General features: G+C 68.1%; 40 protein-coding genes and 1 pseudogene (1 of these 41 running past the window's edge). 22 read left to right on the forward strand and 19 right to left on the reverse strand.

The features are described 5' to 3' along the window. Both Q8R60_10470 and Q8R60_10475 read left to right on the forward strand, forming a co-directional pair. On the forward strand, positions 1-1,483 hold the 3' portion of the coding sequence (locus Q8R60_10470; GenBank protein MDP3712890.1) for an FtsX-like permease family protein. The gene continues 1,031 nt to the left of window position 1, outside the view; 1,483 of the gene's 2,514 nt are visible here — the last part of the coding sequence; its start codon lies beyond the left edge, outside the window; its stop codon occupies positions 1,481-1,483. Positions 1,484-1,533: 50 nt separating this feature from the next. Continuing rightward, complete coding sequence (locus Q8R60_10475) at positions 1,534-2,379, forward strand: class II aldolase/adducin family protein (protein MDP3712891.1); 846 nt, start codon at positions 1,534-1,536, stop codon at positions 2,377-2,379. Between the two features lie 48 nt (positions 2,380-2,427). Here Q8R60_10475 and Q8R60_10480 read toward each other — a convergent pair whose 3' ends face one another. The 8 genes and pseudogenes from Q8R60_10480 to Q8R60_10515 all read right to left on the reverse strand — a co-directional run bounded on the left by Q8R60_10480 (position 2,428) and on the right by Q8R60_10515 (position 11,690). Beyond that, on the reverse strand, positions 2,428-3,105 hold the full coding sequence (locus Q8R60_10480) for an HAD family phosphatase (GenBank protein MDP3712892.1): 678 nt from the start codon (positions 3,103-3,105) through the stop codon (positions 2,428-2,430). An 8-nt stretch (positions 3,106-3,113) separates the two neighbouring features. Further along, positions 3,114-5,768 (reverse strand): annotated as a pseudogene (metH, locus tag Q8R60_10485) (methionine synthase). Between the two features lie 263 nt (positions 5,769-6,031). Beyond that, the gene (locus Q8R60_10490; GenBank protein MDP3712893.1) at positions 6,032-7,096 is read right to left on the reverse strand and encodes a homocysteine S-methyltransferase family protein; all 1,065 of its coding nucleotides are present in this window, start codon (positions 7,094-7,096) and stop codon (positions 6,032-6,034) included. Further along, on the reverse strand, positions 7,093-8,016 hold the full coding sequence (metF, locus tag Q8R60_10495; protein ID MDP3712894.1) for a methylenetetrahydrofolate reductase [NAD(P)H]: 924 nt from the start codon (positions 8,014-8,016) through the stop codon (positions 7,093-7,095). The genes Q8R60_10490 and metF overlap by 4 nt, the downstream gene beginning before the upstream one ends. Then, positions 8,013-8,960 carry a metalloregulator ArsR/SmtB family transcription factor gene (locus Q8R60_10500; protein ID MDP3712895.1) on the reverse strand — a complete coding sequence of 316 codons (948 nt, stop codon included), beginning with the start codon at positions 8,958-8,960 and terminating at the stop codon, positions 8,013-8,015. Before Q8R60_10500 ends, metF begins: the two co-directional genes overlap by 4 nt. A gap of 55 nt (positions 8,961-9,015) precedes the next feature. After that, positions 9,016-9,393, reverse strand: a complete 378-nt coding sequence (locus Q8R60_10505) for a VOC family protein (GenBank protein ID MDP3712896.1) — start codon at positions 9,391-9,393, stop codon at positions 9,016-9,018. A gap of 11 nt (positions 9,394-9,404) precedes the next feature. Beyond that, positions 9,405-10,328, reverse strand: a complete 924-nt coding sequence (locus Q8R60_10510; GenBank protein MDP3712897.1) for a 2-hydroxyacid dehydrogenase — start codon at positions 10,326-10,328, stop codon at positions 9,405-9,407. 36 nt (positions 10,329-10,364) lie between these two features. After that, positions 10,365-11,690 (reverse strand): aspartate aminotransferase family protein, encoded by a 1,326-nt coding sequence (locus tag Q8R60_10515; GenBank protein ID MDP3712898.1) that lies wholly within the window; start codon positions 11,688-11,690, stop codon positions 10,365-10,367. Between the two features lie 142 nt (positions 11,691-11,832). Between Q8R60_10515 and Q8R60_10520 the strand changes: the two genes are divergently transcribed. Then, positions 11,833-12,849: an aldo/keto reductase gene (locus Q8R60_10520; protein ID MDP3712899.1), complete on the forward strand. Its 1,017-nt coding sequence runs from the start codon at positions 11,833-11,835 to the stop codon at positions 12,847-12,849. Here the strand turns inward: Q8R60_10520 and Q8R60_10525 are convergent. Continuing rightward, positions 12,834-14,111, reverse strand: coding sequence for a C69 family dipeptidase (locus Q8R60_10525; protein MDP3712900.1), 1,278 nt, complete (start codon positions 14,109-14,111; stop codon positions 12,834-12,836). The genes Q8R60_10520 and Q8R60_10525 overlap by 16 nt on opposite strands. 81 nt (positions 14,112-14,192) lie before the next feature. Between Q8R60_10525 and Q8R60_10530 the strand changes: the two genes are divergently transcribed. The 6 genes from Q8R60_10530 to Q8R60_10555 all read left to right on the forward strand — a co-directional run bounded on the left by Q8R60_10530 (position 14,193) and on the right by Q8R60_10555 (position 19,178). Continuing rightward, entirely contained in the window at positions 14,193-14,987 is a 795-nt protein-coding gene (locus Q8R60_10530) for a class I SAM-dependent methyltransferase (GenBank protein ID MDP3712901.1), read from the forward strand. 30 nt (positions 14,988-15,017) lie between these two features. Further along, entirely contained in the window at positions 15,018-15,812 is a 795-nt protein-coding gene (locus Q8R60_10535; GenBank protein MDP3712902.1) for an HAD family hydrolase, read from the forward strand. Between the two features lie 142 nt (positions 15,813-15,954). Next, positions 15,955-16,293, forward strand: a complete 339-nt coding sequence (locus Q8R60_10540) for a hypothetical protein (protein ID MDP3712903.1) — start codon at positions 15,955-15,957, stop codon at positions 16,291-16,293. A gap of 22 nt (positions 16,294-16,315) precedes the next feature. Continuing rightward, the gene (locus Q8R60_10545) at positions 16,316-17,044 is read left to right on the forward strand and encodes a hypothetical protein (GenBank protein MDP3712904.1); all 729 of its coding nucleotides are present in this window, start codon (positions 16,316-16,318) and stop codon (positions 17,042-17,044) included. Between the two features lie 171 nt (positions 17,045-17,215). Beyond that, positions 17,216-17,641: an OsmC family protein gene (locus Q8R60_10550; GenBank protein ID MDP3712905.1), complete on the forward strand. Its 426-nt coding sequence runs from the start codon at positions 17,216-17,218 to the stop codon at positions 17,639-17,641. Positions 17,642-17,930: 289 nt separating this feature from the next. After that, complete coding sequence (locus Q8R60_10555) at positions 17,931-19,178, forward strand: MFS transporter (GenBank protein ID MDP3712906.1); 1,248 nt, start codon at positions 17,931-17,933, stop codon at positions 19,176-19,178. A gap of 33 nt (positions 19,179-19,211) precedes the next feature. Here the strand turns inward: Q8R60_10555 and Q8R60_10560 are convergent, their stop codons facing one another. Continuing rightward, positions 19,212-19,490, reverse strand: coding sequence for a hypothetical protein (locus Q8R60_10560; protein ID MDP3712907.1), 279 nt, complete (start codon positions 19,488-19,490; stop codon positions 19,212-19,214). Between the two features lie 250 nt (positions 19,491-19,740). On the opposite strand from Q8R60_10560, the gene greA reads away from it, so the two are divergent. The 5 genes from greA (at position 19,741) to Q8R60_10585 (ending at position 25,807) form a co-directional block, all read left to right on the forward strand. After that, complete coding sequence (gene greA, locus Q8R60_10565) at positions 19,741-20,214, forward strand: transcription elongation factor GreA (GenBank protein ID MDP3712908.1); 474 nt, start codon at positions 19,741-19,743, stop codon at positions 20,212-20,214. A 184-nt stretch (positions 20,215-20,398) separates the two neighbouring features. Then, a complete protein-coding gene (locus Q8R60_10570; protein MDP3712909.1) occupies positions 20,399-21,052 on the forward strand; it encodes a hypothetical protein in 654 nt (217 codons plus the stop codon). Positions 21,053-21,090: 38 nt separating this feature from the next. Then, the gene (locus Q8R60_10575; GenBank protein ID MDP3712910.1) at positions 21,091-22,029 is read left to right on the forward strand and encodes a hypothetical protein; all 939 of its coding nucleotides are present in this window, start codon (positions 21,091-21,093) and stop codon (positions 22,027-22,029) included. Next, the gene (locus tag Q8R60_10580) at positions 22,029-23,579 is read left to right on the forward strand and encodes a DEAD/DEAH box helicase (GenBank protein MDP3712911.1); all 1,551 of its coding nucleotides are present in this window, start codon (positions 22,029-22,031) and stop codon (positions 23,577-23,579) included. Before Q8R60_10575 ends, Q8R60_10580 begins: the two co-directional genes overlap by 1 nt. Before the next feature lie 155 nt (positions 23,580-23,734). After that, positions 23,735-25,807 (forward strand): hypothetical protein, encoded by a 2,073-nt coding sequence (locus tag Q8R60_10585; GenBank protein MDP3712912.1) that lies wholly within the window; start codon positions 23,735-23,737, stop codon positions 25,805-25,807. Between the two features lie 225 nt (positions 25,808-26,032). Here Q8R60_10585 and Q8R60_10590 read toward each other — a convergent pair whose 3' ends face one another. Next, positions 26,033-27,376 (reverse strand): cytochrome P450, encoded by a 1,344-nt coding sequence (locus Q8R60_10590; GenBank protein ID MDP3712913.1) that lies wholly within the window; start codon positions 27,374-27,376, stop codon positions 26,033-26,035. 75 nt (positions 27,377-27,451) lie between these two features. Next, positions 27,452-27,883: an Lrp/AsnC family transcriptional regulator gene (locus Q8R60_10595; GenBank protein ID MDP3712914.1), complete on the reverse strand. Its 432-nt coding sequence runs from the start codon at positions 27,881-27,883 to the stop codon at positions 27,452-27,454. A 114-nt stretch (positions 27,884-27,997) separates the two neighbouring features. On the opposite strand from Q8R60_10595, the gene Q8R60_10600 reads away from it, so the two are divergent. After that, a complete protein-coding gene (locus Q8R60_10600; protein MDP3712915.1) occupies positions 27,998-29,110 on the forward strand; it encodes a saccharopine dehydrogenase NADP-binding domain-containing protein in 1,113 nt (370 codons plus the stop codon). A 113-nt stretch (positions 29,111-29,223) separates the two neighbouring features. Further along, on the forward strand, positions 29,224-29,997 hold the full coding sequence (ygiD, locus tag Q8R60_10605; protein ID MDP3712916.1) for a 4,5-DOPA dioxygenase extradiol: 774 nt from the start codon (positions 29,224-29,226) through the stop codon (positions 29,995-29,997). On the opposite strand, the gene Q8R60_10610 is transcribed toward ygiD, so the two are convergent. Beyond that, on the reverse strand, positions 29,994-31,628 hold the full coding sequence (locus Q8R60_10610) for a calcium-binding protein (GenBank protein ID MDP3712917.1): 1,635 nt from the start codon (positions 31,626-31,628) through the stop codon (positions 29,994-29,996). The two genes, ygiD and Q8R60_10610, sit on opposite strands and share 4 nt — an antisense overlap. Before the next feature lie 252 nt (positions 31,629-31,880). Next, positions 31,881-33,548 (reverse strand): energy-dependent translational throttle protein EttA, encoded by a 1,668-nt coding sequence (gene ettA, locus Q8R60_10615; GenBank protein MDP3712918.1) that lies wholly within the window; start codon positions 33,546-33,548, stop codon positions 31,881-31,883. Positions 33,549-33,845: 297 nt separating this feature from the next. Here ettA and Q8R60_10620 point away from each other — a divergent pair, with 297 nt between their 5' ends. Further along, positions 33,846-34,028 carry a CsbD family protein gene (locus tag Q8R60_10620; GenBank protein ID MDP3712919.1) on the forward strand — a complete coding sequence of 61 codons (183 nt, stop codon included), beginning with the start codon at positions 33,846-33,848 and terminating at the stop codon, positions 34,026-34,028. 125 nt (positions 34,029-34,153) lie between these two features. Further along, a complete protein-coding gene (locus tag Q8R60_10625; protein MDP3712920.1) occupies positions 34,154-34,765 on the forward strand; it encodes an amidase family protein in 612 nt (203 codons plus the stop codon). Here Q8R60_10625 and Q8R60_10630 read toward each other — a convergent pair. After that, positions 34,759-36,228, reverse strand: coding sequence for a right-handed parallel beta-helix repeat-containing protein (locus tag Q8R60_10630; protein ID MDP3712921.1), 1,470 nt, complete (start codon positions 36,226-36,228; stop codon positions 34,759-34,761). The genes Q8R60_10625 and Q8R60_10630 overlap by 7 nt on opposite strands. After that, a complete protein-coding gene (locus tag Q8R60_10635; protein MDP3712922.1) occupies positions 36,225-37,688 on the reverse strand; it encodes a tetratricopeptide repeat protein in 1,464 nt (487 codons plus the stop codon). The genes Q8R60_10630 and Q8R60_10635 overlap by 4 nt, the downstream gene beginning before the upstream one ends. 280 nt (positions 37,689-37,968) lie before the next feature. Here Q8R60_10635 and Q8R60_10640 point away from each other — a divergent pair, with 280 nt between their 5' ends. Beyond that, the gene (locus Q8R60_10640; GenBank protein ID MDP3712923.1) at positions 37,969-39,675 is read left to right on the forward strand and encodes a VWA domain-containing protein; all 1,707 of its coding nucleotides are present in this window, start codon (positions 37,969-37,971) and stop codon (positions 39,673-39,675) included. A 101-nt stretch (positions 39,676-39,776) separates the two neighbouring features. Beyond that, positions 39,777-40,997, forward strand: a complete 1,221-nt coding sequence (locus Q8R60_10645; protein ID MDP3712924.1) for a glycosyltransferase — start codon at positions 39,777-39,779, stop codon at positions 40,995-40,997. Here Q8R60_10645 and Q8R60_10650 read toward each other — a convergent pair. Together Q8R60_10650 and Q8R60_10655 are read right to left on the reverse strand one after the other, a co-directional pair. Continuing rightward, complete coding sequence (locus Q8R60_10650; GenBank protein MDP3712925.1) at positions 40,994-42,220, reverse strand: acyl-CoA dehydrogenase family protein; 1,227 nt, start codon at positions 42,218-42,220, stop codon at positions 40,994-40,996. The two genes, Q8R60_10645 and Q8R60_10650, sit on opposite strands and share 4 nt — an antisense overlap. 13 nt (positions 42,221-42,233) lie before the next feature. Next, positions 42,234-43,355, reverse strand: a complete 1,122-nt coding sequence (locus tag Q8R60_10655; GenBank protein MDP3712926.1) for an acyl-CoA dehydrogenase family protein — start codon at positions 43,353-43,355, stop codon at positions 42,234-42,236. A gap of 143 nt (positions 43,356-43,498) precedes the next feature. Between Q8R60_10655 and Q8R60_10660 the strand changes: the two genes are divergently transcribed. Further along, positions 43,499-44,074, forward strand: a complete 576-nt coding sequence (locus tag Q8R60_10660; GenBank protein MDP3712927.1) for a hypothetical protein — start codon at positions 43,499-43,501, stop codon at positions 44,072-44,074. Positions 44,075-44,078: 4 nt separating this feature from the next. Here Q8R60_10660 and Q8R60_10665 read toward each other — a convergent pair whose 3' ends face one another. Next, positions 44,079-44,726 (reverse strand): OmpW family outer membrane protein, encoded by a 648-nt coding sequence (locus Q8R60_10665; GenBank protein ID MDP3712928.1) that lies wholly within the window; start codon positions 44,724-44,726, stop codon positions 44,079-44,081. Positions 44,727-44,921: 195 nt separating this feature from the next. Between Q8R60_10665 and Q8R60_10670 the strand changes: the two genes are divergently transcribed. Then, on the forward strand, positions 44,922-45,991 hold a 1,070-nt coding region (locus tag Q8R60_10670), incomplete at its 3' end, for a M1 family aminopeptidase (GenBank protein ID MDP3712929.1).

Below are 45,991 nucleotides of genomic sequence, written 5' to 3' on the forward strand. Positions count from 1 at the left end.
CCTCATCCGGGCCGTCGGCGGCTCGCTGCCCCAGGGCGACCTGGTCGTGCAGACCTCCACCGTCGTCGCCTGCTTCGTGGTCGGCATCGTCGTGACCGCCGTGGCGGCACTGCTCCCCGCGCGTCGGGCCTCTGCCGTGCCGCCGGTCGCCGCGATGCGCGACGCGGTAGCCCCGGAGCACTCGCTGCGGCGCGGGTCGACGATCGGCGCGGGGCTGCTCGTGCTGGGGGTCGTGGCCATCGGGGTGGGCCTGCAGGGCGAGCTCGCCGTGCTCGGGCTCGGTGCCGTGCTGGCCTTCCTGGGGGTCGCCGGCCTGTCGCCGCTGCTGTCCCGGCCCGCCGCACGGCTCCTCGGCGCCCCGCTAGCCCGCGGTGTGCCCGGTCGCCTGGGCCGGCTCAACGCGATGCGCAACCCGCGCCGGTCGGCCTCGACCGCGGCCGCGCTGATGATCGGCCTCGCGCTGGTCAGCGCCGTGTCCATCCTCGGTTCGTCGGCCAAGGCGACCGTCGAGAAGATCGTCCAGGGCGCCGTCGGGGCAGACCTGGTGGTCCAGCAGAAGGGCAGGTTCGACGGCTTCTCGGCCGCTGTGGCTGCGACCCTGAAGGACCTTGACGAGGTCGAGACGGCCGACGTCCTGCGCTTCGACCTCGTCCAGATCGGCGAGCAGGTCACCTTCGTCACCGCGGTGTCGGACGCCGCGCTCGATCGGAGCCTGACGCTGGACGAGGTCGACGGCGACCTCAGCCTCGCGCCGGGCGTACTGCTGCTGTCGGAGTCCGAGTCGGAGGCCCGCGGGCTGTCGACGGGTGACACGGCGCCGGTGACCTTCGCCCGCGGTGCCGTGCGCGACTACCGGGTCGGAGGCGTCTACGCGGACAACCAGCTGGTCGGGCCCTACCTGCTCGACGCCACCGCCGGCGCGGACTTCGCCACCGACCTCGACGGCGTCGTGCTGGTCAACGCCGCGGACGGGGTGTCCGCCGCCGAGCTGCGCACCGCGGTGGACACCTCCCTCGAGGCGTTCCCGACGGTGGAGGCCGCCACCGGCGGCGAGTTCGCCGACGACGTTGCGGGCAACATCGACGTGGTCCTCACGATCATCAGCGTGCTGCTCCTGCTGTCGATCCTCATCGCGGTGCTCGGCATCGTGAACACCCTTGCGCTGTCGGTCCTGGAGCGGACCCGGGAGCTCGGCCTGCTGCGCGCCGTCGGCCTGGCCCGGCCGCAGATGCGCCGGATGGTCAGGGTCGAGGCGGTCGTCGTGTCGCTGTTCGGCACCGCGCTCGGACTCGTCGTGGGCACCGCCCTGGGGATCGCCGTGCAGCGCGCGCTCGCCGACGACGGCATCACCGAGCTGCAGGTGCCGGTCGGCCGCTTCGCGCTCTTCGCGCTCGCCGCCGCCGTCGCTGGGGTCGTCGCGGCGGTCCTCCCCGCACGTCGCGCCGCCCGGCTCGACGTGCTGCAGGCCATCGCCACGACGTGACACGTGCGGCACACTGGGGCCACGCACCACAGCCCCTCCCGGAGGACGACATGACGACCGACACCGCTGCCGCTCACGCCGACGAGCTGGTCACCGCCGCGCACCTGCCCGACGACGTCGCCTCGCTGGCCGTCGGCCCGCAGCTGACGATGCCGCTGCCGGTCACCTACGACACCGTCGAGGAGGAGCGCTACCACCGCAAGGTCCGCCTCGCTGCGGCGTTCCGGATGTTCTCGAAGGCCGGGCTCGACGAGGGCGTCGCCGGTCACGTCACGGCGCGCGACCCCGAGCACACCGACTCCTACTGGGTGAACCCCTTCGGGATGCACTTCTCGATGATCAAGCAGTCCGACCTGGTGCGCGTCGACCACGCCGGCAACGTCGTCGAGGGCACCCGCGCGGTCAACGGCGCGGCCGTCGCCATCCACTGCGCGGTCCACGCCGCCCGCCCCGACGTCATCGCCGCGGCCCACGCCCACGGCCCCTACGGCAAGACGCTGTCGTCGCTGCCGATGACCGTCGAGCCCATCACCCAGGACGCCTGCGCCTTCTACGACGACATCGGCATCCACGAGGACTACACCGGCGTCGTGCTCGACCCCGAGGAGGGCAAGAAGATCGGCGCCTCCCTCGGTGCCCACAAGGCGGTCATCCTGCGCAACCACGGGATGCTCACGGTCGGCGAGACCGTCGACAGCGCCGCCTGGTGGTTCCTCACCCTCGAGCGCACCGCCCAGGCCCAGCTCATGGCCTACGCCGCCGGCACGCCCCGCCAGATCCCGCACGACGCCGCGGAGCAGACCCGCGGGCAGGTCGGCTTCGAGTTCGCCGGCTGGTTCCAGTTCCAGCCGATCTGGGAGCGCATCTCCAAGGACAACCCCGACATCTACGACTGATTCCCTCCGCAACGTCATAGCGGCTCAGGAGCTGCCAGGCTTGTGCAGTTATGACGCAACGAGGGTGTGGAGGGCGTCGAGGGTGACGGCTGCCAACGAGGGGACCACCAGGCGGCGCGGGGCGGGGGCGAAGGACACACCGGGCACCGACGGTACGGCGACGACGGCGCAGCCGGCTGCCTCGCCGGCCGCCACCCCGGCGGGCGAGTCCTCCATGACGACGCAGTCGCGCGGGTCGACCCCCAGCCGCGCCGCGGCCGTCAGGTAGGGCTCCGGGTGCGGCTTGCCCTGCTCGACCTCGTCGCCCGCGACGGTCACGTCGAAGGGACCGATCCCGTGGGCCAGCACGGCGTCGACGAGCACCCGGTAGGACGACGAGACGAGCGCGAGCGGGACGCCCGCGTCGCGCAGTGACGCGAGCAGACCGGCCACCCCCGGCAGCAGCGGCAGGTCGACCTCGAACAGCTCCACCATGCGGGCGAGCAGCCAGGCCGACGTCTCGGCGACGGTGTCGGGGCCGTCGTCAGCGTCGTACCAGCGCAGGATCGTCGGGACCGCGACCTCGAGGCGGGTCCCGACGATCGCGGCCTTGAGCTCGTCGGTGAACTCCCCGCCGAGGCGCGCGGCGAGCTCGACCTCCGCGACCGTCCAGAGCGGCTCGCTGTCGACGAGCAGGCCGTCCATGTCCCACAGGACCGCAGCCGGTCCGGTCACCCGGGCAGTCACGGCGAGGGTCACTCGTCGTCAGTGCGGTAGCCGAGGTTCGGGGCCAGCCAGCGCTCGGCCTCGGCCACCGTCCAGCCCTTGCGGGCGGCGTAGTCGGTGACCTGGTCGCGACCGAGAGCGCCGACGACGAAGTACTGCGACTGCGGGTGGCTGAAGTACAGGCCGCTCACCGACGCACCGGGCCACATGGCCATGCTCTCGGTCAGCGCGATGCCGGTGCGCGCCTCGACGTCGAGCAGCTCCCAGATCGTCGCCTTCTCGGTGTGCTCGGGGCAGGCGGGGTAGCCCGGCGCAGGACGGATGCCGACGTAGGTCTCCTTGATGAGCTGCTCATTGTCGAGCTCCTCGTCAGCGGCGTAGCCCCACAGCTCGGTGCGGACCCGCTGGTGGAGCCGCTCGGCGAAGGCCTCGGCGAGGCGGTCCGCGAGGGCCTCGAGCAGGATGGCGCTGTAGTCGTCGAGCTCCTCCTTGAAGGCCCGGACGCGATCCTGGGACCCGAGACCGGCGGTGACCGCGAAGGCGCCGACGTGGTCCGCGAGGCCCGTCTCGCGGGGCGCGACGAAGTCGGCGAGCGAGCGGTGCGGGACACCGGGGCGGTGCTCGGTCTGCTGGCGGACCTGGCGCAGGACCTGCAGCACCTCGCCGGAGTCGCCGGAGTGGTCGTAGACCTCGATGTCGTCGTGGCCCACGACGGCTGCCGGGAAGAGACCGACGACGCCCTTCGCGGTCAGCCACTTCTCGTCGACGATGCGGTCGAGCATCTCCTGCGCGTCGTCGTAGAGCTTGCGGGCGGCCTCGCCGCTGGCGGGGTTGTTGAGGATGTCGGGGAAGCGTCCCTTGAGCTCCCAGGAGCTGAAGAACGGCGTCCAGTCGATGCACGAGCGCAGGTCGGCGAGGTCGAAGTCCTCGAAGACCGTGATCCCGAGCGTGCGCGGCACGGGTGGGGTGTAGGACGACCAGTCGACGGGCGTGCGGTTGGCGCGCGCCTGCTCCAGCGGGAGGATCGTGCGCGCTTCGCTGCGGGCGGCATAGCGCTCGCGCAGGCTGTCGTAGTCGGTCTTGAGGTCGGCCAGCAGTCCGGGACGCTGCTCGTCCGAGAGCAGCGCTGCCACGACGGGCACCGACCGCGAGGCGTCCTTCACCCACACGACCGGCCCGTCGTACTTGTGGTCGACCTTGACCGCGGTGTGCGCGCGCGAGGTGGTCGCGCCGCCGATGAGGAGCGGGATCGTGAGGCCCTGGCGCTGCATCTCGCTGGCGAAGGAGACCATCTCGTCGAGCGACGGCGTGATCAGCCCGGAGAGCCCGATGATGTCGGCGCCGTGCTCCTTCGCGGCGTCGAGAACCTTCTGCGCCGGCACCATGACGCCGAGGTCGATGACGTCGTAGTTGTTGCACTGCAGGACCACGCCGACGATGTTCTTGCCGATGTCGTGGACGTCGCCCTTCACGGTGGCCATGACGACGGTGCCGTTGCTGCGCGCCGCGTCGTCAGGGTGCTTCCCGGCCTCGATGAACGGGATGAGGTAGGCGACCGCCTTCTTCATGACGCGAGCGGACTTCACCACCTGCGGAAGGAACATCTTGCCGGCCCCGAACAGGTCGCCGACGACGTTCATGCCGGCCATCAGCGGGCCCTCGATGACCTCGATCGGCTGGCCGCCGCGCGCCTCGATGAGCTGCCGCAGCTCCTCGGTGTCGGTCTCGGCGTAGTCGTCGATCCCCTTCACCAGGGCGTGGGTGATGCGCTCCCCCACCGGCAGGCTGCGCCAGGCCTCGTCAGCACCCTCGGCGATGGTGCCCTCGCCGTGGTGGTCACTGGCTATCTCGAGCAGGCGCTCAGTGGCATCGGGCCGACGGTTGAGGATGACGTCCTCGATCCGCTCGCGCAGCACGGGGTCGATCTCGTCGTAGACGACGAGGGCGCCCGCGTTGACGATGCCCATGTCCATGCCGGCGGCGATCGCGTGGAACAGGAAGACCGCGTGAATCGCCTCGCGGACCGCGTTGTTGCCGCGGAACGAGAACGACACGTTGGACACACCGCCCGACACCATCGCGCCGGGCAGGTTCTGCTTGATCCAGCGGGTCGCCTCGATGAAGTCGACGCCGTAGTTGGCGTGCTCCTCGATGCCGGTGGCGACGGCGAAGACGTTGGGGTCGAAGATGATGTCCTCGGCGGGGAAACCGACCTCGTCGACGAGGATCCGGTAGGCCCGCTCGCAGATCTGCGTGCGCCGCTCGAGGTTGTCGGCCTGCCCGTCCTCGTCGAAGGCCATGACGACCACCGCCGCACCGAACTTGCGGCACAGGGTCGCCTCGCGACGGAACTTGTCCTCGCCCTCCTTCATGGAGATCGAATTGACGATGGCCTTGCCCTGGACGCACTTCAGGCCCGCCTCGATCACCTCCCACTTGGAAGAGTCGATCATGATCGGCACCCGGGCGATGTCCGGCTCTGCGGCGATCAGGTTGAGGAACGTCTTCATGGCCGCGACGCTGTCCAGCAGCCCCTCGTCCATGTTGATGTCGATCACCGAGGCGCCGGCGTCCACCTGCTGGCGCGCCACGCTCAGCGCCGCCGGATAGTCCCCCTCGGCGACCAGCTTACGGAATTTGGCCGAGCCGGTGACGTTGGTCCGCTCGCCGACATTTATGAAGATAGGTCGCATCGATTCCGCTCTCTTGTCCCCTCTCGTCCTTCGCCCCTTGTGGGGTTGAGAGCGGCGGCTCGCTCTTGCGATCCGCATGGCCGGACATGTCCGGCTCGCTCTCGACGGTGGCCCCGCGGCGCGGGGTCGGATGAGGGGTCTCTCAAAACTATCCAGGTGTTCGACGGCGGTCGGCGGATGGGTCGGTGCAACCCCTCATCCGACCTGCTGCCGCAGGCCACCTTCTCCCGCAAGGGGAGAAGGACGCGAAACTCTTACGCCAGTTCGAAGGGCTCCAGCCCGGCCAGCCGCATGGCCTTGGGGCGTTCCGGAATCTGCCGGGGCTTAACACCCTTCACCGCCTCGGCGACGTGGCGAATGTGGTCGGGCGTGGTGCCGCAGCAGCCGCCCAGGATGTTGACCAGGCCGCGCGACGCCCACTCGTGCAGCTCGTGCGCCGTCTGGTGGGCCTCCTCGTCGTACTCGCCAAAGGCGTTGGGCAGGCCGGCGTTGGGATAGGCGCTCACCAGGGTGTCGGCGACGCGGCTGAGCTCGGCGATGTGCGGCCGCATCAGGTCGGCGCCCAGCGCGCAGTTCAGGCCGATGGCGAAGGGCTTGGCGTGCTTCACCGAGTTCCAGAAAGCCTCCACCGTCTGGCCCGATAGCGTGCGGCCCGACCGGTCGGTGATGGTTCCGGAGATCCAGATCGGCAGGGGCTCGTAGCCCTCATCCTCCATGTCCAGGATCACCTTGATGGCGGCCTTGCAGTTGAGCGTGTCGGTGATGGTCTCGATCAGGAACATGTCCACCCCGCCGTCGTGCAGGGCGATCATCTGTTCGCGGTAGGCGACGTAGACCTCGTCGAAGGTCACCAGCCGCGCGCCCGGATCGTTTACGTCCGAGGACATCGACAGCATCTTGTTCAGCGGCCCCACCGAGCCGGCCACGAAGCGCGGCTTGTGCGGCTCCCTGGCGGTCCAGGCGTCGGCCCGCTCGCGGGCGATCCGCGCGCCCTCGAAGTTGATGTCGCGGACCGCGCTCTCCAGCTCGTAGTCGGCCTGGGCGATCGTGGTCGCCGAGAAGGTGTTGGTCTCGCTGATGTCGGCGCCGGCGGCGTAGTACTGATCGTGCAGGTCGCCGACGATATCGGGCCGCGTCAGGCACAGGATGTCGTTGTTGCCCTTCAGCTGGCCGGGATGGTCCTGGAACCGCTCGCCCCGATAGTCGGCCTCATCCAGCTTGCGCTTCTGGAACATCACCCCCCAGGAGCCGTCCAGAATCAACACGCGCTCACGCGAAATTTGTTTCAGCTTTTCAATACGTTCTGAGCGCAGGCTCATGCGGCTTTCTCCGTCGGCTCTTCCCGCACGCCCAGCACCCGGCAGATGGCGTAAACGAGGTCGGCCCTGTTCAGGGTATAGAAATGCAGGTCTGAGAACCCCTCCTCCACCAGCCGCGCGCACATCTCGGCGGCGACGGAGCAGGCGAGCAGCTTGCGGGTCTCGACGTCGTCGTCGAGCCCCTCGAACAGATTGCCCAGCCAGCCCGGCAAGGTGACGCCGATGCGCTGGGACATGTTCTTCAGCCCCTCATAGCCGCTCACCGGCATGACGCCCGGCAGGATCGGGATGGTGACGCCAGCCTTGCGGATCTTCTCGACGAACCGCAGGTAGCCGTCGATGTCGAAGAAGAAGTTGCTGATCGCCCGGGTGGCCCCGGCGTCGATCTTGGCTTTCAGCACGTCGATGTCATGGTCCACCGACGGGCTTTCCGGGTGGATCTGCGGATAGACCCCGACGCTGACGTCGAAGTCGCCGATCGCACGGATGCCGGCGGTCAGCTCCGTGGCGTTCTGATAGCCATCGGCGCGGGGCGTATAGGCTCCGCCCAGCGATCCCGGCGGGTCGCCGCGCAGGGCCACGATGTGCCGGATCCCCGCGTCCCAATAGTCCTGGATCACCTCGTCCACCTCGGCGCGGGAGGCTTCCACGCAGGTCAGGTGGGCGGCGGGGCGCAGGGTGGTCTCGTGCAGCATCCGGACCACCGTGCGGTGGGTGCGGTCCCGGGTCGAACCGCCGGCGCCATAGGTCACCGACACGAAGGATGGGTTCAGGGGCTCGAGCCGCCGGATGGCCTCCCACAGGCTCTCCTCGCTCTTGGGCCCCTTGGGCGGCGAAAATTCGAAGGAGACGGAGGGGCGCTTGGCCAGGCCGGCGCCGGCGCGCGCCACCGGTCCCAGCGCGGTTTCCAGCGGACTCATGCGGCGCTCCTTACAGCTTTTCGGACGCGCTCGGCGGTCCAGATCTTGACGGTCAGACCCTCGCCCCGGGCGGGCGGCAGGGCGGCGGCGCGGACCTTGGTCAGGCCCGCCTCGTTCAGCCACCGCTCCATCTCGGCCTCGGCGAAACCGAGGCGGCGGTGCTGGTGCTGCTCGCGCAGGAACTCCAGGCTGTGGGGCGCAAAGTCGACAATGATCAGTCGGCCGTCCTCGGCCACCAGTCGCGCGGCTTCGCGCACGGCGGCGGCGGGATCGCCCAGATAGTGCAGCACCTGGTGGACCACCACCAGATCGGCGCTCTGGCCCGGCAGGCGGGTGCCGAAGATGTCCCCGTGGCGCAGCTCGCAGCGCTCCAGTCCGGCGTCGGCGACATGCCGGCGCGCGATGTTCAGCATCTGCTGCGACAGATCCAGCCCAACGGCGGCTTGGGCATGCGGCCCCAGCAGGGTCAGCATGCGGCCGGTGCCGGAACCCAGGTCCACCAGACGCTTGAAGGGTCCGGGGCCGGCGGCCTCCAGAACCGCGGCCTCGACGTCGGTCTCCGACACGTAGAGCGAGCGGATCTCGTCCCAGCGCGCGGCGTTGCGGGCGAAGTATTCCCCGGCCTCCGTGGAGCGTTCGGCGCGCACGGCCTGCAGCCGCTCGGCGTCGCGGGCCAGGATGGGGTCTGCGAGGTCCACCACCGCCAAGGTCTCGTCGGCCAGCCGACGCGCCAGGCCGCCGGCCACCAGGCGGTAGAAGACCCAGGCCCCGTCCGGGAACCGCTCCACCAGACCGGCCTCGGCCAGCAGCTTCAGGTGCCGCGAGACACGGGGCTGGCTCTGGTCCAGAACCTTGCACAGCTCCAGGACCGCCAGTTCCTCGTGGGACAGCAGGGCGAGGATGCGCAGGCGGGTCGGTTCGCCCGCCGCGCGCAACACTTCCACAGCCTGGATCGCTGAAAGACTCATTGGCACATAAAGATATCTTTATGTCTTTATGTCAAGCCTCGGGAGGGGCGACCGCCGGCTCCCAGAGTTCGATCTTCAGACCAGCCGGATCCATCAGCCAGGCGAAGCGCCCGTTGGGATCGGAGTCGTCGCGACCGGTGGGTTCAACCCCTTCGGCGGCGGCGCGGGCCAGCACCCCGTCCATATCATCGACGATGAAATTGATCATGAACGGCGAGGCCGAGGGCTCGAAATATGTGGTGTCGGCCTTGAACGGCGACCAGAGGGTGTAGCCCTTGTCCCCGTGCGGCCACATGGCGCCCGGCCACGGGCCGCCGCCGAATCCCAGCACCCGATGGTACCAGGCGGCCACGGCGGCGGGGTCTGAGGTTTTGAAGAAAACCCCACCGATTCCAAGGACTTTGGCCATGATCCTGCCTCCTAGGCGACCGGACTCAGCAGGGCCTCGCCGGCGAAGTGGCGGCGCAGGTTCTCGAAGGTCTGACCGATCATCGAGGGCAGGGAATCCACTGTGCCCCCGGCGCTGTGCGGGGTCAGCACCGTGTTCGGCACGCCCTCCCAGCGCTCTGCCGGCGTCGGCTCGGTGGCGAACACATCCAGGCCCGCCCGACCGAGCCGGCCCGCTTTCAGCGCCGCGATCAGGGCGTCCTCGTCGATCACCGAGCCCCGCGCGACATTGACGATCATCCCCTTGGGACCCACCGCCTCGATCACCTCGGCGTTCACCGCCTGGCGGTTGGACACATCGGCGCGGCAGGCCACCACCAGGATGTCGCTGTCCTGGGCGAGCGCCAGCAGGCTCTCGGCCCGGGGCCAGGCGGCGCCCGGCTTTTCGTTGGGTCCCCACCAGGCCACCGTCATGCCGAAGGCCTCCACCCGCCTGGCCACCGCCACGCCGATATGGCCCAGCCCCATGATCCCCACGCGCTGGCCCTTCAGCCCCGGCCCGATCTCCAGGCGGTCATGGTTCCAGCGCCCCGCCCGCAGCATCCGGTCGCCGGCCACGATGTTGCGCCAGCCGCCGATCAGCAGGCCCAGCGCATGGTCGGCCACGTCCTCGGCGTTCAGCCCGTCGGCGTGGGACACTTCGATCCCCCGCGCCCGGCACCAGGGCACGTCGACCCCGTCATAGCCGACGCTGACATTGGCGATCAGCTTGAGGTTGGTCAGGCTCTCCAGAAAGTCGGCGGTCAGGTAGATCTCGCCGGCATGGACGATGGCGTCCACCGCCTGGGCCTCCCCGTCGGCCATCTCCCAGCGCCGCACGACCCGGTAGCCCTTCGCCTCCAGCCTCGCCTGCATGAGCGACAGCATGGGGTGGGAGATCAGCACGGTGTGGGGCATGGGGCTCTCCGAAGGGCGGCCCTTCTATAGCCGTGCTCAGGCGATCGCCGCCAGCACGCCGCCCAGGATCCCGGTCAGCTTGTCGATCTCCGCCTGCGAGATGATCAGCGGCGGCGACAGCGCGATGGTGTCCCCCGTGGCCCGCACCAGCAGGCCCGCCTTCAGCGCGCTCACCAGCACCTCATAGCCCCGCGCGCCGGGCGCTCCGTCGCGGGGCGACAGCTCGATGGCGCCCATCAGGCCCACATTGCGGATGTCGATGACGTGGGGCGCGGCGCGCAGCGCGTGCAGCGCCGCCTCCCACAGCGGCGCGAGGGCCGCGACCCGGCCGAACAGCTCCTCTCGGGCATAGATCTCCAGCACCGCCAGCCCAGCCGCGCAGGCCACGGGATGGCCGGAATAGGTGTAGCCGTGGAAGAACTCGATCGCGCCCTCCGGACCCTGCACCACCGCGTCGTGCACCGCACGGCGCACGAACACCGCCCCCATGGGAATGACCCCGTTGGTCAGGCCCTTGGCCGTGGTCATGATGTCCGGCGTCACCCCGAAGGCCTGGGACGCGAAGGCCGCGCCGACCCGCCCGAACCCGGTGATCACCTCGTCGAAGATCAGCAGGATGCCGTGCCGGTCGCAGATCTCCCTCAGGCGCGCCAGATAGCCCACCGGCGGCGGCAGCACGCCGGCCGACCCCGCCACCGGCTCGACGATCACCGCGGCGATGGTCTCGGCCCCGTGCAGGGCGATCAGCCCCTCCAGGGCGTCGGCCTTTTCCGCCCCATGGACCGGCAGGCCGCGCGAGAAGGCGTTGCGCGCCAGGTCATAGGTCGACGGCAGGTGGTCCACCCCTGGCAGGGTGACGAAGCTGCGCCGGTTGTTCACCAGCCCACCCACCGACAGGCCACCGAAGCCCACCCCGTGATATCCCTTCTCCCGCCCGATCAGCTTGACCCGCTGCCCCTCACCGCGCGCCCGGTGATAGGCCATGGCGATCTTCAGCGCGGTGTCCACCGACTCCGAGCCAGAGTTGGTGAAGAACACCCGGTCCAGGCCGGCCGGCGCGATCTTCGTCAGGGCTTGCGCGAACTCGAACCCGATCGGATGGCCCATCTGGAACGAGGGCGCGAAATCCAGCGTCATCAGCTGGCGGGCCACCGCCTCGGCGATCTCCGCCCGCCCGTGGCCGGCGTTGACGCACCACAGGCCCGAGGTCCCGTCCAGCACCTCCTGCCCGTCCGCGGCGCGGTAGTACATGCCGCTGGCCTCCGTCAGCAGCCGCGGATCGGCCTTGAACTGCCGGTTGGCGGTGAACGGCATCCACCACGCCGCGAAATCCGGGTGGTTGTCTCCGAAGTCGGCGCTCATGCTCGGGATCTCCTTGGCGAGCCCAGGCAATCACGTTCGGCCCGGGACCGCCAGCCGCCCGCTTGCGCGCTCCGGGACCTTGCGCCTATCTGCGCGGCATTGACGCCGGCCCAGGCCACGCTCCCATTTCAAGGACCCCTTCATGCAGACCCATCGCCTCGGCAAGAGCGCCATCGTCGTCTCCAAGATCTGCATGGGGACCATGACCTTCGGCTCCCAGGTGGATGAGGCGGAGTCCCACCGCATCCTCGACAAGTCGCTGGAGGCCGGGATCAACTTCTTCGACGCCGCCGAGAATTATCCGGTGCCGCCCAGCGAGGAATGGGCCGGTCGCACCGAAGAAATCGTCGGCCGCTGGCTGAAAACCAAGCGCCGCGACGAGGTGATCCTCGCCACCAAGGTCTGCGGCCCCAGCCACGGCTGGATCAAGGGCGCCCAGCGGGCCGGCATGACCGCGCTCGACCGCCACAACATCACCCGCGCCGTCGAGGCCAGCCTCAAGCGCCTGGGCACCGACTATATCGACCTCTACCAGACCCACTGGCCCGACCACGGCGTCGCCTATGACGAGACGATGGAGACCCTCGACGAGCTGATCCGCGAGGGCAAGGTGCGCACCATCGGCTGCAGCAACGAGACCACCTGGGGCCTGATGAAGAGCGTGGCGACCTCCGACCGCCTCGGCGTCGCCCGCTACCAGACCATCCAGAACAATTTCAGCCTCAACAACCGCCGCTTTGAGGACGAGCTGGCTCAGGCCTGTCGCCAGGAGGGCGTCAGCCTGATCCCCTTCTCGCCCCTGGCCGGCGGCGTGCTCTCGGGCAAGTACCAGGGCGGGGCGACCCCGGAGGGCGCGCGCTTCTCCCGCTACATCGCGCTCGGCGGCCGCCAGGCGGTGATGGCCCAGCGCTTCGTCAACGAGAAGTCCCTGGCCTCCACCGAACGCTTCGCCGCCGTCGCCGCCGAGGCCGGGATGTCGCCTGTCACCCTGGCCACCGCCTGGAGCAAGCAGCACGACTTCGTCGCCTCCACCATCGTCGGCGTCTCCAAGGAAGAGCAACTCCCCGACATCTTCGCCGCCGCCGACGTCACCTTGTCGGCCGAAGTGCTGTCGAAGATCGACGCCATCTCCAAGGAAATCCTCTACCCGATGGGCTGACGCGGCAGCGCCGCCACGCGGTTCAGCCGCGCCCAGCTCCGGGCGTAGGCTGAGCCGCCCGACCGTGCAGGCTTGAGCGCCGCCGCCCAGCGGGCCTCGGCCTGGGCGGCCTCCCGCCAGCAGTGGGCGACGGCGGCGGGCAGATCATCGGCCGCGTCGATCCGCGCCCGGAACCCCGCCTCCAGCGCGTCCCGTTCGTCGGCGATCAGCGCCATGCCCGCCGCATGATCGGCCAGCAGGGCCCGGTGCAGCCGCTCATGCCGCCACCACAGGCTCTCGCCGTCATAGGTGTCGGTGGGCGCCGGCCCCACCGGCGGCGGGCCGGCTTCGAACAGCACCGGCTTGAACAGGCTGGTGCAGGGCGCCGAGGTGGCGGTCACCCAATGCACGGCGCGCTCGCTCCCGACTTCCGACACCATCGAGGCCACCGACTGGCTGCGGCGCGGCCCTTGCGCGGCGTGCATGCAGATTGTCCGCCCCACCGTATTGGCCGGGCTCCAGTCGGCCGTCTCCCCGTGGTCGCGCAGGATGGCCATCATCGCTCCGGGGGTCAGGGCCGCGCCCGCCCCGTCCAGCAGCGCCTGCCCCCGCGCGCAGCGTCCGCGGCCGAAGCTTATGGCGTCGCGCGCCGCGTCGATCAGCTGGGCCGCCACGTCGAACCGCCCGGCCCCCTGCGCCGCCAGCCCCGGACTGATCGCCGACCAGTCGGCTCCGATCGAATAGGCGTTGGACAACGACCGCCGCCCGGCGACCTTCTCCACCACCCAGTCGCGCCCCACCGTCTCCAGCACATAGGCCTCGGCGCGGTCTGCGATGATGAAGCCGTTGTGATAGTAAAACCGCCCCAGGTGGCCGCAGTCGCCGCCCTGGCCGTACCGCTCGAGCAGGCCGATGATCACCGCCAGCGCCTCACCCGCGCTCGCGCCCCGCTCCAGCCCCAGCCGCACCAGATCCATCCCCGTCAGCGCCCGTTTGCGCTGGGCCGGGACGCGGGCATGCAGCGCCTCGTTGCCGATCACCACCCCATGCTCATTGGCGCCCATCTCCGCCCCCCACATCCAGCAGGGCCGACTGATCAACACCGCCTGGGTCTGCGCCACGTCGGGGATGGTGATGTAGGTGAGCTTCAGATCCCCGCCGCCCGTCCGCCGCGGATGCATCTCCAGCACCTGGGCCTCGTTGCGCTCCCGGTCGCTGTTCTTGGCGAACAGCAGCTTCCCGCGCGGGGTCTCGGAGGCCAGGGCTACCAGGGTGTCGCACATGGGGTGAGCTTATCGGGGCACAGCCCACTTGCCAGCCTCCCAACAAGCCCCAAGGTCAGATCAAAGCCAGGGGAGGCGAACATGGCCGCGACAGCAGCCCAGAACACCGGCGCCGAATTCGAGGACGAGGGCGTCGTGGCGGCCTATGTCCACCGCACGCCCTATCCGCCCGCCCTGTTCGACCGCCTGCTGGCGCTCACCCCCGGCCGCGACCGCCTGCTCGACCTCGGCTGCGGCCCCGGCAAGCTGACCCTCACCCTCGCGCCCCATTTCGCCGAGGTCCTGGCCGTCGATCCCTCGGCCGCCATGCTGCGCCTGGCCCAGACCCTGGACGCCGGCGCCAACCCGCATATCGCCTGGACGGAGGCCTTGGCTGAGGACCTCCCCCTCCCTGCCGGCCTCGACCTGATCACCGCTGGCGCCAGCATCCACTGGATGGACGCCCCGCGGCTGTTCCCCCACCTCGCCGCCGCCATCGCCTCGGACGGCGTCATGGCCATCCTCGGCGGCGACGGGCCAGCGGACGCGCCGTGGATCAAGGCCTGGGACCAGACCATCGTCGACTGGGTCGGCAAGTTGGGCGGCCAGTGGCAGGACCCGGCGCACACCGCCCGCATCATCGGCCACCAGCCCTGGTTCGACCTGGCCGCCACCGAGGTCTTCACCGCCCCCGTCACCCAAGCCGTCGACGACCTGATCGAGGCCGAGCATTCGCGGGCCACCTGGTCCCGCGCCAAGATGGGCGCCCACGCCGAGGGCTTCGACGCCGACCTGCGCGCCGTCGTCGCCCCCTATGCCCGGGACGGCAAGGTCACCTTCGAGATCTCCTGCACCCTCTGGTGGGGGCGGCCCCGCGCCACACCTCTCGTGGCTTGACCGACTCCCGCCGCGCGATCAAAAACGACCATGATCCGCCTCATAGCCACCGACCTCGACGGCACCCTGCTGCGGCGGGACGGCTCGATCTCGGCGCGCACGCGGCAAGCCCTCGCCAATGCGCGCGAAGCCGGCATCGCCGTGGCCTTCGTCACCGCCCGGCCGCCGCGGGATGTCCACCACATCGCCGACGACCTGGGGATTACCGGCATGGCGGTCTGCTCCAACGGCGCCCTGCTCTACGACCTGACCGAGGCCCGGGTGATGCGTCATGAGGCCCTGCCCACGGCGGTGGCCCTGGAGCTGATCGGCGAACTGCGCCGGTCCGACCCCGACTTCAGCTTCGCCACCGAGCACGGCCACAAGGTGGGCCGCGAGGACGCCTTCCCGCTCTCCATGTTCGACGGCTTCGTTCACCACCACGAGCCCCGGGTGGAGCCCGTCCACAGCCTCTGCGACGAGGACCTGGTCAAGATCCTGGTCCACCATCCCGCCCACGAGATCGACGATCTGCACGCCCTGATCCGGTCCCTGGCCGGCGACCGCGTGGCCGTCACCCATTCGGGCGCCCCCTTCGTGGAGTTCGGCGCCCTTGGCGTGTCCAAGGCCAGCGGCCTGCTCCACCTGGGCGCCGATCTGGGGATCGAGGCCCACGAGATCATCGCCTTCGGGGATATGCCCAACGACATTCCCATGCTGATGGCCGCCGGCCGCGGTGTCGCCGTCGCCAACGCTCACGCCGCGGTGCTGGCCGCCGCCCGCGAGACGACCGCCGCCAACGAGGACGACGGCGTGGCCCAGGTGATCGAAACCCTGCTGGGGTGAAGCGACGCCGCCCGTAGATTTCAAGCTGGGCTGTCGGAACGAACACCGGGTTTGAGGCGCTGGTTGGGCCTCAATCTCCGGAGAAACGTTCATGCGAAATGCAATGGGGGCCCTTGCGGGCGCCGCTCTGACCCTGGCCCTCATGGGGGCCTGTTCCAAGCCCGCGTCGGAAACCGCGACCGACACCTCGGCCGCCGCCAGCGACGCCAGCGCCAACGCCATGGCCGCCGGGGGCGCTGTCTCGCCGCCCGCCGCCAACGACGCGGTGGACGCCGGCGCCACGGCCTCGGACGTCGCCCCCGAGGCGGCCTCCAACTCCTTCACCGAAGGCCAGGCCAAGGGCCACATCGAGAAGGCCGGCTACACCGACGTCACCGGCCTGATGAAGGGCGCCGACGGCATCTGGACCGCCAAGGCCATGAAGGACGGCAAGTCCATGGACGTGTCGCTCGACTTCAAGGGCGCCGTCACCGCCCGCTAACCTCAAAGCTTAGGAGCTCACCATGAGCCGCACTGTCTCACGTCTATTCAACAGCCACACCGAAGCCATGACCGCCGTCTCCGAACTGGAACGCGCGGGCATTTCCCACAACGATATCAGCTTGGTGGCGAGCAACGCTGACAACTGGCACGAGGGCCATCGCCACGACAAGGCCGACCTCGACGACGACAACGAGACCGCTGAAGGCGCGGCCGAGGGCGCCACCAAGGGCGGCCTGCTCGGCGCCGGCGGCGGCCTGCTGGCCGGCCTCGGCATGCTGGCCATCCCCGGCCTCGGCCCCGTGGTCGCCGCCGGTTGGCTGGTCTCCACCGTCGTCGGCGCCGCCGCCGGCGCAGCGGCTGGCGCGGCCACCGGTGGCGTGCTCGGCGCCCTGAAGGACGCTGGTCACTCCGACGAGGACGCCCACGTCTATGCCGAGGGGGTCCGCCGCGGCGGCACCCTGGTCAGCGTCAAGGCCAAGGACGAGGACGCCGACCGCGTCGATCAGATCCTCAACCAGCATCAGGGTGTCGACGCCCTGACGCGGGGATCGGACTACCGGGCCAGCGGCTGGAGCCGCTTCGACCACGACGCGGCCCCCTACACCGCCGATGAAGTCGTTCGCGAACGCCAGCGCTATGGTGAGAGCCGCTCCTTCATGAACCAGGACGGCCGCGACGACAGCCTCGACACCGATGGCGAGCGTCGCCCCGCCGGGATCACCGCCCCGATCCCCGGCACGAACATCTAGTCAAAGGCCTCAAGGCCTCGACCTCCAGGCCCCCCGGCTCATGCCGGGGGGCCTTTTGGCGTGTGCTGCAGCCGGCCCCCCCTTTGATCTGGCTCAGGGTGGGTGGACCCTGGCGGGTCTATCAAGGCCCGGAGCGACGCCGTCGCGCCGCATCCACCAAAGGACTCCGCCATGCTGGAATATCGGGTCGAGGCCCGCAGGGTCGACGCCCATGGCGGCCTGGCGACGACGAAGGAGGCCCAGATCCTGCTCGACACCGACGTGAAGGGGCGGCCGGACGCCTTCAACCCGGCCGAGCTGTTCCTGGCCTCCGTCGCCGCCTGCATGATCAAGGGCGTGGAGCGGGTCACGCCCCTGCTGGCCTTCGAGCTGCGCGGCGTGGAGGTGCGCCTGCACGGCGAGCGACAGGACAGCCCGCCGAAGATGGTCTCCATCGACTATGAGCTGATCGTCGACACCGACGAGAGCGACCATCGGTTGGACCTCCTGCACACCAATGTGCGGAAGTACGGGACCATCTCCAACACCGTCGCCGCCGCCCTCCCCCTCACCGGCAGGATCCTCCGCAAGTCCGCCGTCGGGGCGCCTGAGACCTAGTCCCTCAGCGCCGATGAAGCGGCCCTCGACACGGCGCAGCGGTCTCAGCGCCTGACCAACGGCGTCGTGCGATTGATCGAGACCTACGGAGCCAACCTTTCCTCCCCCGTTCCGCTCCGCTTCACAGGGGAGGAAAATCCCACAAGCTTGACCTCACGTCCCCGCCCGGCCAACCTGCCCCAAGGCAAGCGTCCGAGGCGGCTGACAAATATCGCGCTCGCCCTCAGCGCCCGCACCACGCCGCGGGTTCGCGGCCCCGCGCGGCCGAGCCACCTCGACGGACTTCCCAATGCCTCCACCTGTCGCCCTGACGCGCGACCGCGATTTCATGAAGCTGTGGGCCGCCCAGGCGGTCTCCACCTTCGGCGCCCGCATCACCCGCGAGGGCCTGCCGATGACGGCGGTCCTGACCCTGGGGGCCAGCCCGGCGACGCTCGGCGTGCTGGCCGCGCTGTCCTATGGCCCGGCCCTCTTCGTGGGTCTGTTGGGCGGCGGCTTCGTGGACCGCCGCCACCGCCGCCCGGTGCTGATCGCCACCGACCTGATCCGGGCCGCCGTGCTCATCACCGTGCCTATCGCCGCCTGGATGGGCTGGCTCTCCCTGTGGCAGGTGTTGGCCGCCGCCGCCCTGGTGGGGGCCGCCAGCGTGCTCTTCGACATGGCCGATCACGCCTATCTGCCGGCCCTGATCGGAACCGAGCGGCTGGTGGACGGCAATTCCAGGCTCTCGGCCACGGAGTCGGTGGCCGAGCTGGGCGGCCCGGCCCTGGCGGGCCTGCTCTTCCAACTGCTCACCGCCCCCTTCGCGATCGCGGTCAATGCGGTGACCTATCTGGTCTCGGCCCTCTTCCTCGCCGGCATCCGGAAGGTCGAGCCCGAGCCTGCGCCCGTCGCGCCCCAGCCCTGGGTGGCCGACCTGACCCAGGGCTTCCGCGTCGCCTGGGCCGAGCCCCGCGTCCGGCCCCTGCTGGTGATGACCGCCTGCAACGGCCTGTTCGGCGGCGGCTTCGCGGCCCTCTACGTGCTGTTTGCTCTGCGCACCCTCGAGCTGACGCCCGTCATGCTGGGGATCACCGTGGCCTTTGGCGGCCTCGGCGCCCTGATCGGCGCGGGGCTGGCGGCCCCGGTGGCCAGGCGCCTGGGGGCAGGCCCCGCCATCCTGATCATGGCCCTGGCCTCCGCCGCCAGCGCCCTGCTGATCCCCCTGTCGCCCGCCGCCCCGGCGCTCGGGATGGCGATGTTGATCGTCTCCCAGCTGCTGGGAGACTCCACCTCCGTCATCCACGACGTCCTCGCGGCCTCCCTGCGCCAGACGGTCCTGCCCCAGGAAACCCTGGGCCGCGCGGCGGGCGCCTTCAAGGCCGTCGGCGGCGGGACCATGCTGGTGGGCGCCCTGGCCCTCGGCGCGCTCGGCGGCCTCATCGGCGTCCGCGAGACCCTGTTCGTCGCCGCCGCCGGCCTGGCGGTGGGACCGCTCATCGCCCTGACCTCGCCGGCCCTGCGCCGCGTCAAGGGGATCGAGCTGGACGCGGCGTGACCGCGGCCAGCCGACTCTGCCGCCGGCAGGCCCTCAGACCGGCTCCATCTCCTTGGGCGCCGTGACGCGCCGCGTCCGGGTCTGGGCCTTGGGCTTGGGCTTGGGCAGCAGGCGAAAGCGGGTCTGACACCAGGCGAAATCGACCCCGACATCCAGCAGGGCGTCGGACCGCCCGCAGGGGCAGGCGAACTCCATGACCGCGAACACCCGGTAGCTCTCCCCCGCCACCAGGGGCGTCGGCCGGCCCGTGGCGTGGTTGGGGGCGACATTGACGCAGATGACCAGGTCTCCGGGACCCACCGCCTCGCTCATGGCCTGCCTCCTGGGTGCTGCCGGAAAGATGAGCCTCCGCCCCGCGACGGGCAAGCCCCTCCGGGCGCCGGCGGCGGACCTTGCGCGCGGAGCCGAGGTTCGGGCTGAGACATCGGCGACCGGACTTCCGGCGGTGATCGTGCTAACCGGACGCGGCCCTCGGCGATCGCTCAAGCCGCATCCCACCCCCGCCGCGGACGTCTGCGCCTGTCGTCCGGGTCCACCATTGTCCCCAGGGTCACCCACCGCCATGGAAAAAGTGCCGATGACCGCTCAGGGCTACCGCGCCCTGGACGAAGACTTGAAGCGGCTGAAGACCATCGAGCGGCCCGCCGTGACCGTGGCGATCGGCGAGGCGCGCCTGCACGGCGACCTGAAGGAGAACGCCGAGTACCATTCCGCCAAGGACCGGCAGGGGTGGATCGAAGGACAGATTGTCCAGATCGGCGACATGATCGCCCGCGCCCAGGTCATCGACGTCAGCAAGCTGTCGGGAACCCAGATCAAGTTCGGCGCCACCATCTCCGTCATCGACCAAAAGACCGAGAAGCCCGCCCGCTACCAGATCGTCGGCGAGCATGAGGCCGACGTGAAGCAGGGCCGCATCTCGATCACCTCCCCCATCGCGCGTGCGATGATCGGCAAGGAGAGCGGCGACCTCGTCGAGGTGAAAAGCCCCGGCGGCCTGACGGCCTACGAGGTCACCAAGGTCGAGTGGATCTGATCCCCGGACCTTTCGAAAGTCGAACCGCCGAGGTCTTTGATGCGCCAACAGCGGACGTTCAGGCGCCGGCGGAAAGTGGACATTGCCGCTCCTCCACTCGAGGACTATTTTCTGGCTCCGATTGTAAGATTTCGCCCTGCCTCGCGACTACCTCACCTACAAGACGGGGGCAGAGTTGTCGGGCATGGTTGATCGCGGAGTTCAGGCTGCGATGACGCTTCAAAATTCCGCCGACCCCTTCGGCCAGTGGGAAGCGATGCTGACGCCGGAGGTCGTTCGTGGGCGCCTCATCCGATCCGGCCTATTCTCCCTGGGATACGAACTCCTGGAAAGCGCGGTGATCGGCCGTCTGCGGGATTTCTACGCAGACTTCACCGATTGTGAGCTCAGGCCGGGAGGCGATTACCGAAAAGCCGTGCTGGCATTGGACCCCAAGGGCGACGGCGATGCACTGCGCGCATCACTAGCCTGGCTGGTCGACTCCGACGTTATCTCCGAAGAAGACAGGAACGCCTTTTGGCGGATCAAGGCCGCCCGAAACGACGTGGCCCACGACCTGGCCCAGATCGTCGGAGGTTCCAAGCCTGAGTCCTTCGATCAGTTGTTCGGCGACATGCTGCGCTTGTTGAACCAAATCCAGCGGTGGTGGGTGATCAATTTCGACGCCGCGACCGATCCAGCCTGGGACGGCGTCGAGATTGATCCAGAAGAGGTCACCCACGGCACATCGATGATCATGCAGATTTTGGTGGACGTGGCCCTCGGAGATGAGGACCTTGCCGGACAACACCTAAGGTTGTTTCAGGCGGAACTGAAAAACCGGCAACCACCGACTTAACCGGCAAGCCTGTCGAGGCGATTGCCTAAGAGCGATCCATGCACACTTGCCCGCCGCCCGGCGCCTCCATAGCCGCCTGGCTCAAAGAGACCAACCAGATCGCCGGCAACTACGGCCATCTGCTTCTTGAGCAGCTGGCGCCGATCGATCCTGGCCAGCTTCGCCCCTATTTCGAGTCCGCGCATTTGGACGCCCGTGAGGTCTTCCACGGGGATGCGGGCCTCGACCTGCACCCCGACGCCGGCGCGCCCGGCGGCCATGCCCAATATCCCGCATGTCTGCCCCCCACGGCCCGCCGCGGGCTCTTCGGTGAAGTCCTCTGCGGGCTCGTCACACAACAATACGCGTTCGTTGGCGATGAGGACTGGGCGATCCCCGTGTTCCTATTCCGCCACCACGCGGACGCCCGAAAGTACGTGTTCGCGCTCGCGCGCGACCCCGCTCGACAGCGTCAGCTCCATGGCCGCCACGGCAATGACTTCATCGCTGTCTGTCTTGATGGCCAAGGCTCGGTGGTTCGCTTCCTTGCCGGCGAGGCTAAGTGGCGCAAGGCCCTGACGCCCGGGGAAGTCGAAACCCTGATGCACGGTGAGTGGGAAACCGACGGCGCAGGGGTCAAGAAGCGATCCGGCCTGGGTATCTGGTACGGCCTAAACCGCGAGCTCGCCGCTCCTGATGGACTTCGCCAACTCCAGGCGATCCTCAAAGAGCGCGACTCCGAGGGCTTCGCCGCCGCCATCCTGTCGTTGGACCGTGCCCTGATCCTACGCGATCCCGTCGTCATCCCTCGGACGGATCTTGTGATGTTGAGCGGCAACGCCGCGAAAAAGCACAAGGACGGCGCATCTCTTCTGCCGAGCGACGCGCCGCCAGCCGACTACACCGCTGGCAACCCTCTGCAGGTCGTTGAGGTCATCTTGAAGGACGGCGACGGGCTGATTGATCAGCTTTACGATAGCCTTTGGGGAGGCGTCTGATGGCGTTGGAGGCCGAACGGCTTCAAGTAGCCGAGACCCTTCGGCGCGAGTTGGGCCAGACCAATGCGCTGACGCCAGAGCAGGCGCGCCTTTTCGTCCGCTGCCTCCAGCATTCGTGGCAAGTCCCGCCCAACCAGTGGTCGGCGCTCGAATCTCAAGAGCAACTCGCCGACGCGCGCCGACTTCTCCATGCCGCCGAGCTCTTCCGCGAGCTGGAGGGTGAAGGTTCGGCATCCGCAATTGAATGCTACCGCCGGGCCGGCGAACTCTTCGAGTGGCTTGCCCGAGCGGATGATGCGTTGAAATGCCTGCTTCCCGTCGCCCTGCTCTCCGCCGGTGCCTACCAGCTTGGCGAGCTTCCGGCGATGGCGGGGAGCGTGCTGCGGCAACAGGTGACTCGCGACCAGGCTGGCGACCTTGGGTTCGACATGGTCGCGAACCAGCCGGAGCCAAATGAGGAAGACGAGGACCAGCGCAAGCTGGGCTTGGACGACGGTAGTCGCATTCGGGACGTCGTTGGTGGAATGCCGGCGGGTGGCGACGGGCGTCTCTACGCTGCGTTTTTCCAAGCGGACTTCGACGAAGCGCTGCGGCAAGCAGCGGACTTTTGGGCACGACATCCTGGCCTGACCACCCGTCGGGGATCCGCCGCTATCTTGGGTGAGGACGCGGAAGACCGCGTCGCTTGGTATCTCGTCGTGGAGCTCGTGAGAGCAATCGGCCTCGCGTCTGACGCCCTGCGTCGTGGCGACGACGCTCGCCTAACGGTCGCTCGCCGAAAGTTTGTCGGCTTGAAAGAGATCGCTGTTCGCTCTGCTTCGGAAGACGTCTGGATGCTCCTGACGCTGCTCCAGGCGACGGCCGAACGGTTCGCGGCCGCGAGCCTCTACCCGAGGATCGAGCAGCTGGCAGCCGGCGCGCCGGCGATGGCCCCACGCCTCAAGGCCTTTGCGCGGGAACAATTCGCTCGCGGTCGTGGCGTGCTTTGGACGTCGCAAATCCACGGCCTTGAAAAGCTCGCTCAAGCCTCTTCGTTCGCGCTCTGTACGCCTACGGGGTCAGGCAAGACGCTGGTCGCCAACCTTGCCCTGATCAAAGAACTGCTGGTTTCCGAACGAGACATTCTCGGACCCGCCCCGCTCGCCCTCTACTTGGTGCCCTCTCGGGCATTGGCCGGCGAGGTTGAGGCCAAGCTGACGGCGGAACTCGGCCGCGACCTTGTCATCACTGGCCTCTACGGCGGGGCAGACTGGGGCATCACCGACTATTGGCTCACGGCCGATCAGCCAACGGTCCTGATTGCGACAGTGGAAAAAGCTGATGCGCTAATGCGCTATCTGGGGCCAATCCTCGTGGGCCGGTTGAAACTCCTGATCCTCGACGAGGCGCACCAGGTTGTGGCGGACACGGACCGCTCAAGTCTCGAGCGACTGGCAGACCATGGTAGCCGCGCTATGCGGCTGGAGTCCCTGGTTTCCCGCCTTCTCGCGCTTAAGCCCGCTGTCATCCGGATCGCGCTGACGGCGGTAGCCGGCGGTAGCCGGCGGTAGCCGGCGGGGCCGCTGCTCCTGTTGCGCGGTGGATGGAAGGCCGACCTGATGCGGTCGCCGTGGGGGTGAATTACCGCAGCACACGGCAGCTGATTGGTAGTCTTGAGTCGTCACCAGGTCAGCCACCCCGGGCACAACTGGATCTCATGAATGGCGTGCCGCTCTACGTCCGGGGACGGGAAGAGGCGGTCTACTTGCCGCTTCGGATCGCGGCCATGCCACAGCTTCCCGCGGTGGTCAGAGGCAGCTTGGACCGGTTCAACCAGCTCAACATCCTCTGGACGGCGCTCAACCTCCGAAGCAGCGGCCGGCGGATTCTGATCTCAGTGGCGCAAGAGCCGGAGCAGACCATGCGTTGGTTCACCGAAGGCATCCTCAGGCCAGGCTGGATCGAAGTTGCGCAATTTGCCGAGCCTACGGAGGTCGACGCCCGACGCAGATATCGCGAGACCGTCGCGGCCTGTCTGGATTACTGCGGTCCCGACTCTTACGAGCTGGCGCTGCTGCGGAGCGGCATCGCCACCAATCACGGGCAGATGCCGCAGCGGCTGCGGAGGTTGATGACCGACCTGATCGACCGCCGCATTTGCGCAGTGACCATCGCCACCGCAACCCTGACCGAAGGGGTGAACCTGCCCTTCGACATGATCTTCGTCACCGCGTTGAAGCGTAGCAGCTTCGACGCAGCGGCGCGAACGCAGGTCACATCGCCGCTGTCCACGTCCGAGTTTCGAAATCTGGCTGGCCGCGCTGGTCGACCAGGTGCTGCAGAAGGTGTTGAGGGCATGACACTGGTGGCGCTCCCACAAGCACCTGCCGCCACTGCACCGGCCCAGGTCAACAAGCAGCGCGGTCAACTCGCATCCATGAACGAAGACTACCAGGACATGCTGGACAGGCTGGCGGCGGAAGCGGCCCCCGGGGCCGCAGTTTGGAGCCCGCTGGCAGTACTTCTGACTCTGATTGCCCAACATCTTCACCAGCAGTTCGGCATCCAACCTGGCGACGAAATGTTGGCGTGGCTAGCGGCCACTTATCCGGAAAATGTAACGCTCACCGTTGGTACAGGCGCGCGCACTCCTGACGCACAGCTGGCGGACAGCCTGGACGAACTGGATGCCATTCTTCTTGCTGCAGTAGAGGAAGTGTCTCGCCAAATGGGGGCTGGGATCGACGGACCGGCGGCTGAAGCGTTTCTGCGTTCAGTCTGGAACCGGTCCTTTGCGCAGGTCGCGGCAGTTCAGGAGGCTTGGCTCGAGCAGGCTTTCGTCCACCGGGGCCGCAGCTTGGTGGAGCGTATCTATCCGAACGCAGAGCAACGCCGGCGCCTCTACCAATACGGCTTCGCGCCCACGATTGGTCGACGCTTCGAAGCGCTCGCCCCACTCATCCGAGCGGAACTCGCGGCGGCCGCAGACTATGGACTTGAGGATGGGGCGGCTCGGCTCGCCCGCTTCGTCCGACTGGGCGAACTAGTTCGCGCCCAACCCGGATTTGGCTTCCAGGTGCGCACGACCGTTGGAGATCAGCAGATCCTCGCAAATTGGTCTGACGTACTTGGCTGGTGGATGCAGGCGCCAGGCGCCATCGCGCCTGAGCCGCATGCTCTCCGCGCGTGGCAAAGGTTCGTCGGCGACAATCTCGATTTCAGGCTCGGCGTTGCCCTCGGCGCTGTAGTGGCTGAAGCCTGGTCGGCAGGCGCGGGCGGCGCACCGACGCCGGACTTGGCGACTTGGCGGCAGACGACCCAACTGCCGTGGTTCGGGTTCTGGATCCGCGAACTGCTGAAGTGGGGCACGCTCGACCCCTTCGTCGCCTTCTGTCAGGCTCAAGGTCTCGCAGATACGCGAGACGCGGCGACACGGCGACGACCCGAGTTCGACGCCTTTCTGCGCGGCCAGATCGCGGCGCCGACAGCCGATGATTTTATCGATCCCCAGCAATTCTTGGCCTGGCAAAGACAAATCCCGAGAGCTGATGCGGCGCCGGCGCCAGCAATCAACCTCGGCGCGGCCCTCGTCGGGACGGATGGCAATCGCGCGCGCTACTGGGTCCTTCCCGTCACCGATCCAGCCGGCACGACTTGGTACGACGCCGCAGGGTTCGCACTCGCTCGCACCCATGGTGTGGCGATGCAAGGCGACGCGTATCGAAGCGATTTCGAGCTGCTGACGGTTGGACCGCCTCGCGTCGAGCGGGCCTTCGAATGGCGTGCAGGACGCGCCTAGTCAGCGCCCGCGGTTTTGGCGGTCGTCGGGCCGAGTGCAGCCGGTAGCCTGGTTGGCAGCGCGGAGCTCCCGCGCCAACGCCAGCAGCTGACAGTTTGGCTGGGGCTTACTTCGGATGAACGTCCAGAGGACACGACCCCTTTTGGGATGCTGCTGCCCTAGCGTCCGAACGAAGACATTCCGAACGTCGGCTTGGAGCCCGCTTCAGACCTAGCGCGTCCGCCCCTACCCCTCCGGCGTGAACTCCACCGGCATCGAGCGGATCGCATAGACGAAGTTGTTCGGCGCCACGTCCATCGGCCCCGACTGGTGGATGTCGGGGAACCGCGCCAGCATCTGACGATAGACCGCCTCCAGCTGCAACTGGGCGACGCGCTTGCCGATGCAGGTGTGGGGGCCGTAGCCGAAGGCGATGTGCTTGTCGGCGTTGGCGCGGGTGACGTCCAGGCGGTCGGGATCGGCGAACACCGCGGCGTCGCGGTTGGCCGAGCCGTAGTACATGATCACCTTCTCGCCCTCGGCGATCTGCTGGCCGGCCACCTCCACGTCGCGGGTGGCGGTGCGGCGCATATAGATCACCGGGCTGATCATGCGGATGAACTCGTTCACGGCGTTGGGCATCAGCTCGGGCTTGGCGATCAGCTTGGCCTTCTCGTCGGGGAAGTCGCTGAGCAGCTGCATCGAGCCGGAGATGGTGTTGCGGGTCGTATCGTTGCCGGCGAAGACGATCAGCAGCCAGGAGCCGTCGAGGTACTCGTCGGCCAGCAGGTCGCCGTCCACCTGGGCCTTGGCGATGGCGCTCATCAGGTCGGCCTGCGGATCCAGGCGGCGCTTGTGCAGCATGTGCCGGCCGTAGTCGAACATCTCCTGGATGGCGTTCTTGAAGGCGTCGAGGAAGGCCTGCATCTCCGGCGGCACCTCGGCGGCGGCCGCCTCCAGACCGCCGCCACCGCCGGCGCGCTCGGCGGCGAAGGAGTTGGCCAGCTCCAGATAATGCATCCAGGTCAGGAACTTGGGCCGGTCTTCTAAGGGCACGCCGAGGATTTCACACAGGGTGAACAGCGGCAGGTGGGCCGAGACGGCCTGCACCAGGTCCACCCGGCCCTGCTTGGCCATGGCGTCCAGCAGGCGGGTCACCTCGCCCTCCACCCGGTCGTTCAGCCCGCGCAGATAGGCCGGCGTGAAATAGGGCATGTGCTCGCGGCGCAGCTGCATGTGGTAGGGCGCGTCCATGTTGATCATGGTGTCGAGGCTGGCGCGGGCCAGCTGCATGTCGGAGCGCTGGTGGCTCATCAGGATGCCGCCGCGCTGCGAGGAGAAGGTCTCGTAGTCGGCGTTCACCCGCATGACGTCCTCATGGCGGGTCAGGGCCCAGAAGCCCGGCCGGTCCTCGGGCTCGTCCATCCAGGCGATGGGGGAGGCCTGGCGCATCTGGGCGAAGGCGCCCATCGGCGGCCCCTTGGTGAAGGCCTCTGGGTTCCACAGCTCCACGGGGCTGGCCGGATAGACCGGCTTGTGCGCGGGGCCCTTGGCGCCGCCGACGTCCACGGTGTCACTGATCAGAAGCATGGCGGCGTCTCCGGTTGTGTTGCGGGGAATCTCCTACGCCGCGTGACCCTACGCAACGCAAACGGCGCCCTTACGTCACCTGCGAATTCGCGTCGACAGGATGATCGAGGAGGTGGTGCGCTCCACCCCGTCGATCAGGCCGATGTCGTCCAGCACCTGGTCCAGCTCCTCGATGGAGGCCGCGGCCACCTGGACGATCATGTCGAAGGGCCCCGACACCGAGTGCAGAGCCTCCACCTGCGGCATGGTGCGCAGACTGGCCTCTATATGTCGGGCCGCCTTGGGCGCCGCCGTCACCAGGACATGTCCGCGTACGATCCTGGATTCCAAGGGTTTTCCCAGACGGATGGTGAACCCTGCGATGACCTCGGCGGTCACAAGTCGGTCAATGCGGGTCTGCACCGTCGTACGCGACACGCCGAGCCGTTTGGCCAGGGTCGAGGTGGGCAGACGGGAGTCGGTCTCCAACAGCCTGACCAGGGCCAGGTCCCGGGCGTCCAGCTTCATATCGTCGGCTGTACTGGTCATATTGCTTTTCCGGCTGCGCATATCCGACGCTCTGCCTGTTCAGATCGCCCCCAAACCGCCCCATCGTCAAGCTCCAACCCGGGGAGCAACGGCATGCGCAAGATCGTGGTCATCGGCGGCGGCAAGATCGGGGGCGTCATCGCCCAGATGCTGGCCGAGTGCGGCGACTACGCCGTGACCCTGATCGACCGGTCACCGGCCGCGCTGCAGGCCGTTGTCTTCCATCCGCGGCTGTCACCATGTGTGCTGGACGTCGCCGACGCAGGCGCCCTGGACGCCGCCCTGACCGGCGCCTTCGCCGTCCTCTCCGCCGCCCCCTTCCACCTGACGGGCCTGGTCGCCGAGGCCGCCGCCCGGGTCGGCTGCCACTACCTCGACCTCACCGAGGACGTGGCCACCACCCGCCGGGTCAAGGCCCTGGCCGCGCAGGCCAAGGGCGCCTTCATACCCCAGTGCGGCCTGGCTCCCGGCTTCATCTCCATCGCCGGCGCGGACCTAGCGCGGAGCTTCGACCGGATCGACGAGTTGCGCCTGCGGGTCGGCGCCCTGCCCCGCTACCCCTCCAACAGCCTGGGCTACAATCTCACCTGGTCCACCGAGGGGGTGATCAATGAGTACTGCGAACCCTGCGAAGCCTTGGTGGAGGGCGAGCTGCGGGAAGTCCCGGCCCTCGAAGGCCTGGAAACCTTCAGCCTCGACGGCGTCACCTACGAGGCCTTCAACACCTCGGGCGGCCTGGGATCCCTGGCCGAGGTTCTGGCCGGTAAGGCCACGAATTTGAACTACAAATCGGTCCGCTATCCGGGCCACTGCGCCCTGATGCGGACCCTGCTGAACGACCTCGACCTGCGGCATCGCCGCGACCTCCTGAAGGACGTCCTGGAGGGCGCGGTTCCCGGCACCGAGCAGGACGTGGTGGTGTTCTTCGTCACCGCCTCGGGCTGGCGGGACGGCCGGCTGATGCAGGAGAGCTATGCCGGCAAGGTCATGGGCCAACACCACGGCGCGGGCTTCTGGAGCGCCATCCAGGTCACCACGGCGGCGGCCATCTGCACGGTCCTCGACCTGCTCGCCGCTGGCCGCTTGCCCAGCCAGGGCTATGTCCGCCAGGAGGAGATCGCGCTCGCCGACGTCCTCGCCAACCGCTTCGGCAAGGCCTACCGCCAGCCGGGCGACCTCACGACCCCGATCGCCAAGGTCGCCTGAAGAGCCCGCCAGCCGTCCCCGGCCCCGTCCGCGCCCTGGCCGTTGCACTCGCGCCGGCGCAGCGTTCCAGGCCCCGCTCTTGGCGTGACCCTCGCTGTAGCCATATGGAGGACATGAACACCTCCTCCCGCATGCCCGTGGTCTTCGTCGGCCACGGCACACCGATGAACGCCCTCGGCGGCCCCAACGCCCAGGTCTGGCGCGACGTCGCCGCCGACCTGCCTCGTCCCAAGGCGATCCTGGCGATTTCCGCCCACTGGGGTCTGAGCGAGACCGCGGTGACCGCCATGGCCGCGCCCAAGACCATCCACGACTTCGGCGGCTTCCCGCAGGCCCTGTTCGACATGCGATATCCCGCGCCCGGCGACGCCGCCCTGGCCGCCCGCGCCGCCGAGCTGCTGGCGCCCCTGGCTGTGCGCGCCGACCAGGACTGGGGCCTCGACCACGGGGCATGGTCAGTGCTGGCCCACATGTACCCCGACGCCGACGTCCCCGTCGTGCAACTGGCCATGGACCTCAGCCAGCCCATGTCGGCCCACTACGATGTCGGCAAACGTCTGGCGCCCCTGCGCGATGAAGGGGTGCTGATCCTGGGGTCTGGCGACGTGGTCCATAACCTGCGCGCCGCCGTTCGCGCGGAGAACGCCGCGCCGCTGGCCTGGGCCCAGCGTTTCCACGACGTGGTGCGCGGACGGCTCTCGGCCGGGGACCACGCCGCCCTGATAGACCCCAGAGGCCTCGGCCCGGAGGCCGAGATGGCCATCGACGAGCACTATCTGCCGCTGCTCTACGTCCTGGGGGCAAGCGAGCCCGGCGAGCCGGTCACCCTCTTCAACGACCACATCGACCTGGGCGCGATCAGCATGCTGGGCGCGAAGATCGGCTAGAGGGCGCTGATCCAACCGGCCGGCAGGCTGGAGGCCGTGACGCCCACCAGCACCATTCGGTCGCCGCTCCCCAAGTCCACAACCGTGTCGGCCCCGACCTGCGAGACGCTATAGGCGCCGTAGTCCACCACCACGCGGTCGCCCTGAGCGTAGCTGAAGTCGGTCACCCGATCGAGGCCGCCGCCGGTGAAGATGTGGAAGACATCCGCCCCGGCCCCGCCGGCCACGGTGTCGTCGCCCCGGTCGCCCCAGATCCAGTCGTCGCCCGCGCCAGCGTCGAGGCTGTCATTGCCCTGCCCGCCCCGCACCCAGTCGAAGCCGTCGCCGCCGAACTGGGTGTCATCGCCCAGATTGCCATAGACGATGTCCCCGCCGGCGTCGCCGTACAGCATGTCATCGTCCCTGCCGCCGACGACCCAGTCGTCACCCTCGTTTCCATGGACGGTGTCATTTCCCATGTTGCCGTTGAGGTCATCAAAGTCGCGGCCGCCGGCCAGGGAGTCAGCGCCCTCATCCCCGCGCAGGTAGTTATCGCCTGCGCCGCCATCGAGCGTGTCCGCCCCAGTCCTACCACCGATATGGTCGGCCCCATCGCTGCCGGAGATGTGGTCTCCGAAACTGCCGCCCATCAGCGTGTCAGCGTTGCGGCTCCCCAGCAGGCGCTCGAAGTTCTGGGCGTGCGGATTCGAATACGGATTGGAGAGCGTGAAATCGAAATTGAGGGCGGACGGGCTGGACAGGAAGGACAGCAAATCCGATCCGGCGCCGCCATCGAGCTGGTCCGCGCCACCACCGCCGTCCAGCGTGTCGTCACCCTCGTCACCAAACAGGGTCTCGCCGGCCGCGCCCCCTGTGAGCAGATCGTCACCCAGGCGACCATGCACCGCGCCTGTGACGGTTCCGCCCGTCCCGTCGTAGGTGTCGTTTCGAGGTCCGAAGTCCACCGCGCCAACAACACGGCCACTGTTGCGGAAAATCTCGCGACCGCCGCGATCGGAGTAAAGACCAAGGTCCACGGAGCCCGTCATTGTTCCGGAATTTAGAAACAGATAATCTCGGTCGCTACTTTGATTGAGGGTATAGATTCTCAGAGCATAGTCGCCCTGAATCGTGCCGCTATTGGTGAAAGTTCCAGTGCCACCATATGCCACACCAATACTGTCGACGCCCGTCTGCGTACTTTGAGCGCGGATGGTTCCCGTATTTACGAAGACAAAGTCATCGGCAAAACTGCCAACACTAATTCCTACAGGTCCGCGAAATCCACCAGAAGTTGCTTCGATAACGCCCGAATTAAACACTGGCGAGCCGTTTGCAATTGAGACGCCAATCGCCTGATCCCCAGCCACAACTCGGATCGTGCCGGTATTTTCAAAATTGGGATTGGACATCGAACTGATGTCGATACCCATGGCCTGCTGTTTGGCCGCCACATCGACGACGCCATTGTTGATAATGCGAGGAGACCAATCGGGGGACCAGATGCCGGAGGCCCACCCGCTTGGCGTCGTGGAATGGACGGAAAGGACGCCACCTTGTTCGATGGTGGTGACGGCCGGGGGCGTCTGCAGGGCGCCAACGCCGAAATAGACACCGATAACCCGAAATGCGGTGTCCGCTGTGAGCGACACGCTGCCTGCGATATTCAGGGACGGAAATGCTGGGGAGGTCCATTTCTGGACTTCAATCGCATTCTCGTTCCGAAACGTCAGAAACGCCCCCGGCGCCACCCGATAGTTGGACGTAATTGTAGTTGTCAAAAGGCTTCCCCATCACAAAGGGGCACGACCACTCATCAACTCTTCATGGCGCAGCCGCCGCTCAAGAATAGACTTCCGCCCCATGCTCGACAGGTTGCCAGAACCACCCGCCTAGCGCGAGCATTACCGCGCGAACTTCTGGAACTTCAGCCGGTGGGGGATGAGGCTGTCGGCGCCCAGGCGGCGCTTCTTGTCCTCTTCATAGGCCTCGAAGTTGCCCTCGAACCATTCCACGTGGCTGTCGCCCTCGAAGGCCAGGATGTGAGTGGCCAGACGGTCCAGGAACCAGCGATCGTGGGAGATGATCACGGCGCAGCCGGCGAACTCTTCCAGCGCCTCTTCCAGGTTCTGCAGGGTCTCGATGTCCAGGTCGTTGGTGGGCTCATCGAGTAGGATCAGGTTTCCGCCGGTGGTCAGGGTCTTGGCCAGGTGAACGCGGTTGCGCTCCCCGCCCGAGAGCTGCCCGACCTTCTTCTGCTGGTCGCCGCCGCGGAAATTGAACGAGCCGACATAGGAACGGGTGTTGATCTCCCGCTTGCCCACGGCCAGCACGTCGAGGCCGCCGGAGATCTCCTGCCAGACGGTCTTGGTGGGATCCAACGCGTCGCGGCTCTGGTCCACATAGGCCAGCTTCCCGGTCTCGCCGACCCGGAAGGTCCCGGCGTCCGGGGTTTCCTGGCCGGTGATCAGCTTGAACAGGGTCGACTTGCCGGCCCCGTTCGGCCCGATCACGCCAACGATGCCGTTGGGCGGCAGCTTGAAGGTCAGGTCCTTGAACAGCACCTTGTCGCCATAGGCCTTCTCGAGGTTCTCGACCTCGAGGACCACATTGCCCAGGCGCGGGCCGGGCGGGATCTGGATCGTGGCGGTGGTCTGGGCCAGACGCGAGGTCTCCTGCTCGCGGACCATCTCGTCATAGGCCGCCAGGCGGGCCTTGGACTTGGCCTGGCGGGCCTTGGCGCCCGAACGCACCCATTCCAGTTCGCGGGTCATGGCGCGCTGGCGAGCCTCGGATTCCGACTGCTCCTGGACGATCCGCTTGGTCTTCTGCTCCAGCCAGCCGGAATAGTTGCCCTCGTAGGGCAGGCCCTTGCCGCGGTCGAGTTCCAGGGTCCACTTGGTCACCTGGTCCAGGAAGTAGCGGTCGTGGGTCACCAGGATGACGCAGCCCGGGAAGGCTTCCAGGTGGTGCTGCAGCCAGGCCACGGACTCGGCGTCGAGGTGGTTGGTGGGCTCGTCCAGCAGCAACATGTCCGGCTTGGACAGCAGCAGGCGGGCCAGGGCGATGCGGCGCTTCTCACCGCCCGACAGGTTGTCCACCGACCAGTCGTTGGGCGGGCAGCGGAGGGCGTCGGCGGCCATCTCGATCTTGGAATCGATGTCCCAGATGTCGGCGGCGTCGATCTTCTCCTGGAGGGCGGTCATCTCCTCCATGAGTTCGTCGGTGTAGTCCTCGCCCAGCTTGGCGGCGACCTCGTTGTAGCGATCGAAGATCTTCTTCTCTTCGCACCACGAGATGATGTTGCCCCAGACGTTGAGCTGCTCGTCGAGGTGGGGCTCCTGCTCCAGGTAGCCCATCTTGACGCCGTCGGCGGCCTTGGCCTCGCCGTTGAACTCCTTGTCCACCCCGGCGATGATCTTCAGCAGGGTGGACTTGCCCGAGCCGTTGACCCCGACCACGCCGATCTTGGCGTCGGAATAGAACGACAGCCAGATGTTCTCGAACACCTTCTTGCCGCCGGGGAAGGCCTTGGTCAGGCCCTGCATCTGATAAATGTACTGCTGCGCCATGGGGCGTCCGCGCTCGCTCTTCGAAAGAGGGGAATTCGGGTGCGGAGATAGCGGTCGGGGGCGTCTTGCGCAATGTCGGCGCGGTGGAACCCGAGAAACGGCGAGCGACGATCCCTCAGGACCAGCGTTGCAGTAGGCGACATCGGCGTCTCTCATCTTGCTTCCGCCGCTAGAAGCGGCCGGAAGACCGAGGGCCGCGCGCACCTGGCGGCGCTGACGGGAACAACTTCCCGCGCCCATGCGTAGAGAGGGCGACGGGCGTTCCCCCGCCCCGCCGCAATCAGTCAGGAGATCGCCATGCACAAGGACATCGCCAAGGGCGCCGCCAAGGACGCCTCCGGTTCCATCAAACAAGCCGCCGGCAAGCTGACCGGCAACGAACGCTTGGAGGCCGAGGGCGCCGGCGAACGCGCCGCCGGCAAGATTCAAAAGGGCGTCGGTAACCTCAAGGACGCCGCCCGCGACGTCTTGAAGAAGTAGGCCGACAACCCAATTTAAAGACAGGTTTCGCTCCCCCTCCCCCCAGGATCGGCGGAACCGCAGGCAGGGCCGCGTTCGATGAGAGCGCGGCCCTCGTCGTGTCTGGTCAACCGCCAACCGGCGCGGTGCTGGTGGAGGTCACGCTCCCCGAGGGCAGGGTGATCGTCGACCTGGAGGACCTGGTGCTGAGGGTCGAGTTCAAGGCGGGCGTGAACGCCTACCTCGCCTCCACCGCGCCCGCCCAGGTCAAGACCCGCACCCTGGCCGACCTAATCGCCTTCAATGCCGCCGAGCCCCGTGAAACCGCACTGTTCGGCCAGGAAACCTTTCTGGAAGCCCAGGCGTCGCCCGGCCTGGACGACCCGGCCTATCTGAAGGCCAAGGCCGACGCCAAGCGGCTGGCGGGTCGCCAGGGCATCGACAAGCTGCTGAGCGACGCCAGGGTCGAGGTGCTGGTGGCGGAAAGTGGCGGACCCACCTCGGTGGTGGAGCGTATCAACGGGGGCCGGTGGCTGGGCTCACCCTCCACCCTGCCCGCCGTAGCGGGCTATCCGCACCTTACCTTGCCCATGGGCTTGGTGGAGGGCCTGCCGGTGGGGCTTTCCTTCATGGGAACCGCCTGGTCAGAGGCCCGGCTGCTCTCCCTGGGCTACGCCTTTGAACAGGCGACCAAGGCGCGGCGCGCCCCGACCTTCCCCGCCACGGTCAACGGCTCGCCAGCCTTCGATCTTCAATAGCCTGGCCCGCCCATCAGCGGTGGCGCGTTCGGATAGCCCCCCGAAGGATAGGCCGGCGGCGGCGGCGGCGGGCGGCCGAACCTGGACTTGCGCCGCGGGATCGGCGGCCAGGCGGTTGGGGCGCCATCGCGAGCGTAGCCGCGTTCGTAGCCGTCGACCTCCCAGCCATAGCGGCCTGACGCGTCGAAGCCGCTTTCGTCGGTGATCGCCCTGGGCGCCTCGATCATCGGCCGGCAATAGGCCCCGGGGGGCATGCGGTAGTCGCAACCTTGCGGGGAATAGACATAGTTGGGCTCGGTGATCGGCTCAACGCCGCGCTCATAGTTCACACCGGCGCCGATGAAGCGATTGCCCGCGACCTCGGGGCGGCCGCCGGCGAAGTAGGCGCCGTACTCATCGGCGGCGATGGCGTTCTGGCGCACGCGCACCTTGCCGTAGTCCGACAGCACGCCGCGGCGCACGCGAATGATACGGTTGCGGGTCAGCTCCACCTCGGCGCCCCGGTCGACATAGACCCCGGTGATCCAGTTGCGAATGACGCTGTTGGCGATCAGCAGGCTTCCGGCGCCGCTGCGCTGGTCACGCACCGTGATGGCCGTCGAACCCGGCAGGCCGGGTCCCGGAGAGGTCACCCCCACCTGCACCAGCCGGCTCTGACCAGGGGCGGGCGTGATGTCCAGGCCACGCACGTCGGCGCTGATTTTGGACTGCAGAATGTCCACCGCCGCGCCGTCGGCCAGGATGGCGGCGTCATTGGTGCGCGCCTCGACGACGCTGTTGCGCATGATCAGGCTGCCGCCCTGGACGAAGATCGCCGAGGCGTCGCCCTGGTAGCGGACCGACGAGCGGATCAGGGCCACGTCTGCGTCCTGCGCCTCGATACAGGCGCTGCGGCCGCCCTGGTTGGCCTCGATCACCAGGTCGCGGATCTCCACGCCCTTCACGCCAGGCGCGATCCGGATGCAGGGGGCCCCATCGGGCGGGCTCAGCTTGGCGACGCCGGAGCCGACATTGCCGAAGGCGGGCGGTCCCTCGCCGGCGATGATCACCGGGTGATCGATCTCCAGGGTCTCGCGGCAAACGCCGCCGCGCGAGCGGATGTAGAGCACCCCGTTGTCGGCGAGGTTGTAGATGGCGTCGGCCAGCTGCGAACCGCCGCCCCTGCCGTCAGCGCAGTCGACGGTGATGGAGTCCAGATAGAGCGGTCGACGGCTGCCGCCGGCGCCAGGATAGCCGGAGCCATGGCCGTAGCCGTGGCCGCCTTGGCCGCGCCGGGGCTTCCAGGCGCTGGGGCGGTAGGTGTGGCGCAGCGGCGGCGCCAGCAGGATGCCGAAGTTCGGCCGGATCTGCTGATCGATCTTGGCGTCCGGCAGGGCCTGGGCCTCGCCAGCCACACCCAGGCAGAGGACGCAGGCTGCGGCGGCGCCAAGGCCCGCCAGGCGGCGAAGGGCGGTTGCGATCACCGATAGGTTCCTTCTGTGGGACGGCGCGGCGTGCGCGCTACCTGGGCCAGCACCTCGCGCAGGCGCTGGGCCGACGGCTTGAAGCCCGCGAGGGCGGCGTCGATCTGGTAGGAGACGGCCGCGGCCTTGTCCTGGTCGGCCACGCCGGAGACCCCAAGCGAGAAATAGGTCGACATGGCGTACTTGGCCTCGGCGCTACCCTGCCGGTCAGCCTCCGCGAACCAGTGGAAGGCGCGCGCATAGTCCCGCGCCACACCCACGCCCTCGGCGTACATGACGGCCAGGGCCAGCTGTGACCGCGACGATCCGTTCACCGCCGCGTACTGGATGGCGCGCACCTTTTCCTGCGGGGTGAACACCCCGGTGGTGGGACGTCCCAGCATGGCTTGGAAGGTCTGGACATCGCCGGGCGAAATCTGGCTCAGAGACCCGACCGGTTGCGGGATCACCTGCAGATAGGCCAGGGCCGCGCCCACGTGCTGGAAGGGCAGCTCATCGATACGAGCCAGGGCCACGCCCTCGGCCTCGCCCAGGGTGGCCGCCTCGTCGGAATGGGGCACACCGCTGTCAGGCGCCTGGGGCGGATAGAACTCGTAAGGGGGCACCCAGCGCCGCGCCTTGGCCTCGGCGTCGGATCCCAGGGAGGCGCGCTCGGCCGAAGACCTCTCGAAGTCCTTCAGCATCACATAGCCCGCGACGTCGCCGTCCTGGGCGGCGAGGTAGTTGTACAGATAGACGTCGACGTCGTTGCGGGTGAACAGGGTCGCAGCGGCCGGCGGCTTGACCTGGTTCAGGTCGCGGGCGTCCACCGGCGAGCCATCGGACGGATCGCCGAACGGACCGAAGGCGGCGTCGTGCAGGCGCGCCAGGGTGCGGAAGCCTGCGGCGCCCTGGCTGGAAAGCACATAGATCACTCGGTCACGCACCTGCTGGCGCTCGTCGGAACTCATGCGGTCGAGCATGCGGTCGAGGGCCAGATAGGCGCCCCGGCGTTCCGCCGCGCGGCAGTCGTTGAGCTTGTTGCCCGCGCCGCCACGGCTGCCCTTCTTGGGATCGACGCCGGCGACGATCGGCGCATAGCCGTCGGGGTTGGACAGCGCCATCTCGTACCAGACGGCGGACTCCACCGGATCGGCCAGGTTCTTCTCCTGGGCGTCACGGCCGGAATAGCGCCGGGCCAGGTCGATCTGCGCGAAGAAATCCCCCTGGAACCCCTGACGCCGGAGGGCGCGGATCTCCTGTTCCTGGGCGTTGAATTGCGGCTGCACGCCGATAGCCGCCTGGGGGCGCGGGCAGGCTGGCCCGCCCACGGCGTAGCCGCCGCTTCGGCCGCCGCCGCCAGGACTGTCCTTGGGCTGGCAGCCGCCGCTGAGCGGGATGATGGCGGCCAGGACCGCTAAGGTCAGGCCCGCCCGGGCGACGCGACGCATGCCGAGGGCTGCTTCATGGAAAATGGCCATGTGCTCCCCCTTAAGCGTTAACCATAGTTGAACTGTCCACTAGCGTCTTGCCCCCCCCCCCTGTCAAGCTTGGGACGGTGACGTTTCAAACTGTTAAGACTCGCCTGAATGGCGAGTGAACAACGCCGCCTCCGCCAGGCCGTCAGTTCGTCGCGTTTTCGCCGCAGATGGCGCGCCAAGCTGCGCCTTGAGGGACTTATTCGGAGCGCTGAGAACGATGGCCGCTGCACGGAACTTAAGTCGCGTCTCGCTTTGCTTGCTTACAGTTTTGGCGTCCGGAGTGGCGCCCGCCGCTCCGATGGCCGCCCCGGCGATTCGAGACGGGGCGCCCACACCTGCCGCCTGCGAGGCCCTGGGCTTCCCCAAGGCCGATGATCGGCGTGATTCTTACAGTCGACGCGGCCGCATTGGCGGCGGCGTGATGTACGCACCCTCGATGGCCATGGCGCCGCCCCCGCCGCCCCCGCCCACGCCCTATCCGGCCGCCAGGGCCGCTCCTATGCAGGAGATGTTGCCCGCCGCCGTCTATCGGCCCGGCCCCATGCCTGGCGAGGTCAATACCGAACGCTACCCCAACGCCCAGGCCAACCCGATCAAGCAGACGGCCCAGGAGCCGGTCTCCACCTTCTCGGTGGATGTGGACACCGCCGCCTACGCCAACGTCCGTCGGTTCCTGAATGACGGCCAGAGCCCGCCCCGTCACGCGGTGCGGGTCGAGGAACTGATCAACTATTTCGACTATGGCTACGCAAAGCCCACCGACGCCCAGGTCCCCTTCAAACCCTTCGTCGCGGTGACCCCCTCCCCCTGGTCGACCGACCGCCAGATCGTCCACATCGGCCTGCAGGGCTACGACATCCCTCGCGCCCAGGAGCCGCCGCTCAACCTGGTGTTCCTGATCGACACGTCCGGCTCCATGTCGGCCGAGAACAAGCTGCCCCTGGCGCGGAAGGCCCTGAACCTGCTGGTGGACCAGCTCCGCCCCCAGGACCGGGTCTCCATGGTGGCCTATGCTGGCTCGGCGGGGGCTGTGCTGGCCCCGACCAGCGGGCGGGAGAAGCTGAAGATGCGCTGCGCGCTCGGCGCCCTGGAATCCGGGGGTTCCACCGCCGGCGGCCAAGGCTTGGCCCTGGCCTATGACCTGGCGGTGCAGAACTTCGACGCCAAGGCGGTCAACCGGGTGATCCTGATGACTGACGGCGACTTCAATGTCGGCGTCGCCGACCCCGCCAAGCTCACCGACTTCGTCGCCGCCAAGCGCAAGAGCGGGGTCTACCTCTCTGTCTACGGTCTGGGCCAGGGCAACTACAACGACACCCTGATGCAGGCCCTGGCTCAGAACGGCAACGGGACCGCCGGCTACATCGACACCCTGAACGAGGCGCGCAAGAGTTTCCGCGACGACTTCTCCGGCTCGCTGTTCCCCATCGCCGACGACGTGAAGATTCAGGTGGAGTTCAACCCCAGGGCGGTCAGCGAGTACCGGCTGATCGGCTACGAGACCCGGCTGTTGAACCGCGAGGACTTCAACAATGACCGAGTGGACGCCGGCGAGGTGGGCTCCGGCACGTCGGTCACCGCGCTCTATGAGGTGACGCCGGCCGGGGCCCGGCCTTCCAGCGACCCCCTTCGCTACGGCGCCTCGGGGCCTCGCGCCGCGTCCGGTGGCGAGATCGCCTTCCTGAAAGTCCGCTACAAGCTGCCGGGCGGTCAGACCTCCAGACTGATCGAACGGCCGATCGGCGTCGGCGACACCTATGCTCGGGTTCTCGACGCGCCCGAGGCGACCCGCTGGGCGCTCGCCGTCGCCGGGTTTGGCCAGAAGCTGCGCGGCGATCCCTGGCTGTCGCCCGACTTCGGCTGGAAGGCGGTGGGCGACCTGGCCCAGACCGCCCGTGGGTCAGACCCCTACGGCCTGAGAGCGGAGTTCGTGCAATTGGCGCGCGCCGCCGGGGAGACAAAAACCGTCAACGAATCGGGAAACTAAGACGGCCGCACTGAGTTCGTCCTTCGACACCGGCGCGGCCGCAACAAACAGTCGCGCCGTTCGTTGCCTGACGAGAACCACCTCAAGACAAGGGCGCTCGCTTGTACGACGTCACCGCTCCAGACCAGGACAACCTGATCCGCCTGGACCCTTCCGAGGCGCCCTATTTCGGCGCTCCTGGCCGGGTGGGCTTCCACCTAATTGACACCACCATGATGTACGCGCCGCGCTCCGGCGGGGTGAAGCGGTACCTGGGCGCCAAGCAGGCATGGCTGGCCAAACGCCGTCCCGACATTCGCCACACCCTGGTGACGCCGGGCGCAACGACCGGACTGGCCGAACCCGGCGTGGTCACGGTCGCCGCCGCGCGCCTGCCCTTCGGCGACGGCTATCGCATGCCGGCCAGCACGGCGAAGTGGGAGACGGTGCTGCGGATGCTGGCGCCCGATATCATCGAAGCCGGCGACATCTTCGTGCCCGGTCATGCGGCCCTCGACGCTGGCGAGGCGCTGGGCGTCCCGGTCGTGGGCTTCTGCCACACAGACGCCGCGGCGCTCGCCGCCCTGCACTTCGGTGAATGGGCGCAGGCTCCGGCGATGAAGCGCTGGGCCGACATCTATCATCGCTTCGACCGCGTGGTGGCGCCCAGCCGCCACATGGCCCTGCGTCTGGCCGAGGCCGGCGTGGAAAAGGTGAGCGTCCAGATGCTTGGCGTGGACACCGAGCTCTTCCACCCTCGGAGAGCCGATCCCGGCGGCCTGCGCAAACGCCTGGGCCTGCCCTGGGACGCCCGCATCCTGGTCTTCGCCGGCCGCCCCGCGCGGGAGAAGAACATCGAGTCCATCGTCTGCGCCGTCGAGCGCCTGGGCGAGCCCTACCACTTGGTCCTCGTGGGCGCGGGCAAGGATGTGCGCATCTCGCCCCGGGTCATCAGCCTGGACTACGAGTCCGACCCGGTCGCTCTGGCCAGCCTGATCGCCAGTTGCGACGCCTGCGTCCACGCCAACGAGAACGAGCCCTTCGGCCTGGTGATCCTGGAGGCCTTGGCCGCCGGCCTGCCGGTGGTGGGCCCCTCGCGCGGGGGCGTCTCCGAGTTGATCGACAACGAGGTCGGCCAGCTCGCCTACGACGTCGATCCAGGCGGCCTCGCCGACGCCATCGAAGCTCTGTTCGCCCGCGACCTGGGCGCGCTGTCGGCCGCCGCCCGCGCCCGCGCAGAGCTGCGCCATAGTTGGGAGCGGACCTTCGAAGGCCTTACCCGGCTCTATGGCGAGCTGGTGATGAACTCCGCGGCGCCGCAAACCCTCGCCTGGCGCGCCTAACGGCCGGTGGGCATGTCCTTGAAGGGCACGTCCTTGTCGACCCGGATGTCACCCGGCAGGCCCAGCACCCGCTCGGCGATGATGTTGCGCAGGATTTCGTCGGTGCCGCCGGCGATGCGAAGGCCCGGCCCGAACATCAGCGAGAAGTGGAAGGCGCCGTTCAAGGAGGCCAGTTCCGGATCGTCAATGATGCCGTACTGATCCAGCATCTCGATGGCTGTATTGCCGAGTTCCTGCATCTGAACCGCCGAGATGATCTTGCCGATCGAACTCTCCGGCCCCGGCGTCTGCCCCCGCGACAGCGCCGTCATCGTTCGGTTGCGGGTGTGTTTCAGGCCCTCGGCCTGGACGTACCAGTCCGCCAGCTTCTCCCGCAGCGCCCCGTCCTGCAGGGCCGAGCCGCCATCAAGGCCGGGCGTATTGCGCGCCGCCTCCATGAATTGTCGCCACCCGGCTCCGGTCTGACCGCCCACCGCCAGCCGCTCGTTCATCAGGGTCACCAGGCTGACCTTCCAGCCCTCGTCGACAGCCCCCAGCCGTTGGCTGTCCTTGACCCGGACGTCGGTGAAGAACACCTCGTTGAATCCCGACCCACCCGACATCTGGTGGATGGGCTTCACCTCGACGCCGGGGTCCTTCATGTCGATCCAGAACATGGTCAGCCCCTTGTGCTTGGGCTTGTCCGGGCTGGTTCGGGTGATGACGATCCCGAAGTCCGAGAACTGGGCGCCGGTCGTCCACACCTTCTGGCCCGAGATGATCCAGTCTCCTGAGCCGTCCGGGGCGCGTTCAGCCTTGGTCCGCGAGGCGGCGACGTCCGAGCCGCCGGAGGGTTCCGAGAACAGCTGGCTCCAGATCTCCTCGCCACGCAGGGCGGGGCCGACAAAGCGCTTCTTGGTCTCCTCGTCGGCGAAAGTCATCACCGTGGGGACGCACATCCCCAGGCCGATCTGGAACGGATTGCCTGGGATCGGGTATCTGGCCTCCTCCTGGCTGAAGATGACGTTCTGCACCGGGGTTCCGCCCTGCCCGCCCCACTCCTTGGGCCAGGTGATGCAAGCGTAGCCGGCTTCGGCCTTCTTGGCCTGCCAGGCCTTAGAGGCGGCAAGGCCGTCGCCACCCTCGGGGTCACCGGCGATGCGGGCCTTGGGGGCGTTGGCGTCGAGCCAGTCGCGGACCTGCTGGCGATAGGCGGCTTCGTCGGGGCTGTCGTTGAAATCCATGATCCGAGGTCCCTTAGGCGGCCGCCGCGTTGCGGCGTTCGAGATGGCTGACGAGGCGTTCTTTCCAGACCCGGGGCGCGCCGGCCACCAGGCTGAGCTGACGCGAACGGCGGTAGAACAGGTGACAGTCCATCTCCCAGGTGAAGCCGATGCCGCCGTGGGTCTGGATATTTTCCTTCGAGGCGAACCAATAGGCTTCTGACGCTGCGATGCGGGCGGCGCTGGCCGCCACCGGCAGCTCGGGCGCATTGGTGTTGAGCGCCCAGGCCCCGTAGTAAGCGTTGGATCGCGCCAGCTCGTTCTTGACGTACATGTCGGCCAGCTTGTGCTTGATGGCCTGGTACGAGGCGATGACCCGACCGAAGGCGTAGCGCTCGAGCGCATATTCCTTGGCCATCTCCAGACAGCGGTCCGATCCGCCGCATTGCTCGAAGGCGATGAGGACCGCAGCCCGGTCGAAGATCTGCTCCACTAGCTCCAAGCCGGCGCCCCCGGCGCCCAAGCGGCGAGCCGGGGCGTCCTTGAAGGTCAGCTTGGCGGCGTCGCGGGTGGGATCGAGCGTCTTCACCGCCTCGCGGGTGACACCCTCGCCGGTCAGCTCCACCAGGAACAGGCCCGGCTTGCCGCCCTCCTTCGCCAGGACGAGCGCCACGTCGGCGATGCCGCCATCGGTGACCGGGATCTTCACCCCGGTGAGCTTGCCCTCAGTGACGGTCGACTGCAGCGTGGCCGCCGTCGTCGCGCCGGGGCCTTCCGAGGTCGCGATGGCCCCGATGATCTCGCCGGCGGCGATCCTGGGCAGCAGGTCGGCCTTCTGCTCCTGGCTGCCGGCCAACATCACGGCCTCGGCCAGGAAGTAGACGGTGGAGGCGAACGGGATCGGCGCGACCGCACGTCCCAGCTCCTCGGCGATTACGCAGAGTTCCAGGTGACCAAGACCCAGGCCGCCGAATTCCTCGGGGATCGCCGCCCCCAGCCAGCCCTGGGCGGCCACCGATCTCCAGAGGGCCGCGTCATAGCCTGCGGCGCTGTCTTCCAGGACGCCCCGGGCGCGGCTGGTGGGGCAGTTGGCCTCCAGGAACTTGCGCGCCTCGGCCTTCAGGAATTTTTGGTCGTCCGAAAAATCGAAATTCATGCTCGCCCATCCGCCGATTTCGGCCGGTTGAAGTTTCCTCGCGCGTCAACATACGCGCCTCGCGGGCCGTGGAAAGATTGACCTCGCGTCAAGGATTTCAGGGTCTTATGCGGACCCTGTGGGCGAGCTCGAAGGGCGTGCGGATGGCCAAGGCGATATTCCAGAAGAACCAGCGCGTCTGGGTCGAGAGCGTTGGCGCCTGGGCGGTCATCGAGAAGTTGGTGCCGGTCTGGGCGCGCGGCTTCGACGAGCCCGTGCGGGTCACCTACGACGTCGGCCTGGGCCGCGACTTCCAGGCCCACGAGCTGAAGCCCGAGCAGGAGCCCGACGACACATTGGCCGAGGACGGCGCCAACTGGCGGCTGCTGCGCGCCCGCAACAAGTGGCAGACGCCGGAAAACTGCCGCCACCACCCCTATCCTGGCAGCTACCCGGTGGTGGTCACCGACGCCAATGATTGGGGCGGCTGGCGCACACCGGGCGCCGAGTACGACCGCGATCCTCACAAGATCGAGTTCCAGGCCCGGCTGATCGCCTCGTCAACCCGCCTGCTGTTCGTCGCCCGGGGCCTGATGGCGGTGATCGAGGAGACTCCTGGCGCGCCCCCCGAGTTGCAGCGCCTCGCCGAGCAGGCGATGAAGATCGACCAGTACCTCAAGGAGGTCCCGGCCAGCGTGGATGAGCCGATAGCTGAATCGGCTCCCCACGCCGCCGAGTAGCGGGCTAGAACTTGTAGCCGAAGCCCACCGAGAGCACCCAGGGGTCAAGCTTCACCTTGGACTTCAGCGCGCCGCCATTGATCTTGGCGTCGGTCTCGAAGAACACCTTCTTGACGTCGACGTTGGCGCTCCACGGTCCCTTGACGGCGACATCGACGCCGGCCTGCAGGGCGTAGCCGAAGCCGTCGTCCAGCTTCACCTTGAAGCCGTTCTGATCCTTGCCGCTGTGGAACAGCATGTAGTTCACGCCGGCGCCCACATAGGGGCTGACCTTGGCGGTCGGTGCGAAATGATACTGCAGCGAGACCACCGGCGGCAGGACCCAGGTCTTGTGCACGGTGACGTCGGTTCCTGGCCCCTGCGCCTTGATGGTGTGCTGGCTGGTGGTGGCGATCACCTCGACCGCGACGTGGTCGGTGAGGAAGTAGGACAGGCCCAGCGACGGCTTGTAGTCGTCCTTGACATCGACGTGCAGGCCGGTGGGCGCGCCGGCGGCGGTGGTGATGGCGTCGTCGGCCGTCGGCGAGATCGCCGTGGCGCGGACGTTCAGCATCAGGAGACCCTTTTCCTTGACCTGGAAGTCCTGGGCCTGGGCGGTTCCGGCCAGGGCGAGCGCCGCGCCAAGGGCCAGGGCGTAGGTGGTGACTTTCATCTTCTTTTTCCCCTCAAGGCACGGAGGGAGCGCCGTGCTGGCGGGGACATCGCGCCATCTCGCAAGCTCAGCTTTGACAAAACTCAAACAACCGTTTGACGCCTATTGTGCGTTGCGCAGGGGACACGGCGGTCGGCGCGACTTTCGCAGCCGCGGCGCTCGCCCTGGCGACCGGGATGGCCTAAATCCTTGGGGATGCGCACAGAGACTCCCCAGCCCATCCGGCTCACCGACTATCGCCCGCCCGCTTTCCGGATCGACACGACCGAGTTGGTCTTCGACCTGGCGCCCGACGCCACCCGGGTGAAGGCGCGCCTGTCGATCACCCGCAACGGCGAGCATACCGAGCCCCTGGTGCTGAATGGCGAACGGCTCAAGCCGATCTCGGTGGCCGTGGACGGCAAGGTGCTGGACGAGAGTGAGCGCACCATCGACGCCGAATACCTGACCGTGCCCAATGTCCCCGACAGCTTCGTGCTGGAAACCGAGGTCGAGATCGACCCGGAGGCCAACAAGGCCCTCGACGGGCTCTACATGTCCGGCGGCCGCTTCTGCACCCAGTGCGAGGCCGAGGGCTTCCGCAAGATCACCTGGTTCGCCGACCGCCCCGACGTACTGTCGCGCTTCACCGTGCGGGTCGAGGCCGACAAGGCTTTCCACCGCCTGCTCTCCAACGGCAACCTGATGGAATCCGGCGTCATGCCCGGCGGCCGTCACTACGCCGTCTGGAACGACCCCTTCCCCAAGCCCGCCTATCTGTTCGCCCTGGTGGCCGGCGAGTTGGACGAACTGGCCGACAAGCTGGTGACCATGAGCGGCCGCACCGTCGACCTGAAGATCTATGTCGACCCCGGCATGTCCGACAGGGCCGCCTACGCCATGGACGCGCTGAAGCGCTCGATGAAGTGGGACGAGGAGGTGTTCGGCCGCGAATACGACCTGGACCTGTTCATGATCGTCGCCGTGCGCGACTTCAACTTCGGGGCCATGGAGAACAAGGGGCTGAACATCTTCAACTCCTCCCTGCTGCTGGCCGACCCGGCGACCGCCACGGACCTCGACTATGAGCGCATCGAAAGCGTCGTGGCCCACGAGTACTTCCACAACTGGACTGGCGACCGCATCACCTGCCGCGACTGGTTCCAGCTGTGCCTGAAGGAGGGCTTGACCGTCTTCCGCGACCAGAGCTTCTCGGCCGACATGCGCGGCGAGGCGGTCCAGCGCATCAAGGACGTGAAGACCCTGCGCGCCCGGCAGTTCTCCGA

The sequence above is a fragment of the Mycobacteriales bacterium genome, assembly GCA_030697205.1.
Lineage (GTDB): Bacteria > Actinomycetota > Actinomycetes > Mycobacteriales > SCTD01 > JAUYQP01.

Excerpts from the sequence above, each read along its gene's own strand:
- Q8R60_10620 (MDP3712919.1), top strand. The coding sequence starts at position 33,846 with ATGCACAAGGACATCGCCAAGGGCGCCGCCAAGGACGCCTCCGGTTCC.
- Q8R60_10545 (MDP3712904.1), top strand. The coding sequence starts at position 16,316 with ATGAGCCGCACTGTCTCACGTCTATTCAACAGCCACACCGAAGCCATG.
- Q8R60_10475 (MDP3712891.1), top strand. The coding sequence starts at position 1,534 with ATGACGACCGACACCGCTGCCGCTCACGCCGACGAGCTGGTCACCGCC.
- Q8R60_10525 (MDP3712900.1), bottom strand. The coding sequence starts at position 14,111 with ATGTGCGACACCCTGGTAGCCCTGGCCTCCGAGACCCCGCGCGGGAAG.
- Q8R60_10510 (MDP3712897.1), bottom strand. The coding sequence starts at position 10,328 with ATGCCCCACACCGTGCTGATCTCCCACCCCATGCTGTCGCTCATGCAG.
- Q8R60_10580 (MDP3712911.1), top strand. The coding sequence starts at position 22,029 with ATGGCGTTGGAGGCCGAACGGCTTCAAGTAGCCGAGACCCTTCGGCGC.
- Q8R60_10665 (MDP3712928.1), bottom strand. The coding sequence starts at position 44,726 with ATGAAAGTCACCACCTACGCCCTGGCCCTTGGCGCGGCGCTCGCCCTG.
- Q8R60_10515 (MDP3712898.1), bottom strand. The coding sequence starts at position 11,690 with ATGAGCGCCGACTTCGGAGACAACCACCCGGATTTCGCGGCGTGGTGG.
- Q8R60_10590 (MDP3712913.1), bottom strand. The coding sequence starts at position 27,376 with ATGCTTCTGATCAGTGACACCGTGGACGTCGGCGGCGCCAAGGGCCCC.
- Q8R60_10530 (MDP3712901.1), top strand. The coding sequence starts at position 14,193 with ATGGCCGCGACAGCAGCCCAGAACACCGGCGCCGAATTCGAGGACGAG.
- Q8R60_10635 (MDP3712922.1), bottom strand. The coding sequence starts at position 37,688 with ATGGCCATTTTCCATGAAGCAGCCCTCGGCATGCGTCGCGTCGCCCGG.
- metF (MDP3712894.1), bottom strand. The coding sequence starts at position 8,016 with ATGAGTCCGCTGGAAACCGCGCTGGGACCGGTGGCGCGCGCCGGCGCC.
- Q8R60_10520 (MDP3712899.1), top strand. The coding sequence starts at position 11,833 with ATGCAGACCCATCGCCTCGGCAAGAGCGCCATCGTCGTCTCCAAGATC.
- Q8R60_10600 (MDP3712915.1), top strand. The coding sequence starts at position 27,998 with ATGCGCAAGATCGTGGTCATCGGCGGCGGCAAGATCGGGGGCGTCATC.
- Q8R60_10570 (MDP3712909.1), top strand. The coding sequence starts at position 20,399 with ATGGTTGATCGCGGAGTTCAGGCTGCGATGACGCTTCAAAATTCCGCC.
- greA (MDP3712908.1), top strand. The coding sequence starts at position 19,741 with ATGGAAAAAGTGCCGATGACCGCTCAGGGCTACCGCGCCCTGGACGAA.
- Q8R60_10540 (MDP3712903.1), top strand. The coding sequence starts at position 15,955 with ATGGGGGCCTGTTCCAAGCCCGCGTCGGAAACCGCGACCGACACCTCG.
- ygiD (MDP3712916.1), top strand. The coding sequence starts at position 29,224 with ATGAACACCTCCTCCCGCATGCCCGTGGTCTTCGTCGGCCACGGCACA.
- Q8R60_10650 (MDP3712925.1), bottom strand. The coding sequence starts at position 42,220 with ATGGATTTCAACGACAGCCCCGACGAAGCCGCCTATCGCCAGCAGGTC.
- Q8R60_10555 (MDP3712906.1), top strand. The coding sequence starts at position 17,931 with ATGCCTCCACCTGTCGCCCTGACGCGCGACCGCGATTTCATGAAGCTG.
- Q8R60_10490 (MDP3712893.1), bottom strand. The coding sequence starts at position 7,096 with ATGAGCCTGCGCTCAGAACGTATTGAAAAGCTGAAACAAATTTCGCGT.
- Q8R60_10550 (MDP3712905.1), top strand. The coding sequence starts at position 17,216 with ATGCTGGAATATCGGGTCGAGGCCCGCAGGGTCGACGCCCATGGCGGC.
- Q8R60_10595 (MDP3712914.1), bottom strand. The coding sequence starts at position 27,883 with ATGAAGCTGGACGCCCGGGACCTGGCCCTGGTCAGGCTGTTGGAGACC.
- Q8R60_10560 (MDP3712907.1), bottom strand. The coding sequence starts at position 19,490 with ATGAGCGAGGCGGTGGGTCCCGGAGACCTGGTCATCTGCGTCAATGTC.
- Q8R60_10535 (MDP3712902.1), top strand. The coding sequence starts at position 15,018 with ATGATCCGCCTCATAGCCACCGACCTCGACGGCACCCTGCTGCGGCGG.
- Q8R60_10575 (MDP3712910.1), top strand. The coding sequence starts at position 21,091 with ATGCACACTTGCCCGCCGCCCGGCGCCTCCATAGCCGCCTGGCTCAAA.
- Q8R60_10655 (MDP3712926.1), bottom strand. The coding sequence starts at position 43,355 with ATGAATTTCGATTTTTCGGACGACCAAAAATTCCTGAAGGCCGAGGCG.
- Q8R60_10660 (MDP3712927.1), top strand. The coding sequence starts at position 43,499 with ATGGCCAAGGCGATATTCCAGAAGAACCAGCGCGTCTGGGTCGAGAGC.
- Q8R60_10505 (MDP3712896.1), bottom strand. The coding sequence starts at position 9,393 with ATGGCCAAAGTCCTTGGAATCGGTGGGGTTTTCTTCAAAACCTCAGAC.
- ettA (MDP3712918.1), bottom strand. The coding sequence starts at position 33,548 with ATGGCGCAGCAGTACATTTATCAGATGCAGGGCCTGACCAAGGCCTTC.